60 protein-coding genes and 1 pseudogene (1 of these 61 only partly in view) are annotated in these 55639 nt (G+C 56.5%); 33 read left to right on the plus strand and 28 right to left on the minus strand.

Going from position 1 to position 55639, the window contains the following annotated elements; translation table 11 throughout:
- The coding region (locus FHC51_RS14525; RefSeq protein ID WP_000641146.1) for an IS1 family transposase at nt 1–99 on the plus strand (99 nt) is incomplete at its 5' end.
- 10 nt (nt 100–109) lie between these two features.
- Here FHC51_RS14525 and FHC51_RS14530 read toward each other — a convergent pair.
- Together FHC51_RS14530 and FHC51_RS14535 are read right to left on the minus strand one after the other, a co-directional pair.
- On the minus strand, nt 110–313 hold the full coding sequence (locus FHC51_RS14530; RefSeq protein ID WP_220435862.1) for a hypothetical protein: 204 nt from the start codon (nt 311–313) through the stop codon (nt 110–112).
- 656 nt (nt 314–969) lie between these two features.
- A complete protein-coding gene (locus FHC51_RS14535) occupies nt 970–1311 on the minus strand; it encodes a hypothetical protein (protein ID WP_255584868.1) in 342 nt (113 codons plus the stop codon).
- A 148-nt stretch (nt 1312–1459) separates the two neighbouring features.
- Between FHC51_RS14535 and FHC51_RS14540 the strand changes: the two are divergent.
- Nucleotides 1460–1630 (plus strand): annotated as a pseudogene (locus tag FHC51_RS14540) (NADP-dependent isocitrate dehydrogenase); the annotation flags it as partial.
- A 98-nt stretch (nt 1631–1728) separates the two neighbouring features.
- Here the strand turns inward: FHC51_RS14540 and FHC51_RS14545 are convergent.
- Complete coding sequence (locus tag FHC51_RS14545; RefSeq protein WP_220435864.1) at nt 1729–2580, minus strand: nitroreductase family protein; 852 nt, start codon at nt 2578–2580, stop codon at nt 1729–1731.
- Nucleotides 2581–2709: 129 nt separating this feature from the next.
- On the opposite strand from FHC51_RS14545, the gene FHC51_RS14550 reads away from it, so the two are divergent.
- Together FHC51_RS14550 and FHC51_RS14555 are read left to right on the plus strand one after the other, a co-directional pair.
- On the plus strand, nt 2710–3612 hold the full coding sequence (locus tag FHC51_RS14550; protein WP_220435865.1) for a LysR family transcriptional regulator: 903 nt from the start codon (nt 2710–2712) through the stop codon (nt 3610–3612).
- Nucleotides 3613–3710: 98 nt separating this feature from the next.
- Complete coding sequence (locus tag FHC51_RS14555; RefSeq protein ID WP_255585054.1) at nt 3711–3911, plus strand: hypothetical protein; 201 nt, start codon at nt 3711–3713, stop codon at nt 3909–3911.
- 35 nt (nt 3912–3946) lie between these two features.
- Here the strand turns inward: FHC51_RS14555 and yncL are convergent, their stop codons facing one another.
- On the minus strand, nt 3947–4039 hold the full coding sequence (gene yncL, locus FHC51_RS23265; protein WP_071886459.1) for a stress response membrane protein YncL: 93 nt from the start codon (nt 4037–4039) through the stop codon (nt 3947–3949).
- Nucleotides 4040–4401: 362 nt separating this feature from the next.
- Here yncL and FHC51_RS14565 point away from each other — a divergent pair, with 362 nt between their 5' ends.
- Nucleotides 4402–4650 carry a GlsB/YeaQ/YmgE family stress response membrane protein gene (locus FHC51_RS14565; protein WP_032617669.1) on the plus strand — a complete coding sequence of 83 codons (249 nt, stop codon included), beginning with the start codon at nt 4402–4404 and terminating at the stop codon, nt 4648–4650.
- 51 nt (nt 4651–4701) lie between these two features.
- Here the strand turns inward: FHC51_RS14565 and yoaJ are convergent, their stop codons facing one another.
- Genes yoaJ through FHC51_RS14580 form a run of 3 tightly spaced genes read right to left on the minus strand, consistent with a single transcriptional unit; the run spans nt 4702 to nt 5948 of the window.
- Nucleotides 4702–4776 (minus strand): protein YoaJ, encoded by a 75-nt coding sequence (gene yoaJ / locus FHC51_RS23270; protein ID WP_073885218.1) that lies wholly within the window; start codon nt 4774–4776, stop codon nt 4702–4704.
- Nucleotides 4777–4875, minus strand: coding sequence for a YoaK family small membrane protein (locus tag FHC51_RS14575; RefSeq protein WP_103179242.1), 99 nt, complete (start codon nt 4873–4875; stop codon nt 4777–4779).
- Between the two features lie 44 nt (nt 4876–4919).
- The gene (locus FHC51_RS14580; RefSeq protein WP_220435866.1) at nt 4920–5948 is read right to left on the minus strand and encodes a sensor domain-containing diguanylate cyclase; all 1029 of its coding nucleotides are present in this window, start codon (nt 5946–5948) and stop codon (nt 4920–4922) included.
- Between the two features lie 349 nt (nt 5949–6297).
- Here FHC51_RS14580 and FHC51_RS14585 point away from each other — a divergent pair, with 349 nt between their 5' ends.
- Nucleotides 6298–6603, plus strand: a complete 306-nt coding sequence (locus tag FHC51_RS14585; protein ID WP_103179244.1) for a hypothetical protein — start codon at nt 6298–6300, stop codon at nt 6601–6603.
- Nucleotide 6604: 1 nt separating this feature from the next.
- Here FHC51_RS14585 and FHC51_RS14590 read toward each other — a convergent pair whose 3' ends face one another.
- The gene (locus FHC51_RS14590) at nt 6605–6949 is read right to left on the minus strand and encodes a DUF488 domain-containing protein (protein ID WP_220435867.1); all 345 of its coding nucleotides are present in this window, start codon (nt 6947–6949) and stop codon (nt 6605–6607) included.
- A 173-nt stretch (nt 6950–7122) separates the two neighbouring features.
- On the opposite strand from FHC51_RS14590, the gene FHC51_RS14595 reads away from it, so the two are divergent.
- A complete protein-coding gene (locus FHC51_RS14595) occupies nt 7123–7833 on the plus strand; it encodes a CTP synthase (protein ID WP_103823804.1) in 711 nt (236 codons plus the stop codon).
- A gap of 10 nt (nt 7834–7843) precedes the next feature.
- Here FHC51_RS14595 and FHC51_RS14600 read toward each other — a convergent pair whose 3' ends face one another.
- Entirely contained in the window at nt 7844–9031 is a 1188-nt protein-coding gene (locus FHC51_RS14600) for a CynX/NimT family MFS transporter (protein WP_220435868.1), read from the minus strand.
- A gap of 96 nt (nt 9032–9127) precedes the next feature.
- Here FHC51_RS14600 and FHC51_RS14605 point away from each other — a divergent pair, with 96 nt between their 5' ends.
- The gene (locus FHC51_RS14605) at nt 9128–9919 is read left to right on the plus strand and encodes a helix-turn-helix transcriptional regulator (protein ID WP_103179248.1); all 792 of its coding nucleotides are present in this window, start codon (nt 9128–9130) and stop codon (nt 9917–9919) included.
- On the opposite strand, the gene FHC51_RS14610 is transcribed toward FHC51_RS14605, so the two are convergent.
- Complete coding sequence (locus FHC51_RS14610) at nt 9903–10349, minus strand: DUF441 domain-containing protein (RefSeq protein ID WP_103179249.1); 447 nt, start codon at nt 10347–10349, stop codon at nt 9903–9905. The genes FHC51_RS14605 and FHC51_RS14610 overlap by 17 nt on opposite strands.
- A gap of 395 nt (nt 10350–10744) precedes the next feature.
- Here FHC51_RS14610 and FHC51_RS14615 point away from each other — a divergent pair, with 395 nt between their 5' ends.
- Nucleotides 10745–12784, plus strand: coding sequence for a TonB-dependent copper receptor (locus tag FHC51_RS14615; RefSeq protein ID WP_220435869.1), 2040 nt, complete (start codon nt 10745–10747; stop codon nt 12782–12784).
- 44 nt (nt 12785–12828) lie between these two features.
- Here FHC51_RS14615 and FHC51_RS14620 read toward each other — a convergent pair whose 3' ends face one another.
- Complete coding sequence (locus tag FHC51_RS14620) at nt 12829–14112, minus strand: YeaH/YhbH family protein (protein WP_103823926.1); 1284 nt, start codon at nt 14110–14112, stop codon at nt 12829–12831.
- A gap of 126 nt (nt 14113–14238) precedes the next feature.
- Nucleotides 14239–16173 (minus strand): protein kinase YeaG, encoded by a 1935-nt coding sequence (gene yeaG, locus FHC51_RS14625; RefSeq protein ID WP_103179251.1) that lies wholly within the window; start codon nt 16171–16173, stop codon nt 14239–14241.
- A 434-nt stretch (nt 16174–16607) separates the two neighbouring features.
- Between yeaG and FHC51_RS14630 the strand changes: the two genes are divergently transcribed.
- Together FHC51_RS14630 and FHC51_RS14635 are read left to right on the plus strand one after the other, a co-directional pair.
- Complete coding sequence (locus FHC51_RS14630) at nt 16608–17354, plus strand: MipA/OmpV family protein (protein ID WP_220435870.1); 747 nt, start codon at nt 16608–16610, stop codon at nt 17352–17354.
- 90 nt (nt 17355–17444) lie between these two features.
- The gene (locus FHC51_RS14635; protein WP_220435871.1) at nt 17445–18299 is read left to right on the plus strand and encodes an aldo/keto reductase; all 855 of its coding nucleotides are present in this window, start codon (nt 17445–17447) and stop codon (nt 18297–18299) included.
- Between the two features lie 46 nt (nt 18300–18345).
- Here FHC51_RS14635 and FHC51_RS14640 read toward each other — a convergent pair whose 3' ends face one another.
- Nucleotides 18346–19230, minus strand: a complete 885-nt coding sequence (locus FHC51_RS14640; RefSeq protein WP_220435872.1) for a D-hexose-6-phosphate mutarotase — start codon at nt 19228–19230, stop codon at nt 18346–18348.
- A gap of 74 nt (nt 19231–19304) precedes the next feature.
- A complete protein-coding gene (gene gapA, locus FHC51_RS14645) occupies nt 19305–20300 on the minus strand; it encodes a glyceraldehyde-3-phosphate dehydrogenase (RefSeq protein WP_061495017.1) in 996 nt (331 codons plus the stop codon).
- A gap of 341 nt (nt 20301–20641) precedes the next feature.
- On the opposite strand from gapA, the gene msrB reads away from it, so the two are divergent.
- Together msrB and FHC51_RS14655 are read left to right on the plus strand one after the other, a co-directional pair.
- The gene (gene msrB, locus FHC51_RS14650; RefSeq protein WP_103179256.1) at nt 20642–21055 is read left to right on the plus strand and encodes a peptide-methionine (R)-S-oxide reductase MsrB; all 414 of its coding nucleotides are present in this window, start codon (nt 20642–20644) and stop codon (nt 21053–21055) included.
- A gap of 42 nt (nt 21056–21097) precedes the next feature.
- Nucleotides 21098–21376 carry a YeaC family protein gene (locus tag FHC51_RS14655; RefSeq protein WP_103179257.1) on the plus strand — a complete coding sequence of 93 codons (279 nt, stop codon included), beginning with the start codon at nt 21098–21100 and terminating at the stop codon, nt 21374–21376.
- A gap of 47 nt (nt 21377–21423) precedes the next feature.
- On the opposite strand, the gene FHC51_RS14660 is transcribed toward FHC51_RS14655, so the two are convergent.
- The 4 genes from FHC51_RS14660 to sppA all read right to left on the minus strand — a co-directional run bounded on the left by FHC51_RS14660 (nt 21424) and on the right by sppA (nt 26574).
- The gene (locus FHC51_RS14660; protein WP_156238455.1) at nt 21424–22680 is read right to left on the minus strand and encodes a glycoside hydrolase family 18 protein; all 1257 of its coding nucleotides are present in this window, start codon (nt 22678–22680) and stop codon (nt 21424–21426) included.
- A 310-nt stretch (nt 22681–22990) separates the two neighbouring features.
- The gene (gene pncA, locus FHC51_RS14665) at nt 22991–23632 is read right to left on the minus strand and encodes a bifunctional nicotinamidase/pyrazinamidase (RefSeq protein WP_220435873.1); all 642 of its coding nucleotides are present in this window, start codon (nt 23630–23632) and stop codon (nt 22991–22993) included.
- A 9-nt stretch (nt 23633–23641) separates the two neighbouring features.
- Nucleotides 23642–24658, minus strand: coding sequence for an asparaginase (ansA, locus tag FHC51_RS14670; protein ID WP_103179260.1), 1017 nt, complete (start codon nt 24656–24658; stop codon nt 23642–23644).
- A gap of 59 nt (nt 24659–24717) precedes the next feature.
- Nucleotides 24718–26574, minus strand: a complete 1857-nt coding sequence (sppA, locus tag FHC51_RS14675; protein WP_156238458.1) for a signal peptide peptidase SppA — start codon at nt 26572–26574, stop codon at nt 24718–24720.
- A gap of 166 nt (nt 26575–26740) precedes the next feature.
- On the opposite strand from sppA, the gene FHC51_RS14680 reads away from it, so the two are divergent.
- The 3 genes from FHC51_RS14680 to FHC51_RS14690 all read left to right on the plus strand — a co-directional run bounded on the left by FHC51_RS14680 (nt 26741) and on the right by FHC51_RS14690 (nt 30361).
- The gene (locus FHC51_RS14680; RefSeq protein WP_220435874.1) at nt 26741–27292 is read left to right on the plus strand and encodes an NAD(P)H nitroreductase; all 552 of its coding nucleotides are present in this window, start codon (nt 26741–26743) and stop codon (nt 27290–27292) included.
- A 116-nt stretch (nt 27293–27408) separates the two neighbouring features.
- Nucleotides 27409–28452 carry a selenide, water dikinase SelD gene (gene selD, locus FHC51_RS14685; RefSeq protein WP_220435875.1) on the plus strand — a complete coding sequence of 348 codons (1044 nt, stop codon included), beginning with the start codon at nt 27409–27411 and terminating at the stop codon, nt 28450–28452.
- Between the two features lie 4 nt (nt 28453–28456).
- On the plus strand, nt 28457–30361 hold the full coding sequence (locus tag FHC51_RS14690) for a DNA topoisomerase III (protein WP_220435876.1): 1905 nt from the start codon (nt 28457–28459) through the stop codon (nt 30359–30361).
- Nucleotides 30362–30462: 101 nt separating this feature from the next.
- On the opposite strand, the gene gdhA is transcribed toward FHC51_RS14690, so the two are convergent.
- Entirely contained in the window at nt 30463–31806 is a 1344-nt protein-coding gene (gene gdhA, locus FHC51_RS14695; protein ID WP_114387332.1) for an NADP-specific glutamate dehydrogenase, read from the minus strand.
- A gap of 238 nt (nt 31807–32044) precedes the next feature.
- Between gdhA and FHC51_RS14700 the strand changes: the two genes are divergently transcribed.
- Nucleotides 32045–32320 carry a YnjH family protein gene (locus tag FHC51_RS14700; protein ID WP_220435877.1) on the plus strand — a complete coding sequence of 92 codons (276 nt, stop codon included), beginning with the start codon at nt 32045–32047 and terminating at the stop codon, nt 32318–32320.
- Here the strand turns inward: FHC51_RS14700 and FHC51_RS14705 are convergent.
- Nucleotides 32271–32696, minus strand: coding sequence for a pyrimidine (deoxy)nucleoside triphosphate diphosphatase (locus FHC51_RS14705; protein ID WP_220435878.1), 426 nt, complete (start codon nt 32694–32696; stop codon nt 32271–32273). The two genes, FHC51_RS14700 and FHC51_RS14705, sit on opposite strands and share 50 nt — an antisense overlap.
- Nucleotides 32697–32834: 138 nt before the next feature.
- Here FHC51_RS14705 and FHC51_RS14710 point away from each other — a divergent pair, with 138 nt between their 5' ends.
- Both FHC51_RS14710 and FHC51_RS14715 read left to right on the plus strand, forming a co-directional pair.
- Nucleotides 32835–33335 carry a carboxymuconolactone decarboxylase family protein gene (locus tag FHC51_RS14710; RefSeq protein ID WP_220436699.1) on the plus strand — a complete coding sequence of 167 codons (501 nt, stop codon included), beginning with the start codon at nt 32835–32837 and terminating at the stop codon, nt 33333–33335.
- Nucleotides 33328–33960, plus strand: a complete 633-nt coding sequence (locus tag FHC51_RS14715; RefSeq protein WP_220435879.1) for a CDP-alcohol phosphatidyltransferase family protein — start codon at nt 33328–33330, stop codon at nt 33958–33960. The genes FHC51_RS14710 and FHC51_RS14715 overlap by 8 nt, the downstream gene beginning before the upstream one ends.
- On the opposite strand, the gene FHC51_RS14720 is transcribed toward FHC51_RS14715, so the two are convergent.
- From FHC51_RS14720 to xthA, 6 genes are all read right to left on the minus strand, one after another.
- A complete protein-coding gene (locus tag FHC51_RS14720) occupies nt 33952–35259 on the minus strand; it encodes a sulfurtransferase (protein ID WP_220435880.1) in 1308 nt (435 codons plus the stop codon). The genes FHC51_RS14715 and FHC51_RS14720 overlap by 9 nt on opposite strands.
- 87 nt (nt 35260–35346) lie before the next feature.
- Nucleotides 35347–35979: an ATP-binding cassette domain-containing protein gene (locus FHC51_RS14725; protein WP_220435881.1), complete on the minus strand. Its 633-nt coding sequence runs from the start codon at nt 35977–35979 to the stop codon at nt 35347–35349.
- A complete protein-coding gene (locus FHC51_RS14730) occupies nt 35979–37511 on the minus strand; it encodes a thiamine ABC transporter permease (RefSeq protein ID WP_220435882.1) in 1533 nt (510 codons plus the stop codon). Before FHC51_RS14730 ends, FHC51_RS14725 begins: the two co-directional genes overlap by 1 nt.
- The gene (locus FHC51_RS14735; RefSeq protein ID WP_375373823.1) at nt 37484–38647 is read right to left on the minus strand and encodes an ABC transporter substrate-binding protein; all 1164 of its coding nucleotides are present in this window, start codon (nt 38645–38647) and stop codon (nt 37484–37486) included. Before FHC51_RS14735 ends, FHC51_RS14730 begins: the two co-directional genes overlap by 28 nt.
- 21 nt (nt 38648–38668) lie before the next feature.
- On the minus strand, nt 38669–39355 hold the full coding sequence (locus FHC51_RS14740; protein WP_220435884.1) for a TVP38/TMEM64 family protein: 687 nt from the start codon (nt 39353–39355) through the stop codon (nt 38669–38671).
- Complete coding sequence (gene xthA, locus FHC51_RS14745; protein WP_220435885.1) at nt 39356–40165, minus strand: exodeoxyribonuclease III; 810 nt, start codon at nt 40163–40165, stop codon at nt 39356–39358. It lies immediately after the preceding gene.
- Nucleotides 40166–40609: 444 nt separating this feature from the next.
- Here xthA and FHC51_RS14750 point away from each other — a divergent pair, with 444 nt between their 5' ends.
- The 7 genes from FHC51_RS14750 to ves all read left to right on the plus strand — a co-directional run bounded on the left by FHC51_RS14750 (nt 40610) and on the right by ves (nt 48314).
- Nucleotides 40610–41830, plus strand: a complete 1221-nt coding sequence (locus tag FHC51_RS14750; protein ID WP_220435886.1) for an aspartate aminotransferase family protein — start codon at nt 40610–40612, stop codon at nt 41828–41830.
- On the plus strand, nt 41827–42861 hold the full coding sequence (gene astA / locus FHC51_RS14755; RefSeq protein WP_220435887.1) for an arginine N-succinyltransferase: 1035 nt from the start codon (nt 41827–41829) through the stop codon (nt 42859–42861). Before FHC51_RS14750 ends, astA begins: the two co-directional genes overlap by 4 nt.
- Nucleotides 42858–44345 carry a succinylglutamate-semialdehyde dehydrogenase gene (gene astD / locus FHC51_RS14760; protein ID WP_220435888.1) on the plus strand — a complete coding sequence of 496 codons (1488 nt, stop codon included), beginning with the start codon at nt 42858–42860 and terminating at the stop codon, nt 44343–44345. The genes astA and astD overlap by 4 nt, the downstream gene beginning before the upstream one ends.
- Complete coding sequence (gene astB / locus FHC51_RS14765; protein WP_220435889.1) at nt 44332–45657, plus strand: N-succinylarginine dihydrolase; 1326 nt, start codon at nt 44332–44334, stop codon at nt 45655–45657. Before astD ends, astB begins: the two co-directional genes overlap by 14 nt.
- A gap of 10 nt (nt 45658–45667) precedes the next feature.
- Nucleotides 45668–46633, plus strand: a complete 966-nt coding sequence (astE, locus tag FHC51_RS14770; protein WP_220435890.1) for a succinylglutamate desuccinylase — start codon at nt 45668–45670, stop codon at nt 46631–46633.
- A 338-nt stretch (nt 46634–46971) separates the two neighbouring features.
- Entirely contained in the window at nt 46972–47406 is a 435-nt protein-coding gene (spy, locus tag FHC51_RS14775; protein ID WP_220435891.1) for an ATP-independent periplasmic protein-refolding chaperone Spy, read from the plus strand.
- Between the two features lie 350 nt (nt 47407–47756).
- Nucleotides 47757–48314 carry an environmental stress-induced protein Ves gene (gene ves, locus FHC51_RS14780; RefSeq protein ID WP_220435892.1) on the plus strand — a complete coding sequence of 186 codons (558 nt, stop codon included), beginning with the start codon at nt 47757–47759 and terminating at the stop codon, nt 48312–48314.
- Here the strand turns inward: ves and cho are convergent.
- Both cho and nadE read right to left on the minus strand, forming a co-directional pair.
- Nucleotides 48283–49170, minus strand: coding sequence for an excinuclease Cho (cho, locus tag FHC51_RS14785; RefSeq protein WP_220435893.1), 888 nt, complete (start codon nt 49168–49170; stop codon nt 48283–48285). The genes ves and cho overlap by 32 nt on opposite strands.
- 85 nt (nt 49171–49255) lie before the next feature.
- The gene (nadE, locus tag FHC51_RS14790) at nt 49256–50083 is read right to left on the minus strand and encodes an ammonia-dependent NAD(+) synthetase (RefSeq protein ID WP_103823835.1); all 828 of its coding nucleotides are present in this window, start codon (nt 50081–50083) and stop codon (nt 49256–49258) included.
- Between the two features lie 231 nt (nt 50084–50314).
- On the opposite strand from nadE, the gene osmE reads away from it, so the two are divergent.
- The 7 genes from osmE to chbG all read left to right on the plus strand — a co-directional run.
- Nucleotides 50315–50656 carry an osmotically-inducible lipoprotein OsmE gene (osmE, locus tag FHC51_RS14795; RefSeq protein ID WP_220435894.1) on the plus strand — a complete coding sequence of 114 codons (342 nt, stop codon included), beginning with the start codon at nt 50315–50317 and terminating at the stop codon, nt 50654–50656.
- A gap of 273 nt (nt 50657–50929) precedes the next feature.
- The gene (gene chbB, locus FHC51_RS14800) at nt 50930–51247 is read left to right on the plus strand and encodes a PTS N,N'-diacetylchitobiose transporter subunit IIB (RefSeq protein ID WP_220435895.1); all 318 of its coding nucleotides are present in this window, start codon (nt 50930–50932) and stop codon (nt 51245–51247) included.
- Nucleotides 51248–51330: 83 nt separating this feature from the next.
- A complete protein-coding gene (chbC, locus tag FHC51_RS14805; RefSeq protein WP_103823837.1) occupies nt 51331–52689 on the plus strand; it encodes a PTS N,N'-diacetylchitobiose transporter subunit IIC in 1359 nt (452 codons plus the stop codon).
- Nucleotides 52690–52734: 45 nt separating this feature from the next.
- Nucleotides 52735–53088, plus strand: a complete 354-nt coding sequence (gene chbA, locus FHC51_RS14810) for a PTS N,N'-diacetylchitobiose transporter subunit IIA (protein ID WP_103823838.1) — start codon at nt 52735–52737, stop codon at nt 53086–53088.
- Nucleotides 53089–53116: 28 nt separating this feature from the next.
- Nucleotides 53117–53935 (plus strand): transcriptional regulator ChbR, encoded by an 819-nt coding sequence (gene chbR, locus FHC51_RS14815; RefSeq protein ID WP_220435896.1) that lies wholly within the window; start codon nt 53117–53119, stop codon nt 53933–53935.
- A gap of 102 nt (nt 53936–54037) precedes the next feature.
- Entirely contained in the window at nt 54038–55393 is a 1356-nt protein-coding gene (locus FHC51_RS14820) for a 6-phospho-beta-glucosidase (RefSeq protein ID WP_103823840.1), read from the plus strand.
- 11 nt (nt 55394–55404) lie between these two features.
- A protein-coding gene (gene chbG / locus FHC51_RS14825) for a chitin disaccharide deacetylase (RefSeq protein WP_220435897.1) crosses the window boundary here: on the plus strand, nt 55405–55639 show its 5' end (the start). The gene runs 524 nt beyond the window's last position; the window shows 235 of its 759 coding nt (coding positions 1–235); the start codon lies at nt 55405–55407; its stop codon lies beyond the right edge, outside the window.

Below are 55639 nucleotides of genomic sequence, written 5' to 3' on the forward strand. Positions count from 1 at the left end.
CTGGCAAGGCTGGGACGGAAGTCACTGTCGTTCTCAAAATCGGTGGAGCTGCATGACAAGGTCATCGGGCATTATCTGAACATAAAACACTATCAGTAAGTTGGAGTCATTACCTCTTTTCCTGGCGAAGTTCTTTTATCCATGGAGCGTGTGATATATCACATCCAACTTGAGTTGTATTGGGAATTATGATGTTATCCCAATATAAAACAGCCTTTATGATAGCATCATGGTTTACTGATGCTTGAATAATAGCATCTCCGGTATCAACATCAAAAAAGCTATCTGTGTAAATTGTTATCATATTTTTCACTAGAATTATCCTCTAGATGATTGTGTGAAATGTTATTAATTTCTTAATGAAAGAACGTTGGTATGGGTATTTTTACTGCACAATAAAAATTAACACATTTGATGCATTGGCAAACTTATAAAAATCCCTTACTTAAGGTATCTTTAGCATTATTGTGATTCATATTTCAACTCCACTAGCTAGACCATGTGATCATCAGCACAAGTATAATTAACCAATGATTATAATGAAAATTCTCAATGCGCCATGATTGGTATACGTATCCAGTATGCAAAATTTTAAGGGAAACGTTAATAACGGGTGACGGCGAGGTGATCGAGGGGGGCCGCGGCGGAAGAAGTCGAGGTGATGGGAAGGGTGACGTTCTTCATCAACAGCACGGACGCAGATAACCTTCCTGTGTAAAAAGTGCCGCGCAGCAGCTGCATAAACGAGAAAAGTCAGCCAATAAAAAAGCCCGCATCAGCGGGCTTTTTATCACTCGGGAGCCGCGGCTCCTTTGCGTATCCTTTTTTGTCCCCTCACCGTCTGGTCGGTGTCCTGCTGAGACTGCTAACTTCCTGTTATTGCTAGTGATGTCCTATCACTGTCCAATCATGATTGGTGGAGCTGGCGGGAGTTGAACCTTCCGCCACGCGGCAAGGATATAGTGCTAATTATTGCTTCAAAATTGTCTCAGCCATTGCCCTCAAGCGCTCAATTTGAAGGTTTAACTCCGAGATAATTTCTTCAGGTTGCAGTCCCTTATTGGATTGCACGAAATCTCTGATTTGCATCATTTGGTCTGCGCGGATTTCCAATTCACTGTAAACGCTCAGCTCATCAGGGACGTCCTGGGATTGTTCGTCCGTTTCAAATTCGACAAAAGTGTGTGGAGGATTGTGATAGACACGAGAAATCGGGGTTGGACACCAATCTTCACCGGTTACTACATCCGCATCGAATGGCACAGTTTTATCAATGTCCATCAGTTTCTGAATGAGAACAGAAGTTTTCAAACTTACCTCCATTTAGCCCTAAAGTGGTTATCAAAACTCGAAGCCATTTTCGTAAAAACAAGGGGTTACAAAGCAGGGCAAATTAGTCCTAGGAACTGATTTTAATTTATCATTCGATTATAAAGCAATGGCTTACACTGATTGCGTGGAGGTACTGCTGCGTCATATGGAGTGGTTCGAAGCCGCAGACCTGATCGTTAAAGGTATGGAAGGCGCGATCAACGCCAAAACCGTAACCTACGATTTCGAACGTCTGATGGAAGGCGCTAAACTGCTGAAATGTTCAGAGTTTGGTGACGCGATCATCGAAAACATGTAATCCGGTTTCCGGGTTGTATGTAAACGGGAGCCTGATGGCTCCCGTTTTTTATGGGCGTTTGATGAGCGGATCTGAAGAGACCCCAGGCTAAATCCCGGTTATGTTAATTTGAAACCGCGCTGCATGACCGTTTCGCGTAAATTGATTCGCCCGCCGAGATAATCCATGCTGGTCGCGGAATCAACGACGGAGCCGGCCCAGGTTTTGTCGCGCATATTCTGGCGACGACGAAATGCCTGATATGCATTTTCATAGCCTTCAAGGTACGAGCGATAGCAATCCTGTTGGTAGTGATTGTAATGGAGCACCATTGGCTGAGCCGGTCGCGGGCAAATACTGCTGGTTCTGGCTCTGTCGGGCCACCCGGTTGCCATGCCAAACGTGACAAAGCTGTACTCAGGCAGGTTGATGATTTCCGCCACCTCTTTGGCAATATTACGCATCACCCCGAGATAGACTATTCCTAAGCCAATGGATTCTGCTGCAACGGCAGCGTTCTGGGCGGCAAGCGCAGCATCAATCGATGCCATCAGGAAAGAGTCAAGATAGTCGAGCACAACAGGCTCTTTACCGGCATCTTTTGTTATTCCTGCACCTCGCGACAGATCTGCTACCCAGAGGAGCAGCGCGGGTGCTTCCTCAATCCACGAGATACGGTCCACGGGCACTGAACGTGCTACGGTATCTGAAATACGCTGTTTAAGCGCCGGGTCCGTAACGGCTACCAGGCTCCACTGATTCAGGGCAGAGGAGTTTGAGGCTGATTGCGCCGCAGCGACCATGGTCTCAATTGCCCCATCCGGGAGAGGTTCAGGCAAAAATGTCCTGACAGATTTATGGCCCAGCAGGGCTTCAACCAGCGGCGTCCAGATAATGTTGTCTGGTTTGGGTTGCTCAACACCGTATCGGGCTTCCAGCAACGCCTGTTGTTTTGCAGTAACGTCAGTCATGGTTTTACTCTCCTTCGACAAATTTCATGACCGCAGGATAGCTGGAGTTGCCACACGGATAAGCCCCCCATTTACGACTTCAGTTTCCATGTGTGTGCACAATCAGTTGGCATACTTTAAAATAGAGGCATGGATCATCTGTTAGCTATACGCATATTCCAGCGCATCGTAGAGACGCGCTCTTTCACAAAGGCCGCAGCACACCTGGATTTGCCGCGCTCCACTGTCAGTAAGAATCTTAAATCATTAGAGGAACATATAGGCACTAAGCTGATACAGCGCACGACACGTACTGTCACCTTAACGACTGAGGGTGCCGAGTATTACAGAAGGATCAGTAAGCTCGTCACTAAACTTGATGAAACCGAAGGTGCCATTCGGGATATGGGCGCCGCCGCGAAAGGAAGGCTGCGCATTGATCTTCACTCCTCGCTGGCGAATTTTGTCCTGATGCCGGTACTCGAAGAGTTTCGTGAACGCTATCCCCATATACAGCTGGCGCTTGGGGGGGGCGATCGCCCGGTTAATCTCATAGAGGAAGGTGTAGACTGCGCCATTCGCGCAGGTGAGCTGACGGATTCTTCTCTGATTGCGCGAACGCTGTATAAAGATCGCTTAATTACCTGTGCAAGCCCCGGCTACCTGAAACAGTATGGCGTGCCCAAAAAACTGACGGACCTTGAAAATGGACATAAAATCGTCGGCTATTTCAGTGCTGCAACCGGTGAGGCCTGGCCTCTGCGTTTCATGAACAGGGGAGGCGAAAAACAGTTGGCAGCATTTGATATCGCCGCGAATGACAGTGCCGCGCTGATAAGTATGCTTATTCACGGTATGGGCATCGGGCAAACACATGCTTCCGTAAGCCGTCGCTTTATAGCATCGGGTGAACTTGTTCCTGTTCTTGAAGACGTTACGCACAGACAATTTCCTGTCTCAATTATTTACCCGCCAACAAAGCCGTTAAATGGCCGATTGAGAATATTCATCGACTGGATGATTGAGAGATTTTCTGGAAATAGTGCCTGGTAGGAAGCCGATGGGTGCCCGTTTTTTATGGTTACGCAGGAGGAATAATGCTTGATGAGACAGCGCTTCGTCGCATTGCCGCAGGTGAACTCTCCGCAATTATGCCAGCAGAGCTTGCCGCCGAACTTCTGACCCTCCGCCAGGAGAACGCCCGCCTGAAGCAGCTTCTCGCAACCGAAGTGAAGCTCCCCTACGTCAGCGCCAGCCCGGTGTGCGATATCGAGGCAGGGTACGCCGCAGGCGTCACCGACAGCAAGGAGGCGATACGTCGGGCAGGGTTTTTAATCGAAGGGGATGATTAAAAATGAAACCCGGCGGGATGCCGGGTCTGCTCACGTTAAAACCAGTTAAATTTGTCCGAAAGTATAAGCAACAAGGAACTGGCACAAACAAGGTTAATACAAATCACGAATCTGCTGGAAACATTCATGTTATCAATACCATTATGGCTGTACTGGGATTGTGCTAATAAGCGTAATCGCAAATTCCAGAACGTCAAATCGCAGGATAACAGGCAAAAAAAAGCCCACGAAACGTGGGCAAGTAATACTGGAAGCAATGTGAGCAATGTCGTACTGAATACCTGAGTGATTTGCTCAACTATTCAGTGTTGAGAAAGATAATGTTTCTCATTAACGATTGCAACCCCATCTTTTGTGTGGGACGCCCTTTGTGGACTTAATCTTAAAATCTTCACGTGATGGCTATCACAAACTTGCATTTCTGAATCCTGTGCTAAGCTTTCTGTGTACTTGATTTGACGACAAAAACCATACAGAGAGGAAAGCAGTTATGGGAATCATATCCTGGATTATCTTTGGGCTTATTGCAGGTATTCTGGCGAAGTGGATCATGCCGGGCAAAGATGGCGGTGGGTTCATCGTTACGGTCATTCTGGGCATCATCGGTGCCGTAGTGGGTGGCTGGATCAGTACCCTGTTCGGATTCGGCAGAGTCGATGGCTTTAACTTCGGCAGCTTTATGGTTGCAGTAATTGGTGCGCTGGTGGTGCTGTTTATTTACCGTAAGGTAAGAAGCTAACCCGACACACTTCAGAAAAAAGACCGCCAATGGGCGGTCTTTTTTCGCGATTTACCACCAGCCTAACTGGCTTCCGGCAACGGCCACAATGGCGACAATCAGCATGATAATCGTCGTTTTTCTCATTTATCCCCCAGGCGCAGCGTAGCCGCCGATAAAAAACCACGTTAAAAACACCACCGCCGTGATAAAAATCACGATCGGGAACAGAATACCAAGCCGCATGCTATCACCTGTCCTGAAATACAAAACCCGTCGAGTGTACGGGGTTAATCGATATTGAGAAAGGGCGTTTTCCGTTTCCCTTTTTTATCGCTGTACATGGCGGCGTCGGCTGTCCGCAGCGCGCTATCGGCATCCAGTCTGGCAGGATCGACCTCAATCACCCCCAGGCTGGCACCCGGGTAGACCAGATGCACATCCCCCAGCCAGTACTCCCCGGCGATCTGCGCGCTTAGTTGTCTCTTCAGCACCGTCAGCGACGTCTGCTCACCGCTTTCGCTATCATTACTCAGGCAGGCCACCAGGAACTCGTCGCCACCCAGCCTGCCGACGATATCATCCTCGTCACGTCCTTCATTCAACCGTTTACCTACTTCCACCAGGAACCGATCGCCCGCCTCATGACCAAAGCGATCGTTAATGAGCTTAAAATTATCCAGGTCGATGTAGGCGATAATGGCGTTGCGGTTCAGATGGCGCGCGAGCGAGAAGAGGGTTGTGAGGTTCTCGAAGATGGCGCGGCGGTTCGGCAGGCCAGTAAGGGCATCGGTATAGGAGTAAGCAATCAGAGCGGCGTTGGCTTCGCGTAACTGCCGGAGCAGCGACTCTTTCTCAATGTACTGGGCGATAAGCCCGGCGAAGAGCTGTAAAACCTGCTCGCCGCGTTCGCTCAGCGGCTGTTTAAGGGTGCTGGTGGCGCACAGCGTGCCGTAGAGCGAACCATCCGTCAGATGGACCGGGATACTCACGTAAGTGGTGATACCCAGCGCTTTTGCCGCGTCGCAGTCCGCAAAGCGTTCAGGTACGTTATCGCTATAGAAACAGTCGGAGTCGATCGCCCGTTTACACAGCGTATCCCCCCAGGGAACGCTGAGCCCTTCCGGGATTTGCATCTGTTTGCTGTTTCTGGCGTAGAGAATATGCTGCAGCCGGGCGTTGATATCAATTTTGGTAAGATAGGTGGACTCCATGCCAGTCACTATCTCAAGCATTTCGAGCAGCTGACGCACCAGGCCCTCAAGTGATTGCTCAGTGCTGAGCGTTTCTGAAACACGGGCAAGAATAATATCCGACATGACGCTGCTCAACTCCCCTTACAGATGATCTCTGTACCTGTCTGATTTGCTCAAAGATTGACGGCGGATAGTAAAACATGAATTAACAACATTTCATATATTCAGGCGAGGAACGGCAAAATCTGGCAGGAAAAAGCCCCGGCGCAGGGCCGGGGAAAATAACAGCTTGATTACGGAATGATGTTCTCTGGTCTTTGCGAGAACGACATCACTATAGCGAGGAAAGATGTCGCCAGAATGAAGAAATCATGGAGAAAGATTAACCGCTCCCCCTGGTGACAGGGCAGACCGGCTGAGATAAACTTTGCTAAGATAATTCTTAAACTCTCAGTATCCAGCACGAGGAAGTATGTTCCAGTTAAATCCGGGCAGCCTGGCGATGGTTATCGGCGCCCGCACGCCAGCAGGTCGTCGCAATATTGGTAAATCTGTGGAGCTGTTTAGCCTCTGTCAGCCGGGGCAGCGTTTTTTAAACCCGGTTAACGGCGTGGTGACCGAGCTGCCGCGAGGGGCAGAACGTCCCCTGTGGCTAGTGACCGGTGATGTCTGGTCGGTGGATAACCAGCACGGCTTTGCGTTTGTTCGCCCGGAACACCTGATGCCGCTCACCCCTGAAGAGGCGCCTGAAACTCTCGACGCGCTGATGCTGGACTGAATTACAGCTCACGCAGCCAGTCGGCTAACACCAGCGCGTGATTTTGCTCCCGGTCTTTCGCGCCGTAGAGCAGCGTCACGGTCTGGTTGTCTGCCAGACGGGCAATGCGCCGCCCCTCATCCTCCTGCAACGCCAGCTCCTGACGATAAACTTTGCTGAAGCTGGCGAAATCGATCGCCTCACTGTGAAAGTCCTTGCGCAGTGCATTGGAAGGCGCCAGCGTTTTACACCACTCATCGCACGCTAACGCCTCCTTTTTCATGCCCCGCGGCCAGAGCCGATCCACCAGGATACGGTAGCCATCTTTCTGGTTTGCTTCGTCATACAGTCGTTTGCACTGAATCATTCTCTTGCTCCTTAATCCGGGTGATGCGGTGCTGGTGGTCACGATCGTAACGCTATCACAGGTTGGCTTTCCGCTTTCGCCCACTTATTTTAAGGTGTTGTGATATCAACGAAAGATCGGTAGTCTGACGCGCCTTATGTTATCTGATATTTATCTGGCATAAGGATCACTCTATGGAACTCTCTGCCCAAAAAGATACCCTCCGAATTGCGCTGGTCGGCGACTACAATCATGACGTGCCGGCTCACCAGGCGATCCCTCTCGCCATTGATGATGCCGCCGCGGTGCTGGACATTACCGCCGACTACGACTGGCTGGCCACCACCGAATTAAGCAGCCCGGAAGACCTGGTCGGCTACGACGCGATCTGGCTGGTTCCTGCGAGTCCTTATAAAAATGCTGACGCTGCGTTCATTGCGGCGCGGTATGCCCGTGAGAACAGCGTGCCGTTTCTTGGCACCTGCGGCGGATTCCAGCATGCGCTCATTGAATATGCGCGTAACGTTCTGGGCTGGCAGGATGCCGCCCACGCAGAAACCGATACCGTAGGGCGAATGGTCATTGCCCCACTGACCTGCTCGCTGGTGGAGGTCGCCGATACCATTGAACTACGCGCCAACACCCTGATTGCTAAAGCCTATGGTCAGGAGGAGATCGAGGAAGAATATCGCTGCAATTATGGCGTTTCGCCTGAATTTGCGCAGGAGCTGGAGAAGGGCGATATGCGCGTCACCGGCTGGGACGCGCAGGGGGAGATCCGCGCCATTGAACTGGTCACCCATCCATTCTTCGTGGCGACGCTGTTCCAGCACGAGCGCGCAGCCCTTGCAGGGCGCCCTGCGCCGCTGGTGCAGGCGCTGCTTCGCGCGGCACAGAGTTACTGAATAAAAGGGCTTAGCCGGCTGTGATCTCCCGGTCACGCCCGGCAAGGATCCCGCACACGGCCATGATGACTGACACCAGCGCACAGGCCAGCAGCGGGATCCGCCAGTCGCCGTTGGCATCATGGATTTTACCCATCAGCGGCGGGCCACAGGCGGCAAGCAGATAGCCGACCGATTGCGCCATCCCGGAAAGGGCTGCCGCCTGATGGGCCGAACTGGCGCGCAGGCCAATGAACGTCAGGCCGAGGATCATCGTGGCACCGGAGCCAAAGCCAAAAATCAGCGTCCACATCACCGCCATCGTCGGCATAAACCACAGCCCGGCAGCACTTATCGCACACATCATCGCCGCCAGTCCGGCGATACCGCGCTGATCTTTCAGGCGAAGCAGGATCAGCGGCACGACAATTCCCGGTGCCGCGGTCGCCAGCTGTAACAGCCCGTGCAGGGAACCCGCCTCGGTTTCGCTGTATCCGTGACTCTGTAGGATCGCCGGAAGCCAGCCAATAATTACATAGTAAATCAGCGAGTTAATCCCCAGAAACAGCGTCACTTGCCAGGCCAGTGCGGAACGCCAGATGCCCCGGCTGTGCAGGGCGCGGGCGCCGCTCAGGGAACCGGCAGGGCGCTGACGCCATTGCGGGAGCCACAGCAGCAGGGCCAGCAGAGGAAATGCCATCAGCATTAACAGCGCGCCGTGCCACCCCGCGCCGCTCAGGGCAACCGGCACCACCAGCGCCGAGCCCAGCGCGGCGGCAGCTCCCATGGTCAGGGAGTACGCCCCGGTAAGTTTCGCCACCTGGCCGGGGAAATCGCGTTTGATCAGCCCCGGCAGCAGGACGTTGCCCAGCGCAATACCGCAGCCAATGATGGCGGTGCCGCCAAACAGCAATGCTGAAGTGGGAAGCGAACGCAGGGCAATCCCGGCGATGATCAGCAGCAGGGCGATAAAGAGGCTGCGCTCCATTCCGATGCGCCGGGCGAGGCCAGCCGCCAGCGGCGAAATCAGCGCAAAGGCCAGCAGGGGAAGGGTGGTAAGCAGCCCGGTCTGGGCGGTGGTCAGGGCATAATCTGTACGAATAGCATCCAGCAGCGGCGCTGCACCGGTAAAGGTCACCCGCAGTGAGGTGGCAATCATCAGGATCCCGGCAATCAACAGCGCGCGCTGTTTGCCGGTAGCAGAAAGGGCAAGGGTCATGGGAATCTCTTACGTCGAAATGAGGCTACAGGATACGCATTTTCATCGTGGTTGAAATCAAGCTAAAATGACAGATTATCGCTAATATCGGACAAAATGATGCCTGGACTCGGCCTTGCGGGATACGATCCCGACAGCCAGCACGATCCTGCGGTGGCGTTTCATGTGCGCGTGGTGGAAGACGAGCAGCGCATCCCGTTCCACCAGCACCGCAAAGGTCAGCTGATCCTCGCCCTGCACGGGGCCATTACCTGCGAGGTGGAAAATGCCATGTGGATGGTGCCCCCGCAGTTCGCCGTCTGGATCCCCGGCCTGCTGCCGCACAGCAATAAGGCCACGCCCAGCGCCCGCCTCTGCTTTTTGTTTATTGAACCCGGCGCGGTATCGATGCCGGACCGCTGCTGCACCCTGAAAATTTCACCTCTGGTGCGGGAGTTGATCCTGACCCTGGCGGAGCGCAGCCCCGCTGAGCAGGAGCCTGCCACCCGGCGGCTGGTGCAGGTGTTGTTTGATGAGCTGCCCCGACAGCCGCAGGAGCAGTTGCAGCTCCCGGTATCCACGCACCCCAAAATCCGCCTGATGAGTGACACCATGGCCGAATCGCCTGCCGCCTGGCAGACGCTGCACCAGTGGGCGCGCCATTTTGCGATGAGTGAGCGCAATCTCGCCCGGCTGGTGGTCAGCGAAACCGGGCTCAGCTTTCGCCGCTGGCGGCATCAGCTCCAGCTGATTGTCGCCCTGCAAGGGCTCATTAGCGGGCAGTCGGTGCAGCAGGTGGCGCAAAACCTGGGTTATGACTCCACCACGGCGTTTATCACGATGTTCAAAAAGGGGCTGGGCCAGACCCCGGCCCGGTATGTCGCCAGCCTCGCTACGACTTCCCGATAAACAACGACACCAGCCCGGCGGCGATCAGCGGGCCGACCGGGACGCCGCGGAAGAGCGCCACGCCCAGCACCGTACCCACCAGCAGGCCGGCGACCAGCGTGGGCTGGGAGCTCATCAGCGTAACGCCGCGACCGCCAAGCCAGGAGACAAATACCCCCACGGCAATAGCGATCAACGATTTCCAGTTCATAAAAGCATGGATAAGCGTTGAGGCCGGTAAAGTGCCGCTGGCAATAGGGGCCATCACCCCGATGGTCAGGATGATGATCCCCACGGTTAGTCCTTGTTTTTCAATCCACGGGAAAAAACCGCTAAGCGGCGTCACGCGGACGATGATCAGCACCAGAATTGATATTGCGACCGTGGTGTTATGGCTGATAAAGCCCAGCGCGGCCAGGCCCAGAAGAATGAGCAGGGTAGGGTCAAACATGTGGTATTCCTTGCCAAAATAGAAAAGTAAGCCTGCTTACTTTACGTGCTCGCGCGCCGGTAAAAAGGGTTTTGTGCAAAAAAGAGTGTGATTTGGGCGATTGCCTGAAGTAGAGATGCGGGGCGGACTAACGCCAATGAACAGGCGTGTCAGAGGCGAGAAAATGGCGTACTTTTCGAACAATCACCGCTGACGTTAAGTATCAGCAAAACCAACAACATGACAATTTTCAACTTTTTTCTACAGCTCTTATTCTCTTCAAGCAGCGTTGTTCCGGTGTACACACTTCTGCAAAATTTACGTCAGTTTATGTGCCTGCTCGTTAAGCACTTTCGTTAACGAAAGGATTCGGTTTGGCAGCGGTACACCACGCCACTCTTCGCTCAGGCACAGCAATGAAAAAATTAACGTTTAACCCCCATCCCCTGGCTCTGGCGCTGATGACCCTCTTTTCCGGCACAGCGCTTGCCACGGACACTATCAGCACAGCGCCGGTGAACGATCAGGATGTGATCACCGTGACGGCCCCGGTCCTTTCTCCGCTTGAAGTGGTCACGTCGCCTAAAACTCCGCGCCAGCCGGTGCCAGCCAGTGACGGCTCGGATTACCTTAAAACCATCCCCGGCTTTAGCCAGATCCGTAACGGCGGCAGCAATGGCGATCCGGTATTTCGCGGCATGTTTGGCTCGCGTCTGCGCCTGCTGACCAACGATAGCGAAATGCTGGGCGCCTGTCCGGCGCGAATGGATGCGCCAAGCTCGTACATCTCGCCGGAAAGCTACGATCTGCTGACGGTCACCAAAGGGCCGGAAACCGTGCTCTGGGGGCCGGGAAACTCCGCCGGAACGGTGCGCTTCGAACGTGAACCGCCCCGTTTTGACAGCGCCGGCATCAAGGGCGACGCTAGCTTCCTCGCCGCTTCGAATGACCGCTTTGATGAAAATGCCGATGTCAGCTTTGGTAACGACACGGGCTATGTACGTCTCAACGGCAATAAATCGAAATCGGGCGACTACAAAGACGGTAACGGCGACCGCGTGGCCTCGAAATGGGACAAGTGGAACACCGATCTGGCCATCGGTTGGACCCCGGATGCGGATACGTTACTGGAACTCACCGCCGGCCAGGGGGATGGCGACGCAAGCTATGCCGGGCGCGGCATGGACGGATCCCAGTTCAAGCGCGAAAGCCTGGGCATGCGCTTTAAGAAAGAGAATATCGGCGACGTTTTCGATTCCCTGGAGATGAGCGCCTATTACAACTACGCCAACCACATCATGGACAACTACTCCATGCGCTCCCCCGGCACCCCGGATTCCAGCTCCATGAACGGCATGCCGATGGGATCGATGGATATGTCGATGCCGATGGAAAAACAGGTCGATCGTCGCACCGTCGGCGGCAGGATGTTGGGAACCTGGCTATGGTCAGATTTCCAGCTGCAAAGCGGGCTGGATATGCAGACCAACACCCATCGCAGCAATGAAGATGATGAGGACAAAGGCTGGCAGGAGGATGCACGTTTTCACGATTATGGCGCGTTCGGCGAGCTGACGTGGAATGCGACCGATCTGAGTAAAGTGATTGGCGGCGCGCGTCTGGATAAGGTCGAAGTGGATAACTATACCGGCATCGGCAGCGACAGCCGCGAGGGTACCCTTCCGGCGGGCTTCCTGCGCGTAGAGCATAATCTGGGCACGGCACCGGCAATGGTCTACGCCGGGCTCGGTTATACCGAACGTTTCCCCGATTACTGGGAGCTGTTTTCGCCTACCTATGGCCCGGACGGCACCTCAGATGTTTTTGATAATCTCAAACCAGAGCAAACCACCCAGCTTGACCTCGGCGCCCAGTACAAAGGCGAACGTACCACCGGGTGGATCTCCGCCTACGTCGGGCGCATCAACGACTTTATCCTGTTTAGCTACGATCCAAACGATTCCCACGTCAGCCAGGCCGACAACGTGGATGCCACTATTATGGGCGGGGAGCTGGGCGCCTCGTATCAGCTGAGCGATCAGTGGAAAACCGATGCCACCCTTAACTACGCCTGGGGGGAGAACACGGACGATCACCAGCCGCTGCCGCAAATGCCGCCGCTGGAGGCACGTCTTGGCCTCACGTGGGAGCAGGGCGACTGGAGTTCAACCGGCCTGCTGCGCATGGTGAGCCCGCAGCATCGGGTGGCGATGAACGAAGGTAACGTGGTCGGGAAAGATTTCGATCAGAGCGCTGGCTTTGCCATTCTCTCCGCCAACGCAGCATGGAAGGTGAATAACTACCTGAAGCTGAGCAGCGGCGTCGATAACCTGCTGGACAAGAACTACAGCGAACACCTGAACCTGGCGGGGAACAGCAGCTTTGGCTACTCCTCCGACACGCCGGTAAACGAACCGGGTCGAACCGTGTGGGCAAAAATGAACGTTACGTTCTGACAGAGAGCTAACGTAAAACCGCCGGTCGATGACCGGCGGTGGCGTTAACTGTTGCTGGTGGCAGATTGCTTATGGAAAAGCTCTCTGAATACCGGATAGATATCGTCCTGGTCGCGAATGTGCTGCATCGCGAAGTTATCAAACGTGCTTTGCAGATGTTCATACTCACGCCAAAGCGTCTGGTGGGCGCGGCGGGTGATCTCGATATAGCTGTAGTAACGCACCACAGGCAGCAGTTTTTTCGCCAGAATTTCATGGCACAGCGGCGAATCGTCTGCCCAGTTATCACCGTCCGACGCCTGAGCAGCATAGATGTTCCACTGCGCCGGGTCGTAACGCTCTTTCACCACTTCATCCATCAGCTTCAGGGCACTGGAAACGATAGTACCGCCCGTCTCCTGTGAGTAGAAGAACTCATGCTCATCCACCTCCTTGGCCTGGGTGTGATGGCGAATATAGACCACTTCCACGTTCTTATAGGTTCGGCTCAGGAAGAGATAGAGCAGAATATAAAAGCGCTTGGCCATATCTTTGGTAGCCTGATCCATCGAGCCGGAAACGTCCATCAGGCAGAACATCACCGCCTGGCTTGAAGGTTCGGGACGCTTTTCATAGTTCTTGTAACGCAGGTCAAAGGTGTCGATAAACGGCACGCGCTCGATTTTGGCGCGCAGTTCAGCGATCTCTTTGCGTAAACGCTCCTCTTCCAGCAGCTGCGCTGGCTCGCTTTTTGCCACGATATCCAGGCTTGCTTCCAGCTCGCGCAGTTCACGCCGTTTGCCCGCGGTCATGGCGGTACGGCGCGCCAGTGAGTTCTGCAGCGAACGCACCACGCTGATATTTGCCGGCACGCCGTTGGCGGTAAAACCGGCCCGGTGGGTTTTGTATTCGTTTAACTGACGATGCTGGTTCTTCTTCAGATTCGGCAGGGCCAAATCTTCAAACAGCAGATCCAGATACTCATCCTTGGAGATCTGAAACACAAACTCGTCCTGACCTTCACCATCCTGGCTGGCCTGCCCCTGACCACTGCCGCCACCGCCGCCGCCCCCTTGTGGACGTTCAATACGGTCATTCTGGACAAAATGGTCATTACCGGGATGAACGCGATGGCGCAAACCACCGCGTCCCTGATGGAACATCGGTTCGCTAATATCATCCGTCGGGATAGAGACGGACTCCCCGCTGTCTACGTCGGTCACCGAACGCTTGTTAATGGCCTCGGAGATCGACTGTTTGATTTGCGCTTTATAACGACGCAAGAAGCGCTGGCGATTCACCGTGCTCTTGTTTTTGCCGTTAAGACGCCGGTCAATAAACCAGGTCATATGCCCCCCGTACTGCATTTGCCAACTTTCAGTGCCCGTAAGTGCCGGCCAGCGCTGACGCTTATCCGGCCTACGGAACATTGTTGTAGGCCCGGCAAGCTACATGCCGCCGGGCTTTTTGGGCTGTTAAGACGACTTACGCACGCGCAGGTACCATTCGCAGAGCAGGCGAACCTGTTTGCGGGTGTAACCTTTCTCCATCATGCGGTCGACAAAATCGTCGTGCTTTTTCTGCTCGTCAGTTGAGGTTTTGGCATTGAACGAAATGACCGGCAACAGCTCTTCGGTATTGGAGAACATTTTCTTCTCAATAACGGTGCGCAGTTTTTCGTAGCTGGTCCAGTTTGGATTCCGTCCGCTGAAGTTCGCTCTGGCGCGCAGCACGAAGTTGACGATCTCATTACGGAAGTCTTTCGGGTTACTGATCCCGGCAGGCTTCTCGATTTTTTCCAGTTCCGCATTCAGTGACTCGCGGTCAAACAGCTGGCCGGTATCCGGGTCGCGGTACTCCTGATCCTGGATCCAGAAATCGGCATAGGTGACATAGCGGTCAAAAATGTTCTGCCCGTATTCGGAGTAAGATTCCAGATAGGCGGTCTGGATCTCTTTGCCAATAAACTCGGCGTATTTCGGAATCAGATAGCCTTTCAGGAACTCCAGATAACGTTCAGCCTGCTCCTGTGGGAACTGTTCACGTTCAATCTGCTGCTCCAGTACGTAGAAGAGGTGTACCGGGTTAGCGGCCACTTCGGTGTGGTCAAAGTTGAACACACGGGAGAGGATTTTGAACGCGAAACGCGTGGAGAGACCGTTCATCCCTTCATCGACACCGGCGTAGTCACGATACTCCTGATAGGATTTCGCTTTCGGGTCGGTATCTTTCAGGCTTTCACCGTCGTAAACACGCATTTTCGAGTAGATGCTGGAGTTTTCTGGCTCTTTCAGGCGCGACAGGATTGAGAAGCGCGACAGCGTCTCCAGGGTTCCCGGGGCGCAAGGGGCATGAACCAGCTCACTGTGGTTAAGCAGTTTTTCGTAAATCTTGATCTCTTCGGAGATACGCAGGCAGTAAGGCACTTTGACGATGTAAACACGGTCAAGGAACGCCTCGTTGTTTTTATTGTTTCTGAACTGAACCCATTCAGATTCGTTGGAGTGCGCCAGGATAATGCCGTTAAACGGCAGGGCGGAAATACCTTCCGTCCCGTTGTAGTTACCTTCCTGGGTTGCCGTCAACAGCGGATGCAGCACCTTAATCGGCGCTTTAAACATCTCGACGAACTCCATAATCCCTTGGTTGGCGCGGCACAGCGCACCGGAATAGCCGTATGCGTCAGGATCGTTTTGCGCGTGGTTTTCCAGTTTACGGATATCCACTTTACCCACCAGCGCAGAGATATCCTGGTTGTTCTCATCACCCGGTTCAGTTTTGGCAATCGCAATCTGCTCCAGAATGGATGGCCATACTTTCACCACGCGGAATTTGGTGATATCACCGCCAAATTCGTGCAGACGTTTCGCTGCCCACGGCGACATGATCGTCCCGAGATAGCGGCGAGGAATACCATACTCTTTATCCAGTATCTGCGCATCTTCCTGCGGGTTAAACAGGCACAGCGGATGGTCGTTAACCGGGCTGCGTTCACCGTTGGCGCTCAGCACGTAAATCGGCACACGCTGCATCAACGATTTCAGCCGTTCGGCCAGCGAGGATTTACCGCCGCCAACGGGACCCAACAGATACAAAATCTGTTTCTTCTCTTCCAGACCCTGAGCAGCATGTTTCAGATAAGAGACAATCTGCTCGATGGCATCTTCCATGCCGTAAAATTCTTCAAACGCAGGATATCGGGCGACGACCCGATTCGAAAACAGACGGGAAAGCCGTGGCTCCTGGGCGGTATCAACCATATTTGGCTCACCGATAGCCATCAATAGTCGTTCCGCCGCATTGGCATAAGCACTGCGATCTTGCCGGCAGATGGTAAGAAACTCCTGCAGTGTGAACTCTTCGTCCTTGGCAGCTTCATAACGCTGGCGATAGTGATCGAATATATTCATGGCATGCCGTCCTTTCGTTTTTTAGCACAGGAAAAGAGCCGTTCATATGAATAGTAGAGGCTCCCGGAAGCGGGATCCGTTGCACCTCACTGCCAGAGCAGCAACCCGTGTGCCAGGTCGGGCGGCTGAAACTGCGGGGTGATCAGGTATTCAGCTTCTTAAAATTAAGCGTAGATGGCATTTGCAAAACTTGCATGTATGCAAAAACTAATTTCAATGACATATCAATAACTCATCCAAAAAAATAGCCAAATCTTAAACGTCAAACACACTTCTTTCACTGAACGGTAATGCGCGTGACAGCGTTTCGTCATCTGCCGCAAACAAAATAGTCGGTTAATCAAAATGATTAGGAGACAAAAAATTTTGAGCAATGGGGGGGATGACGGTTACACTTCACACGCTGATTATTTGACTACAGGAAAGAATGGATTGTGACCAAACTCAAACTTCTGGCACTGGGGATTATCGTTGCCACCTCAGTGAGTACAGCATACGCGGAGAATCAGTGGTCAGTTGGTGCTGGTGTCGGCGTAATCAATAGCCCTTATAAACAGTACGATCGTGATTTCTACCCGGTTCCGGTTATCACCTATGAAGGCGATAACTTCTGGTTCCGTGGGCTGGGCGGTGGCTACTATCTGTGGAACGACCAGACCGACAAACTCTCCATCATGGCTTATTACGACCCGACGCACTTCAAGCCAGGCGACAGCGATAACTATCGGCTTCGCCAGCTCGACAAACGTAAGAGCACCATGATGGCGGGCGTTTCCTGGGTCCATAACACCGAATATGGTTTCCTGCGTACCGCCCTGGCTGGCGACACGCTCGACAACAGCAACGGTTATATCTGGGATCTGGCGTGGTTGTACCGTTACACCAACGGCGGGCTGACGCTCACCCCGGGCATCGGTCTGGAGTACAGCAGCGACAACTACAACGACTACTATTATGGCGTGTCCCATAAAGAATCACGCCGCAGCGGCCTGCACAGCTATGACGCAGACGATGGCTGGAGCCCGTACCTGGAGCTGACCGCCAGCTATAAATTTGCCTCTGACTGGAACGTCTACGCTACGGGCCGTTATAACCGCCTGAGTGACGAGGTGAAGGATAGCCCGATGGTCGATAAGTCCTGGACCGGTCTGATGTCGATGGGTGTGACTTACAGTTTCTGATTGTGCATTTGTACTGCGCAATTTGTGCATCATAACGGGGCCCTTGGGCCCCGTTTGTTTTAGGGTGGTGCAGACAAACAGGAGCGTATTATGAGCGAAAAAACCGTCAACTTTGGCGACAACAGGGTGCTTCCGGCCATTGGTCAGGGCACCTGGTATATGGGTGAAAAGGCGAGTCAACGCCGCCAGGAAGTGAATGCCCTGCGGGCAGGCATTGACCGCGGGCTGACCTTAATTGATACCGCCGAGATGTATGCCGAGGGCGGGGCGGAAGAGGTGGTTGGCGAGGCGATTAAAGGCCAGCGCGATAAGGTCTTTCTGGTCTCCAAAGTCTACCCGTGGAATGCCGGTGGCAAAAAAGGGATTGCCGCCTGCGAAGCCAGCCTGCGCCGTCTGGGTACCGATCATATTGACCTCTATCTGCTGCACTGGCGGGGAAATTACGCTCTGGCAGAGACTGTTGAACTGATGGAGACGCTGCAACAGCAGGGCAAAATTGGCCGCTGGGGCGTCTCGAACCTTGATTATGCGGATATGCAGGAGCTGGGACAGGTGCCGGGCGGGCAGGCCTGTGCCACTAATCAGGTACTCTACCATCTGGCCTCGCGCGGTATCGAATATGATCTGTTGCCCTGGTGCCAGCAGCAGTCAATGCCGGTGATGGCCTATTGCCCGCTGGCGCAGGCCGGGCGACTGCGCGCCGGGCTGATAAATCACCCGGTGGTCAATGCGATTGCCAAAGAGTACAACGCCACGGCGGCCCAGGTGCTGCTGGCGTGGGTGATCAGTCACCCTGGGGTGATGGCGATCCCGAAGGCGTCATCAATCATGCATGTGGAAGAGAACGCGGGCGCGCTGGGTATTACCCTCTCAGCAGAGGCGTTACAGAAGCTGGATGCCGCCTTCCCGGCGCCGAAAAACAAAACGGCATTAGACGTGGTGTGAAGTGGACGTCATGCCCTCTCAGCATGGAGAGGGCAAGGGCAGGGCATTAACGCTTCACAATGTGAATGGTCTGTCCCAGACGGGTCGGTTTCTCTTCCGTCGCTTTTTGCGGTTCGCTAACGCAGGCGGTCTCTACGCAAACAAAGGTTTTATAACCGTCATCCGGCATATCACCCATGCTGACTGACAGCGCCGGGCCAGGGTTCCAGCCAACCACGTTACTGTGGTGGTGATGAATAACTTCGATGGCGCGGTTCAGGGAGGTATCTTCGATAACGCTGCACGCTTCCGGGTTCAGATAGACGCGGTCGGTGCGATCGGGGAAGGTTTGCGCGCCGTCGGTCAGTCGGCCTTCTTTCGCATTATCCACTTTGTCGATAAAGGTATCGCCAAGACCATTCACCGTGACGGCAGCGATATCGCCGACGTTGAAATAGGTGTGCAGGGCGGAAGTGGTTTCAAATTCACCGTGCGCTTCCAGTTCGATCTCGCAGGTTTTACCCAGCTTAAAGCGGGCGTAGAGAGTGAAGTCGTGCGGCCAGAGTTTGCGCGTTTCGTCATCGCTTTGCAGTTCAAAGGTTAACACCACGCCGGACTCATCTTCGTTGTGGGCTTTCAGCGTCCACGGCAGGTTGCGGGCAAAACCGTGCGACGGCAGACCCTCCTGCGCCGCCGGGCCAAACCACGGCCAGCAGATTGGTACGCCGCCGCGAATAGCGGCCCCTTTTTTAAAGGAAGTGATATCGCTTAGCCACAGCGCTTCCATTTCACCTTCCGGCTGCCAGGAGAGCAGGTGCGCGCCGTGCAGGGCAACAGAAGCCTGAACCTGCGGATGGTCAACTACGATCACTTCAACATCGTCAATCTGACGGCGGGAAAGCACAGGGGTAAGCTGTTCGACTACCGGAAGTGCAAAAATTGTTTTAATCATTACGCAATCCTCTGTCTTTAAAGCAAAAAAAAGGCGACCAGGGGTCGCCTTTTTGGATCAATTTCTCATCTCACTTATTTGGAGATGTGAGCGATCAGGTCCAGAACTTTGTTAGAGTAGCCGGTTTCGTTGTCGTACCAGGAAACCAGTTTCACGAAGTTGTCGTTCAGTGCGATACCTGCTTTAGCATCGAACACGGAAGTGCACACTTCGCCGTTGAAATCGGTAGAAACAACGTCGTCTTCGGTGTAACCCAGAACGCCTTTCATTGGGCCTTCAGAAGCCGCTTTGATTGCTTTCTTGATTTCTTCGTAGCTTGCTGCTTTTTCCAGACGAACGGTCAGGTCAACAACAGATACGTTTGGAGTTGGAACGCGGAACGCCATACCAGTCAGTTTGCCGTTCAGTTCTGGCAGAACTTTACCTACAGCTTTAGCTGCGCCGGTAGAAGATGGGATGATGTTCTGAGCTGCGCCGCGGCCGCCGCGCCAGTCTTTGTGAGACGGGCCGTCAACGGTTTTCTGAGTCGCGGTGGTTGCGTGAACAGTAGTCATCAGACCTTCGATGATGCCGAAGTTGTCGTTGATAACTTTTGCCAGCGGTGCCAGGCAGTTGGTGGTGCAGGATGCGTTAGAAACGATGTCCTGGCCAGCGTAAGTTTCGAAGTTAGCACCACGAACGAACATTGGGGTGTTGTCTTTGGAAGGACCGGTCAGAACAACTTTTTTCGCGCCAGCGGTGATGTGCTTACGCGCAGTTTCGTCGGTCAGGAAGATACCGGTTGCTTCAGCAACAACGTCAACACCGATTTCGTTCCATTTCAGGTTAGCTGGGTCTTTTTCAGCAGTAACACGGATGGTTTTGCCATTAACAACCAGGTGGCCGTCTTTCACTTCAACGGTGCCGTTGAAACGACCGTGAGTTGAGTCGTACTTCAGCATGTATGCCATGTACTCAGCGTCTAACAGATCGTTGATGCCAACGATTTCGATGTCAGAACGTTCCTGCGCAGCACGGAAAACAATACGGCCGATACGGCCAAAACCGTTGATACCTACTTTGATAGTCATATATTCCACCAGCTATTTGTTAGTGAATAAAAGGTTGCGTGTAAAATTACAAAAACCTTACGCAGCGTCAAGCGGAATCGTGTCAATCATTGCGACAAATCAATCCTTAGCATTAGCTTTGCTCGATTGACCTACCTCACATTCCCTTGGAGCTTGCACCCATATAGGGCCTGCGCACGGAATTTTAAAGGGCTGCCCACATAAAAACGTGGAGTAGATCACATTTGTCTGACCGCCTCTGCGCAACGAGTAAGTTTAGATCAAAAGTTCATACTTCAGTGTTAATGTTTTGTTAGAATCGACAGTAAAAGTTGTCTGTTTCAACTGCGAGATGTAAGCCTATGTCGAATCAACATAACTCCGATGAACTGAAAAAAAACCTCACCGAAATGCAGTTCTACGTGACGCAAAATCACGGGACGGAACCGCCATTCACCGGGCGTCTGCTGCATAACAAAAGGGACGGTGTTTATCACTGCCTGGTCTGTGACGCTGCGCTGTTTAACTCCCAGAGTAAATACGATTCTGGCTGTGGCTGGCCAAGCTTCTATGAACCGGTCAGTGAAGAGGCTATTCACTATCTGAAGGACCTCAGCCACGGTATGGAGCGCATCGAGATCCGCTGCGGAAACTGTGACGCCCATCTCGGTCACGTCTTCCCGGATGGCCCACAGCCAACAGGCGAGCGTTTTTGCGTCAATTCCGCCTCCTTAAGCTTCACCGACGACGAGAATGGCGACCAGACGAAAGGCTGAAAAATCGATTCAGCAAATTATTCCTTCGGAGCCCGATTTAACATGAATATTGAAGAGATGATCAACGGCATGACGCCGGAAGTGTATCAGCGTCTGGTCACGGCGGTGGAGCTTGGCAAATGGGCCGATGGCGTGGCCCTGACCCCGGAGCAGAAAGAGAATTGCCTGCAACTGGTGATGCTCTGGCAGGCGCGCAATAACACCGAAGCGCAGCATATGACCATCGACACCCAGGGCCAGATGGTGATGAAAAGCAAACAGCAGCTGAAGGAAGATTTTGGTATTGCACCGAAGCCGATTGCGACGCTGAAGGTCCAGTAATCAGAACCATTGCAGCCCGGTGAATGGCTCACCGGGCCTGTTTAACGTTACGGGTGTTTTATCCCCAGCGACTCGGCCAGCTGCTTCGCCAGCTGGTTATTGTCATCCGCCCCGTACTCCCAGAACATCGCTCCGGCCAGACCTTTCTCTTTGATATACTCGGCTTTGATCGCCACCGAGCGCGGATTTTCATACGACAGGGCAAACAGCGGATTGCCATTATCGGACTTCACCGACAGCCACGGCACTTTCGCCTCATCGTCCCACTGCTCGGTAAACCGTTTCTGCGGATCGTTTAAAAACGTCTTCACAATGTCGTTGTATTTCACGTAGGTATCTTTGGTCAGATCGTAGCCCAGTGATTTGAACAGGGCGATCTGCTGTGCGCTGAAGTAGGGCTGGGTCGCGGGATTTTTCTGCGCGTCCGGTTTGCTCCAGTCGATACCCGGCTCGACGGCGCGTTTCGGCACGCGACCATAGAAGCCGATACCCAGGTTCATCTGTTGCGGCTTCAGCCCGGCGGCCAGATAGTTGTTCACTACAAAGTCGACGCTATATTTATCCGCGGCGGCAACGGTCGGCCAGGCGCTGGAGTCATACAGGTTGGCGTTAAAATACTGGGTGCCATACGCCATGTCGTAGGTCATCAGGTTGATGTAATCGAGCAGGGGCGCCACTGCCTTCACGTCTACCCAGCTTTTTGGGCTCTCGGCGTTGGCGCCCACCGCGATGGTCACCAGTTTTTTATGTCCGAACGCGGCACGCAGTTCTTTCAGCAGGGCGGTAAAGTTAGCCCGGTCTTCTGGCTTGCTGGCGACCAATCCCCATGCGCCGTTAACCGGAAATTCCCAATCGAGATCGATCCCGTCGAGGCCATATTTCTCTACGATCGCCTGGGCGGAGCGGATAAACACTGCGCGGGTCTCTGGGGTGGATGCCGCGCCCGAGAAGCCACGGGCCCCCCAGCCGCCGACAGAGAGCAGAACCTTGAGAGCGGGGTTCTGTTTACGCAGGACAGGGAGCAAAGCCAGATCGGCTTCAACCTTAGGTGATAACCAGATTTGATGCAGTTTAGCGGGGTCTTTTAATGCCGGATTGGTTTCGTCTTTCTCGTCGTTATAGATCAGGCCAAAGGAGTAGTTCAGATGGGTGATCTGGCGCACGTCCAGTTTATTGATATCCCCGCCCGGCCCGGCGGTGACGTCGCCGCCGCCGTTAAAATAGCCGACGGACATCAGCGAACTGGCGGAAGCAATGGATGCGCAAAGCAGGGGTAAAGCTGCCAGCAAGGGCAAACGTTTCATAGCAATTCCTCTTCAATTTTGACGATAAAAAAAGCACGCCACGTAAGGGCGTGGCGAAAAAAATGCCAAAAAAGAATAACATTGCCGTCTCGCTGAGAGTGCGAGGCAGTTCACTTTATGAGACTTAATGAGAATTGTGCCCGGCGGCGCTGCGCTTGCACGGGCCTACGGGTGACGGGGTTTTGCCCGGCGGCGCTGCGCTTGCACGGGCCTACAGGTGACGGGGTTTTGCCCGGCGGCGCTGGCGCTTGCACGGGCCTACGGTTTATGTAGGCCGGGTAAGGCGTAGCCGCCACCCGGCACAAGGCTATCAGGCCTGCGTCTCCTGCCAGTCCGCCAGCGTATACAGCGTCGCACCTTCGGCCGCCATATCCATAAACGCCTGGGCGCTGTCCTGGCGCTGAATATTCACCCCGCGACAACCGTCGGTAATGACGTTCACCCGGTAACCCAGCTGCAACGCATCCAGCACGGTAAATTTCACGCAGTAGTCCGTCGCCAGCCCCATCACAATCAGCTCCACGATTTCGTGATGGCGCAGCCACTGATCCAGCCCCGTTTTTTGTCGGTGCCCATTGTCGAAAAAGGCGCTGTAGCTGTCGATGGCAGGGTTTTCACCCTTCTGGAACACCGCGTCAATGGCTTTGCTGTTAAGCAGGGGATGCAGTTCGGCGCCTTCGGTATGCTGCACGCAGTGCTCGGGCCAGAAGGTTTGCGGCAGGCCGTCCAGTTCGCCCTCGGTGAAGGGCTCAACATCATGCTGGCTGGCAAAACTGCCGTGATCCGCCGGGTGCCAGTCCTGGCTGGCAACCACCGCTTCACCGCGCGCCTTACACCATGCAATCAGTTCGTTGGCGATGTCGACCGTGCTGTCGCCCTCGGCCACCGCCAGCGCGCCGCCTGCACAAAAATCATTCTGTAAATCGACCAGTAACAGGGCTCGTTGCTTCATAGGAACTCCTTATTCGTCTGGCGTCAGTTCGCCACGCAGGTTTTGCATCATCGCGGTGCGGATCGCCTGCACATCCAGATCCTGACTGAGTAAGTAGTGAAGTTTAGTCAGCGTGGCCTCGACCGTCATATCGAATCCGCTCACTACCCCCGCTTGCGCCAGGGCGTTACCGGTGGCATAGCCGCCCATATTTACCTTACCGGACATACACTGGGTCAGGTTCACCACCACGATCCCGCGGCTGCTCGCCTCCTGAAGCTCTTTCAGGAACTCGCCGTTCTGCGGGGCGTTACCCACGCCGTAGGAGCGCAGGATCAGCGCTTTCACCGGCTGACGCAGGAAGTTGCGTACCACCTCGGCGGAGATACCCGGGTAGATCGTCACCACGCCAATTGGCTGCGGGGTGATCGGATGGACCACCAGCTCGCCGGAGGTGTGCGGCGCCGGAGGCGTACCGAGGCGGCGAATATGAATACCCGCTTCCAGCAGTGGCGTGAGGTTGGGTGAGGCAAAGGCGTCAAAGCCGTCCGCGTGGGCCTTGGTGGTACGGTTGCCGCGGTAGAGCCGGTTATTGAAGAACAGGCTCACTTCGTTAATCGGGAAATTGGCCGCCACATACAGCGAGTTAAGCAGGTTGATCTGCCCGTCGGAGCGCAGCTCCGCCAGTGGGATCTGCGAGCCGGTGACGATCACCGGCTTGCTGAGGTTTTCCAGCATAAAAGAGAGCGCCGAGGCGGTAAATGCCATGGTGTCGGTGCCGTGCAGGATCACAAAGCCGTCGTAGTCGTCGTAATGCGCTTTAATGTCGTCGGCGATGTGCTGCCAGTCTTCCGGGGTCATGTCGGAAGAGTCCATCAGCGGATCATATTCGTGAATGGTGAAGTCCGGCATCTCCGGGCGGTGGAATTCAGGCATTAATGCCAGCTGGCGCTGCAGATGGCCAGATACCGGGATGTAGCCATTTTCTGAACGCTGCATACCGATGGTACCGCCGGTATAGGCCACATAAATTGATTTCTTTTGCATGATGTAATGTTCTTGGGCTTCAAAGAAAAATCCCCTCTTTGCGGAAGAGGGGATGAGATTTAACGTACGTTAGCGCAGGTAAGGCAGAACGCGTAGCGGTTTTGCGGATCGTTAAAGGCGGCCAGCTTGTCGCCCTCGGCTTTGACCGCTTTCGCCGCCGTGGCGACCGGAGCGGGCAGGTAAGCCTGCAGCGCGTCTGGCAGCATGGCTTTTACCGAGCCGGAGACGCTGTCCATCACGAGATCCATGAAGGTTGGCTCATCCTGATAGAAATCGACGTGCCACTGCTTCAGCTTCGCCAGTTCAGCAGCTTTGGCGACGGCATCATCGAAGTCGCCCAGGTTATCCACCAGACCGTTGCTCTTCGCATCCTGACCCGTCCAGACATGACCCTGAGCAATCTGGTCGATCTGTTCCGGGGTTCGCTTACGGGAGTCGGCCACCAGGGTGATAAAGCGCTTATAGCCATTCTCAATGCTGAGCTGCATCATCTGCGACACTTCCGGCGGTAACGCTTTGGTCACGGCGATGTCGGCCAGCGGCGACGTGGCGACGCCATCGGTATGCACCCCCAGATAGTCGAGGCTGTTTTCAACGGTGTTAATCACCCCGAAGATGCCGATGGAGCCGGTAAGGGTGCTCGGGTTCGCCACGATGTAGTTCGCCGGGGTGGAGATCCAGTAGCCACCGGATGCTGCCATACCGCCCATGGAGACCACTACCGGTTTCCCAGCGGCGCGCGCGGCTGCCAGCTCAGCGCGGATCACTTCCGATGCGCTGACGCTGCCGCCCGGGCTGTTAACCCGCAGCACAATCGCTTTCACTTTCGGGTCGAGACGCGCGTCGCGGATCTGCGCGGCAGTGGTATCGCCCCCAACGTTGCCCGGCGTCTCTTCGCCATCCATGATCGCGCCATTCGCAAAGACCACAGCGATGCTGTCTCCGGTATCGGCACGTTTTTTCGCCTGATAATCATAGAAGCTGATGGCGCTGTAGTTCTTCTCCTCTTTGCTCCAGCCGAACTGTTTGGTCAGGGACTTTTCAATTTCGGCGCTTGAGCCCAGGGCATCCACCAGCTTGTTATCCAGCGCATATTTCGCGGTATCGCCATCAACCTTACGTAGCCCATCCAGCACGCCCTGGGCGCCCGGGAATACTTGCTCGGTGGTGATCTGGCGGTTAGCGGCCACGGTGCTGAGGTAGTTCTGCCACAGTTCGCCAATCCAGCGGCTGTCCGCTTCACGGGCGGCAGGGGACATATCGTCGCGGATAAATGGCTCAACGGCAGATTTATAGGTCCCGACGCGGAAGACGTGGGTGGTGACCTTCAGCTTATCGAGCAGCGACTTGTAATAGAGGCCGTTGGTGGCAAAACCGTGCAGATCGACGGCGCCCTGCGGCGAGAGCCACACTTTATTGGCAAAGCTCGCCAGATAGTACTGCCCCTGGCTGTAGTTATCGCCCACCGCAATCACCGGTTTGCCGCTGTCGCGGAATTCCCGCAGCGCTTTACCGATATACTGCATCGAAGGCTGATCCGCCCCGGCAAAATTCTTCAGATCCAGCACAATGCCGGTAATGTTGCGATCGTCCTTCGCCTGACGAATGGCGTCGACGATATCGAACAGGGAGTTTTCCTGCAGACGGTCGCCGCTGGCGCCAAACAGCTGGCGGCCCAGCACGCCAAGGCGATTGCTGGTGGACGGTTTATCCACCACCACGCCGGCGATATCCAGCAGCAGCGCGCCACGCCCGGCGCTCTGACTCTGGCTGGAGGCGCTGAGGTGCATCCAGACACCGACGCAAACTATCACAAACAGGATGAAAAAGAGGTTCATCACCAGGTTGCGGACGAAATTCAGCAGTCGCCACGTCCATTTAAAAAAGCCGGCAAACAGTCGCCAGAGGGTTCGCATGTATTCTCCCTGTCCAGATAATTACCTATTCCGTCGCTACTGGACGGCGTTGTCGGGCTATCGTAATGACCCGACCGTCACTTGTCAGCAGGAATCGCCTGCTACGCTGTAACAAAATCTGCCGTCGTGTTAATTTTGAGTAAATTTCAAGACAGGAGTTAACCCAATGGATGCACTCGAACTGCTTGTTAACCGTCGTAGCGCAGCGCGTCTGGCGGAGCCCGCGCCAGCAGGCGAACAGCTGGAGAATATTCTTCGCGCCGGAATGCGCGCCCCGGATCACGGTACCTTGCAGCCGTGGCACTTCTTTATCATCGAAGGGGAAGGGCGCGAGCGCTTCAGCACCCTGCTGGAGAAGGGCGCTGTTGCCGCCGGGCAGGATGAAAAAGCGATTGAGAAAGCCCGTAACGCACCGTTCCGCGCCCCGATGATTATCGCCGTGGTCGCGAAATGCCAGCCGCAGCACAAGGTGCCGGTGTGGGAGCAGGAGATGTCCGCGGGCTGCGCGGTCATGGCGATGCAGATGGCGGCGGTCGCCCAGGGCTATAACGGTATCTGGCGCAGCGGCGCACTGACCGACAGCCCGGTGGTCCGCGAAGGCCTCGACTGTGGCGCAGACGATAAAATCGTCGGTTTCCTCTATCTGGGCACCCCGCAGCTTAAAGCCTCTACCACCGTTTCCGTGCCCGACACCACGCCTTTTGTCACCCGTTTCTGATTAATGGCATAAAACTGTCTGGATCCTGAGCAAGTGCAGCAGAATTCAGACAGTCATACTTATCACGTAATGGAATGAGCGCTAACATAGTGCAATTGTAATGAAAGGAGATTGTCATGAGCGAGCAAGCCATTCGTTTAACGCAATACAGCCATGGAGCCGGTTGCGGTTGTAAAATTTCCCCTAAAGTGCTGGAAACCATTCTGCACAGCGAGCAGGCGAAGTTTATCGACCCGAACCTGCTTGTTGGCAATGAAACCCGTGATGATGCTGCCGTCTACGATCTGGGTAACGGCACCAGCATTATCAGCACCACCGATTTCTTTATGCCAATCGTCGACAATCCCTACGATTTCGGGCGCATTGCGGCCACGAACGCCATCAGCGACATTTTTGCGATGGGCGGTAAGCCGATCATGGCGATTGCGATCCTTGGCTGGCCGATTAACACCCTGGCCCCGGAGATCGCCCGCGACGTGATCGAGGGCGGGCGTTTCGCCTGCCAGCAGGCGGGGATCGCCCTGGCGGGTGGCCACTCCATTGACGCCCCGGAGCCGATTTTTGGCCTGGCGGTGACCGGCGTGGTGCCCACGGAGCGCGTCAAGCGTAACAGCACCGCGGAAGCGGGCTGCAAGTTGTTCCTCACCAAGCCGCTGGGCATTGGCGTGCTCACCACCGCCGAGAAAAAATCGCTGCTGTTGCCTGAGCACAAAGGGCTGGCGACCGAGGTGATGTGCCAGATGAACCTTGCCGGTGCTGCCTTTGCCAACATCGAGGGGGTGAAGGCGATGACCGACGTCACCGGTTTTGGGCTGTTGGGCCACCTGAGCGAAGTGTGCCAGGGCGCAGGCGTTCAGGCGCAGGTCTGGTATCAGGACGTGCCGAAGCTGCCAGGCGTGGAAGCCTACATTGCCCAGGGCGCCGTCCCGGGTGGTACACAGCGTAACTTTGCCAGCTACGGCCATCTGATGGGCGAGATGCCTGCAGAATGGCGCGATCTGCTGTGCGATCCGCAGACTTCCGGCGGCCTGTTACTGGCCGTGACGCCAGACAGCGAAGAGGCTGTGCGCGCGACCGCCGCCGAGTACGGTATCACCCTGACCGCCATTGGCGAGCTGGTGACCGCCCGCGGTGGCCGTCCGATGATTGAGATCCGTTAATTCAATGCGGTTATTTATTGCCGAAAAACCCAGCCTCGCCCGGGCGATTGCGGACGTATTACCCAAACCGCATCGCAAGGGGGACGGCTACATTGAGTGCGGGAACGGGCAGGTGGTCACCTGGTGTATCGGCCACCTGCTGGAGCAGGCCCAGCCGGACGCCTACGACAGCCGCTATGCGCGCTGGAATCTTAACGATCTGCCCATCGTGCCGGAGAAGTGGCAGCTTCAGCCGCGCCCGTCGGTCACCAAACAGCTCAACGTCATTAAGCGGTTGCTGAACGAGGCATCCGAGGTGATCCACGCCGGTGACCCGGACAGGGAAGGGCAGCTGCTGGTGGACGAGGTGCTGGATTACCTGAACCTCGCGCCGGAAAAACGCCAGCAGGTGCAGCGCTGTCTGATTAACGACCTTAACCCGCAGGCGGTAGAGCGGGCCATCACCCGTCTGCGCGCCAACAGCGAGTTTGTCCCGCTGTGCGTGTCGGCGTTGGCCCGCGCCCGCGCTGACTGGCTCTACGGCATCAACATGACCCGGGCCTATACCATTCTCGGGCGCAACGCGGGTTATCAGGGGGTGCTCTCCGTTGGCCGGGTGCAGACGCCGGTGCTGGGGCTGGTGGTGCGTCGCGACGAAGAGATCGAGAACTTTATCGCCAAAGACTTCTTCGAAGTAAAAGCCCATATTGTCACCCCGAAGGACGAACGCTTTACCGCAGTCTGGCAGCCGAGCGAGGCCTGCGAACCCTATCAGGATGAAGAGGGACGCCTGCTGCATCGTCCGCTGGCCGATCATGTGGTGACCCGCATCCAGGGTCAGCCCGCCGTCGTCACCAGCTATAACGATAAACGGGAATCAGAACCCGCGCCGCTGCCGTTCTCCCTTTCTGCTTTGCAGATTGAGGCGGCAAAACGCTACGGCCTGAGCGCGCAAAACGTGCTCGATATCTGCCAGAAGCTGTATGAAACGCACAAACTCATTACCTACCCGCGTTCCGACAGCCGCTACCTGCCGGAAGAGCATTTCGCCGGGCGCCACGCGGTGCTGAACGCCATTGCCGTACACGCTCCCGATCTCGTGCCACAGCCGGCGGTCAACCCGGATACCCGCAACCGCTGCTGGGACGATAAAAAGGTGGATGCCCACCACGCCATTATCCCGACGGCCCGCAGTAGCAATGTCAGTCTCACGGATAACGAATCGAAGGTGTATAACCTCGTGGCCCGTCAGTATCTGATGCAGTTCTGCCCGGATGCGCTGTTCCGCAAGTGCGTCATTGAGCTGGAGATCGCCAAAGGCAAGTTTATTGCCAAGGCGCGTTTCCTCGCCGAAGCGGGCTGGCGCGCGCTGCTGGGCAATAAAGAGCGGGACGAGGAGAACGACGGTACGCCGTTGCCGGTGGTGAAAAAAGAGGATGAATTGCTGTGCGAGAAGGGCGAAGTGGTGGAGCGACAGACCCAGCCGCCGCGGCACTTTACCGACGCCACGCTGCTCTCCGCGATGACCGGTATCGCCCGCTTTGTGCAGGATAAAGATCTGAAGAAGATCCTCCGCGCCACTGACGGGCTGGGAACCGAAGCGACCCGCGCCGGGATCATTGAGCTGCTGTTCAAACGTGGTTTTCTGCATAAGAAAGGACGTTATATCCACTCAACGGATGCCGGAAGGGCGCTGATCCACTCTCTGCCGGAGATGGCCGCCAGGCCGGATATGACCGCGCACTGGGAGTCGGTGCTGACCCAGATTAGCGAAAAGCAGTGTCGCTATCAGGACTTTATGCAGCCGCTGGTGGGCACGCTGTTCGATCTGATCAATCAGGCGCGAAACACGTCAGTGAGGGATTTTCGCGGTATGGTGGCGCCGGGCGGCGATAAGAAGAAAAAGTTTAAGAAGAAGAGTGCGGCGTAAAGCATTGCCGGGTGGCGGCTACGCCTTACCCGGCCTACAAAGCACGAACCGTAGGCCGGGCAAGCGCCAGCGCCGCCCGGCGTAGCATCCGCAGTGAAGGCTTAGATCACACCCTGACCCATCATCGCATCCGCGACTTTCACAAACCCGGCGATGTTCGCGCCGCGCACGTAGTTGGTCTGCTTCTCTTCCCCGCCGTACTCGACGCAGGCGTGGTGAATATCCAGCATGATGTGATGCAGACGCGCATCCACTTTCTCCGCCTTCCAGCCCATGCGAGCGGCGTTTTGCGCCATCTCGAGGCCAGAGGTCGCCACGCCGCCCGCGTTAGCCGCTTTACCCGGGGCGAACAGTACGCCCGCTTCCAGGAACAGGTCGGTCGCTTCAATGGTGGTGGGCATGTTGGCCCCTTCAGCCACCGCTTTCACGCCGTTGGCGATAAGCTGGCGCGCGGCATCAACATCCAGTTCGTTCTGGGTGGCGCAAGGCAGGGCGATATCCACCGGCACTGACCACGGCTGTTTGCCTTCAAGGTAGGTCAGACCGAATTCACGGGCATAGTCGGCCACGCGACCGTCGCGGCTGGCTTTGATTTCGCACAGGCGCGCCAGTTTTTCGGTTGTGAAGCCCGCCTCATCCACCACGGTGCCGCTGGAGTCGGAGGCGGTGATGACGCGTGCGCCGAACTGCATCGCTTTTTCGATAGCGTACTGAGCCACGTTGCCAGAGCCGGATACGGCGACACGCATGCCCTCAAAGCTCATCCCATGACGCTTCAGCATCGCTTCAGTGAAATAGACCAGACCGTAACCGGTGGCTTCCGGGCGGATCAGGCTGCCGCCGAAGGAGAGGCCTTTCCCGGTAAAGACGCAGGCGCTGTTGTTGGAGAGTTTTTTCATCATCCCGGCCATAAAGCCCACTTCGCGTCCGCCAACCCCGATATCGCCAGCCGGGACGTCGGTGTCGGCGCCCAGGTGACGATAGAGCTCCGTCATCAGCGCCTGGCAGAAACGCATCACTTCGCCTTCGCTTTTGCCTTTTGGATCAAAATCGCTACCGCCTTTGCCGCCGCCCATCGGCAGGGTGGTGAGGGCATTTTTAAAGGTCTGTTCAAAGCCGAGGAACTTCAGAATCGACAGGTTTACCGACGGATGGAAACGCATGCCCCCCTTGAATGGGCCGATCGCCGAGTTGAACTGTACGCGCCAGGCACGGTTGACCTGCACCTGGTTACGGTCGTCAACCCAGACCACACGGAACTGAATCACGCGCTCGGGTTCCACCAGGCGCTCAAGCAGGGACATCTGACGGTAGCGGGGATTTTGTTCCAGAAATGGCCAGAGAGTGGTCATCACTTCGCGGACTGCCTGAGCAAATTCGCTCTGATGCGGGTCACGCTGCTGAACACGATTCAGAAAGGAGTCAAGGGAGCAAGCCTGGTCCATAACTATAAGTTCCTCTAATATATTGGGATTATTTAATTTGTAACAAATATCTTCGTGATGTTGTGTTTTTCGACTATACCACCCGACAGGCTTTGTGACGCAAGCTAAATTTCGTCCTCAAGTTAAATTCATTAAACGCGCCGGGTCATAATAAAAAACGATGACCGAGGGGGGATTAAAGCTCCGCGCTGTTTTTACCGTTATAGTGAATATCAGAACATAACAGGAAGAAGCGTCGATGAAGCGTATTGTGATGGCTGTTTTGCTTGGAGTTTTCGCGGCTGGCAGTCAGGCCGACCAGCGGTTTGGAACCGGGGTGGATGTGAATATCCCGCCGGAGATCTTCAGCTCCAGCGGTCAGCGTCCACCGCCGTGTAACCAGTTCTGCATCTATCAGGATCAGAACTATTCAGAAGGGGCGGTGGTAAAAGCCGAGGGGGTCTTGTTGCAGTGCCAGCGCGATCCTAACGCTTTGAGTACGAATCCGCTGGTGTGGCGTCGCGTAAGAGAATAAACGACTGTAACAAAGGGATATCCGCCGGGGCGAGGTCGTAATCCAGCGCCTCGTGTGGTGAACACCATACCAGCTGGCTGTGATAGCGCGTTTCGGGCGTGCCGGTAAACGCCGGGACGTGCCAGGCGTGTAGGTTAATCAGCCGCTGGGACACTTCCCGTTGATGGCTGGCGATATACTTTGCGGGGCAGGCCTCAATGCCCAACTCCTCGCGCAGTTCACGCACTAATGCCGCGGGCTGGGTTTCCCCCGCCTCCACTTTTCCTCCGGCAAATTCCCACAGACCGGGCTGATCCGCATGCAGCGGGCGCTGCGCCAGTAAAATTTTGCCATCCTGTTCGAGAATAGCGCAGACAACATCGAGTGTTTTTAGCATGGTCGTCAATAATGAATAAAAGAAAAAGAGTTAGGATCTGCGCACTTAACACGCCAGGAGCATCCTGTGAACGAGAGACCACCCGTCTGGGTTAAACCCATCGAATCTATTCCCACCATTCTAACGCCTGTCGCGGCAATGCAGAAAAAACATTATGGCGCAGTGCTTAATCCGCTGCGCTGGTGGGGAAGAATGCCCCGGCTGTTCTGGCTGGTGGCGCTGTTTGTAGGCTTTCTGGAACGCAAAAAATCGCCCCTTGAGCCGGTGCTGCGTTCGCTGCTGATGACCCGCGTCTCGCAGATCTGCCACTGCGCCTTTTGCATCGATGCCAACGCGCTGCGCCTGGCGGAACGCAGCGGCGGGCTGGATAAGGTGCAGGCCGTGGCGACATGGCGCGACAGCAGTCTGTTCAGCGATAAGGAGCGCGCCGCGCTGGCCTATGCGGAAGCCGTTACCGCCACGCCGCCGGTGGTGGATGAGGCCACCAAAGCGGCGCTGCGCCAGTACTTCAATGACGAGGCGATTACCGAGATGACGGCGCTGATTGGTTTTCAGAATTTATCCGCCCGCTTTAACGCGGCGCTGGATATCCCCTCCCAGGGGTTATGCGCGATGAGAGGAGAAAAATCCGATGCTTGACCGTCACCTTCATCCGCGCATCAAGCCGCTACTTAACCGGCTGGTCGCAACCCTGGATAAACCGGGCATCACCCCGGATGGTATTACGCTGATCGGCTTTGCCATCGGGGTACTGGCGCTGCCGTTTCTGGCGCTGGGCTGGTACCTGGCGGCGCTGGTGGCCATTGCGCTGAACCGCTTGCTCGATGGGCTGGACGGCGCGCTGGCCCGGCGGCGCGGGCTGAGCGATGCCGGAGGCTTTCTCGATATCTCCCTCGACTTCCTCTTCTATGCCCTGGTGCCCTTTGGCTTTGCCCTGGCGGATCCGGTTAACAATGCGTTGCCAGCCGCCTGGCTGCTTTTTGCCTTTATCGGCACCGGGAGCAGCTTTCTGGCGTTTGCCGCCCTGGCCGCGAAGCATGAGATAGACAATCCAGGCTATGCCCACAAGTCGTTTTACTATCTGGGTGGCCTGACGGAGGGGACGGAAACGCTGCTGCTGTTCGTGCTCTTTTGCCTGTTCCCGGCGCATTTCGGGTGGCTGGCGTGGGTGTTTGGCGCGTTGTGCTGGCTTACCACCGCAACGCGCATCTGGAGCGGGTATCTGACGCTGAAGGAGGTTCAGCGCCAGCCGGGATCAGAGTGAACTGTCTGGCCCGCGTTCACCGCTCACCACCGGGTTCTGCGGGTTGCTGCTCCACTCATACCAGCCGCCATCATAGACGCCGACATGTTTCCAGCCCATCGCCCGGGCATACATAAAGGTTTCTGATGCCCGCCAGCCGGTGCCGCAGTAAAAGGCCACCTGCTGATCCGGCAGAATGTTCCACTGCTTCCACATCCTGGCGATATCATCCGCGCTGCGCATGGTGCCGTCCGGGTTATGGAAATCCTCCATATGGGTCGAGTCGCTTCCGGCGTGGCCCCAGCGGGCGCCCTGGATTTCACCTTTGGGTTTGATGTAGCTGTAGCCGCTGGTGACACCGGTGAACTCCGGCCACGAGCGAACGCTCACCAGCGAAGCGTCCTGACGATGCAGCAGGCCGCGGGCCTGTTCGGTGCTCAGCATCAGCTGCGGCTGACCGGGGATCGGTGCGCCAAAATCGGCGGCGGGTTCGACATTGTCGGGCGTTCCGCGCTCGACCGGCAGCTTCGCGTCATCCCACGCTTTCCAGCCGCCGTCCAGCAGGCGTACATCTTTCACGCCGGCATACAGCATGATCTGCGCCACGCGCGCGGCGGCGTAGACATCGCGTCCGTAGAGGATCACGGTGGTGTCATGGCGGATGCCGTGTTTCGCCAGCATCGCCTTCAGATCGGCATCAGAGACCTTGTTCCACAGCGGCTCGCTTTCCACTTCGTTGGTGTCGATATAGTCCGCGCCGGGAATGTGGCTCAGCAGATAAAGTTTCGGCGCACCCCAGGCGGCCTCAATCACTTTCCACTCGCCAGCAGGGGCGGCAGGGACCGGTTTTCCCTGCTGGAGCTGATGCAGCCACTGGGGATAGACCAGCTGTTCGAAATGGGCGAGACGCTGCAGGCGAGACGGGGTTTGCAGGGCATCACCGAGCAGGGTGATGTTGCTGAAGCCCGCTTCAGTCAGCCGCGCCTTCACGGCCTGGTTATCGCTGTCGCTGCCATATAACGCGATGGGGGTGGCCAGCGTCAGTTGATGCCGCATGGCCCAGGCTTTCAGCTGCGCCTCGGTCATGGCACCCAGCCAGTTGGCAGAGAGGTTAAGGGCCGAAGGTTCATGTCCGGATGGGCCGTTCAGCGTCTGGGGCCAGCCGTTGTAAAAGGCGCTAATGCGGGTATCGATCACCGCGCCTTTCTGCTGCTGAAGCTCTGAAAGTGTGAGGGAGGGCGCCATATCAGCGGCAAAAGAAAAGAAAGAGGCGAGACCTAACGCGGCGGTCAGCGCGGTCAGTTGAGAAACACGTTTCATCGAAATGCCCGTCGTAAGAAAAAAGAGCGGTGATTGTGGCAATCCTCCCGACAAAAAACGTTGCGTTTGCGCAGGTTGCCATGGGATTCATCGCCAGTTTTCCATCGCCAGCACCCGACCCTCTGCGGGAATATCCTCTTCATCGTGGGTCACCTGAACGACGGGAATTCGCCGGGCGCGCACTTCGGCAAAGACCCAGCGGCGAAACTGGTCGCGCAGCGTTTTATCCAGTCGGCTAAAGGGTTCATCAAGCAGCAGCGCCTGGGGCCGGGCCAGCAGCGCACGCAGCAGGCTGACCCGGGCACGCTGCCCGCCGGACAGCGTGGCGGGATCGCGCTGAAAGAAACCGGGCAAATCGGCGGCATCCAGCGCCGCGATTACCTGCTGTTTACGCTGCTCCCCTTTGATGGACGCCGGAAGCGCCAGCAGCAAATTCTGCCCGACGCTGAAATGATCAAAAAGCAGTGCATCCTGAAACAGCAGACCCAGCCCGCGCTGTTCGGTGGGCAGCGTGTCGCAGCGCCGGGCGTTGATCCACAGCTCCCCTTCGGCGCGAAAATCTGCGGGCAGGGCGCCCACCATCCAGGCAAACAGCGACGATTTGCCGCTGCCGGAAGGGCCCATCAGGGTGAGAATTTCGCCGGGCACCACCGAAAAACTGACGTTGTGCAGCAGCGCCGTCTGGCGCAGAGAGAGCGAAACATCCTTGACCACAAGCATTAACGTAACCCTTGTCGAAAACGGCCAACCAGCCGGGAAAGCAAAATGCAGGCGGCGAAAACCAGCATCGGCAGCAGCAGTTGCCAGAGCGCCTGGGCTGCCAACACCGCGCTACTGCCGCCGCTGCTGAGCGCTACCGCGTCGGTGGTGAGGGTGGCAAACCGTCCGCTCCCCAGCCACAGGGTGGGCAGATACTGCGCCACGCTGACGGAAAAGCCGACGGCAAACGCCGTCAGTGCCGGGCGGATCATCTGCGGGCATTTGATCAGCCAGAAAATTTTAAGCGATCCCCAGCCGAGGGTGCGGGCTGTCAGGATCATACGCGGATCGAGCCTGCGCCAGGCCGGTTGCATCACCAGCAGCATCCACGGCAGCACCCACAACAAATGTCCCCACAGCACGGCGACAAACTGCCCGTCCAGCTGCAACAGCAGCGCCAGCCGGTACTGCCCGGCCACCAGCGGCAGGGCGGGAAGGGCCAGCGGCAGCCAGACCCAGAAGCCTCCGCGCTGTGGTCCCCATTCGAGCCAGAGCAGGATCATCCCCAGCGCTATCCCCGCTGAGAGCAGCCCCAGCGTCAGGCTCATCCCGGCCGTCTCCCGCGAAACGCTGGCATTGCCCGCGACCAGAACCAGCACCACGATGCTGGCGATCCCGGCCAGGGGGAGCAGCAGGCCGCAGGCTCGCCCCAGAAGCAGCGGACGCGGCATCGGGCGCTCCCCGGAGATGGCCGGAATAGTGCGGCGCCAGCGCAGCCAGCTGATAAATATCGCGATGGCAATCAGCTCCAGCAGCAGAAGCAGGATCACGCATACCAGCATCCCCTTCGCCTGCTGGATGCTGTCCCCCTGCGTCAGCCACTGCCACGCCAGCACTGCCAGCGTGGGAGGATTACCCGGCCCGAGGATCAGGGCCACATCCACCACCGACAGCGACCAGGCGATCACCGCCAGCATCACCGCCCCCAGCGCAGGCGCAATGGCGGGCAAGATCAGCCAGCGCAGCGCCTGCCAGCGTCCGTAACCCAGCGATCGCAGGATCGTCACCTTTTGCGCCAGCTCTTTTTCCGGCAGCGAGGCATAAATCGCCCAGACCACAAAGGCGCTCTCCTTGACGGCGAGGGTCAGCCCCAGCCCGATCCCGTAGCGATCCACTATCGGTGAACAGAGAGAACAGAGGCGGTAGAGTTCTCCCCCTTCGGCAAATATCAGCAGCACGCTGACGGCAAACGCCACGTGCGGGATCGCCAGCAGCCACGGCAGGTGGTTGCACAGGCGTCGCCAGCTGCCGGGCCACAGCGCGGCCACCACCGCCAGGGCCAGCATCAGCGCCCCGGCGGCGGCAATCAGGGTGGAAACCAGAGTGGCGGTCAACGCCTGCGGGATCTGCGGATCGGCGGCCAGCGCCCGCCAGTTCTCAAGGGAGAAGATCGGGGGCAGCAGCAGGCCGAAGGCGGGCAGTAACGGCAGGTACACCGCCGCCATCAGCAGCCAGGCAAGCCCGCTTAGTGGGTGCCGTAACGACGCAGCCATTCCTGCTCCAGCGCATTCACCCAGGCGGCATGTGGTTCAGCGAGCGTTGGCGGAAGCTCAGCCGGCATAAACTGGCGCAATTTATCCGCCTCTGCCACCGGGAGTTTTTGTGGATCCAGCACAGTGGGATCGCCCCAGTTAGCCGGGTCCGCCTTGCGGATCTGTGCCTGCGGCGAGAGCAGGAAATTCGCGACAACCTTCGCCCCCGCGCTGGCGGAGGCGTTGGCCGGGATCGCCACAAAATGTACGTTGCCGATCATCCCCTGCTGAAAACCAAAGCTGTAGCTGTCTGCGGGCAGCGCTTTGCTGGCCACTTTCTGCCGGGCGTGGGCCGGGTTAAAGGTGATCGACAGGTTTAAATTGCCGCTGGCCAGCAGGGCATCCATCCGCGCCGGTGAAGGCGGGAAGTCTTTGCCCTCGCGCCACAGATAAGGATGGAGCTTATCCAGCCAGGCCCACAGCGGCGCGGTTACGCGGGCAAAGGTGGCGCTGTCCGGCGGCTGTTTCAGCGCCTCCGGCTGGGTGGTTTGCGTCAGCAGCAGCTGTTCCAGAAACGCGGTGCCGGTAAAGTCGGGCGGCCGTGGGTAGGTGACGGTGCCGGGATGTTGCGTGGCGTATGTCAGCAGCGCCTGCGGGTCGGCCAGCGGTTGCGGCAGGCTCTTGCGGCTGGCGATAAAGGTCAGCTGCGCGCTGCCCCACGGAGACTCGGCTCCCTCGGTCGGGATGGCAAAATCTTCGGTGACCGGTTTCGCGGTATCCACATAGCGCCAGTTAGGAAGCATTTGCGCCCAACCGGTCTGCAACAGCCCGGCGGTTTTGAGGGTGCGGAAGTTCTCACCATTGACCCACAGCAGATCCACCGAACCGTTGGTTTTACGCCCGGCGCTGGCCTCGGTCTGGATGCGCTTCACCGCGTCGGCGGCATCCGCCAGACGGACAATCTTCAGGTTTATGGCGTAGTGGCTTTTCATCTCCCCGCTCACCCAGTCCAGGTAGCGGTTCACCGCCTCATCGCCGCCCCAGGCGTTAATCCAGACGGTCTGGCCGCGGGCATCCTCTTTGATTTTTTGCCAGCCGTCATCGGCCAGCGCGTGTCCTGCCATCAGCAGGCCCGTTAATAACATGCAAAAACGCACACGGCGCATAGTGCCTCTCTGTTATGAAGAAGTGCGGGAAAAGCGGGCGAACAGCCAGCGGGTGATAAGCGGCAGCAGCCCCAGTAGCGTAAAGGCAATGACCACGCCGGGGGAAAGGATATCACGCAGCGCGGCGATCTGCCCCAGCTGGTGTCCGGCGTTAAGATAGACGATCGCCCCTGGCAGCATGCCGAGCTGACTGACCCACCAGTAGCGCCACAATCCGATCGGGGCGATCCCGGCCAGCAGGTTGACCACAAAGAACGGGAACAGCGGCATCAGGCGCAGGGCAAAGAGGTAGAACGCCCCGTCCCGCGAGACACCTTCGTTAACCGTACCCATTGGCCCGGCAAAACGGCGCTGCACCCAGTCCCGCAGCAGGTAGCGGCTGCTCAGCATCGCCAGCGTGGCACCAAGCGTGGCGGCGAACGACACCAGCACAATCCCCGGCCACAGGCCAAACAGCGCCCCGCCGAGCAGGGTCAACACCGCGGCACCCGGCAGCGACAGGGTAGTGACCAGCACATAGAGAAGGAAAAAGAGTATGGCGCTTTGCAGCGGGGCCTGCTGGCAGTATAGCTGCAGGGCCTGATGCTGCGCCTGAAGGTTTTCCAGCGTCAGCGTGCCGGGCGGCAGTAGCTTAAAGAGAAGGGTAAAAGCGCCCAGAAGGGCGCAAATAAGCAGGACTTTATCGCGACGTACAGCCATTTACTTCACGTCGAAGGTCGCCCAGACCGGGGCATGGTCGGACGGTTTTTCCATGCTGCGGATCTCATAGTCGATCCCGGTTTCGATGCAGCGCTCCGCCAGCGGGCTGCTTGCCAGCAGCAGGTCAATGCGCAGGCCGCGGTTATCATCAAAACCTTTAGAGCGGTAGTCAAACCACGAGAAGCGATCGTGGGTTTCCGGGTTAGCGTTGCGGAAGGTATCCACCAGACCCCAGCCCAGCAGACGCCCCATCCACTCGCGCTCTTCCGGCAGGAAGGAGCACTTCCCGCCGCGCAGCCAGCGCTTGCGGCTCTCTTCCCCGATGCCGATGTCCAGATCGGTCGGGCTGATGTTCATATCGCCCATGATCAGCACCGGATGATCTTTTTGCAGCTCCGTCTCCAGCAATGACTGCAGATCCCGGTAGAACTTCTCTTTGGCCGGGAATTTCAGCGGATGGTCGCGGCTCTCGCCCTGGGGGAAGTAACCGTTGATCATGGTGACATTACCCAGTGGGGAGGGCACTTCCGCCATGATGATGCGGCGCTGGGACTCTTCGTTATCTCCCGGGAAACCGCGACGTACCGAGACAGGCGCCGCTTTGGTCAGGAGGGCCACGCCGTAGTGACCTTTCTGGCCGTGATAAAAGACGTTGTAACCCAGTTTTGCCACCTCTTCGAGGGGGAACATATCGTCGTGAACTTTTGTCTCCTGCAGGCCAATGACGTCAGGCTGATGTTTTTCGACGATGGCCTGCAGTTGATGAGGACGGGCGCGCAGGCCGTTGATATTAAAAGAGACAAATTTCATAGTCGCTGCCAGTGCAAGGTGAATAGTGCAAGGATGGTAGCAGAATTTCATCCCGCTGACTGCCGCCGCTGCGTATGTTCCACCCATTACTGCAACAGATCCTGCCGATAGTGCAATTTCTGCACCGTTCTGGCGCGTTACGCCCTCCGATGGCGCGTAAAAGGTATACAAATTTCGCGAGCGATCACAATTCCAGAATTATATTTGGCCTATGCATAATATTTCTGTTTTTCCTTCGGTAAAGCTGCGCTTGTTGTAAAAATATTCACTTTTTATGCAATAACAGTGAATAACTCCATGTTGTAACCTGTTGATATTTCGTTACCCCCTCCCGTTTATGCATTTTTATCGCTGGCTGGCACGAACGCTGCAATCTACATTCACAGGGCAAACACATAAATATTTAACATTTTATCAACCTTTTATTTACCGGATGAGGTCGCTATGTCTCTGTCAATTACGCGTGAAAACTTTGATGAATGGATGATGCCGGTTTACGCCCCGGCGGCTTTTATTCCGGTACGGGGAGAGGGCTCGCGCCTGTGGGATCAGCAGGGCAAAGAGTATATCGACTTTGCTGGGGGCATTGCGGTTAACGCCCTGGGACATGCTCATCCGGCGCTGCGTCAGGCGCTGAACGACCAGGCGGCGAAGTTCTGGCACACCGGGAATGGCTACACCAACGAGCCCGCGCTGCGCCTGGCGAAAAAACTGATCGACGCCACCTTCGCGGAAAAAGTGTTCTTCTGTAACTCAGGCGCTGAGGCTAACGAAGCCGCGCTGAAGCTGGCGCGTAAATATGCCCACGACAATTTTGGCAGCCACAAAAGCGGCATCGTCGCCTTCAAAAATGCCTTCCACGGTCGCACGCTGTTTACCGTCAGCGCGGGCGGTCAGCCTTCCTATTCGCAGGATTTTGCGCCGCTGCCGCCGGATATCCGCCACGCGGTCTATAACGATCTGCAGTCCGCCAGCGAGCTGATTGATGAGTCCACCTGCGCGGTGATCGTTGAGCCGATGCAGGGCGAAGGCGGCGTTGTGCCTGCCGATAAAGCGTTCCTGCAGGGGCTACGCGAGCTGTGCGATCGCCACAACGCGGTGCTGATTTTCGATGAAGTCCAGACCGGCGTCGGCCGCACCGGTGAGCTTTATGCCTATATGCACTACGGCGTGACGCCGGATGTGCTCTCCACCGCCAAAGCGCTGGGCGGCGGCTTCCCTGTCGGGGCAATACTTACCACCGATAAATTTGCCCGGGTGATGACCGTCGGCACCCACGGCACCACCTACGGCGGCAACCCGCTGGCATCGGCAGTAGCCGGTCAGGTGCTGGATATCATCAACACGCCGGAAGTGCTGAACGGCGTGAAGCAGCGTCACGACTGGTTTGTTGAGCGTCTTCAGGCCATCAACAGCAAAACCGGCCTGTTTAAAGAGATTCGCGGCCTGGGGCTGCTGATTGGCTGCGTGCTCACGGATGAATTCGCCGGAAAAGCTAAACTCATTTCACAGGAAGCGGCAAAAGCGGGCGTGATGGTCTTGATCGCCGGGGCTAACGTGGTGCGCTTCGCGCCTGCGCTGGTTGTCAGCGAAGAAGAGGTGCGGACCGGGTTAGATCGCTTTGCGCTGGCCTGCGAACAGGTGAAGTCCGGGGTGTCATCATGATGGTCATCCGTCCCATTGAGCGCGGGGATTTATCCGCCCTCATGCAGCTTGCCGGTAAGACGGGAGGCGGGCTGACCTCGCTTCCCGTTGATGAAAACACGCTCTCGGCGCGCATTGAGCGCTCCATCGAGACCTGGCAAGGGACGCTGCCGAAAGGCGAACAGGGCTACGTGTTTGTGCTGGAAGATACTGTTACTGGCACCGTGGCGGGGATCTGCGCCATTGAGGTGGCGGTGGGCCTGAACGATCCCTGGTATAACTACCGTGTGGGCACCCTGGTGCATGCCTCGAAAGAGCTGAACGTCTACAACGCGCTGCCCACGCTGTTTCTCAGTAACGATCACACCGGCAGCAGCGAGCTCTGCTCGCTGTTTCTCGACCCGGAGTGGCGCAAAGAGGGCAACGGCTATCTGCTCTCCAAATCGCGCTTTCTGTTTATGGCCGCCTTCCGCGATCGCTTTAACGAAAAAGTGGTTGCCGAGATGCGCGGCGTCATCGACGAAACAGGCTTCTCGCCGTTCTGGAAAAGCCTGGGCGAGCGCTTCTTCTCCATGGAGTTCAGCAAGGCGGACTACCTGTGCGGCACCGGGCAGAAAGCTTTTATCGCCGAGTTGATGCCAAAACATCCCATCTACACCCATTTCCTCAGCCCCGAGGCGCAGGCGGTAATTGGCGAGGTCCATCCGCATACCGCGCCGGCCCGCGCGGTGCTGGAAAAAGAGGGCTTCCGCTACCGTAACTATGTCGACATCTTCGACGGCGGCCCGACGCTGGAGTGTGATATCGACCGGGTGCGGGCGATCCGCAAAAGCCGTCTGGTGGAGGTGGCCGAGGGGCAGCCCGCGCCGGGTGAGTTTCCGGCTTGCCTGGTGGCGAACGAACAATATGACAGCTATCGCGCCACGCTGATCCGCGTGGACCCCGAATGTGAACGTCTGGTGCTGACCGCAGCGCAACTGGATGCCCTGAAATGTTGCGCTGGCGATCGTATTCGCATGGTGCGCCTGTGCCCCGAGGAGAAAACAGCATGAATTTATGGATTAACGGTGACTGGGTAACCGGCGAAGGTGAACTTCGCAGCAAACACAACCCGGTGGGGCAGGAGAGATTATGGCAGGGAGCGGATGCCAGTCCCGGGCAGGTTGAGCAGGCGTGCCGCGCCGCGCGCGCCGCGTTCCCCGGCTGGGCGAAGCTGCCGTTCAGCGCTCGCCAGGCCATCGTGGAGAAATTTGCCACCCTGCTGGAGACGAATAAGCAGGAGCTGACCAGCATTATTGCCCGCGAAACCGGCAAACCGCGCTGGGAGGCGGCGACCGAAATTACCGCCATGATCAACAAGGTCGCCATTTCAATCAAGGCGTACCACACCCGCACCGGCGAACAGCGTACCGAGATGGCGGACGGGGCCGCCACGCTGCGCCACCGTCCGCACGGCGTGCTGGCGGTGTTCGGCCCCTATAACTTCCCCGGTCACCTGCCGAACGGCCACATCGTGCCCGCCCTGCTGGCGGGTAACACGGTGATCTTCAAGCCGAGCGAGCTGACGCCCTGGAGCGGCGAGGCGGTGGTCAAACTGTGGGAGCAGGCCGGGCTGCCGCCGGGGGTGCTCAACCTGGTGCAGGGCGGGCGCGAAACCGGTCAGGCGCTGAGTGCGTTGAGCGACATTGACGGGCTGCTCTTTACCGGCAGCGCTGGCACCGGCTATCAGCTCCACCGCCAGCTGGCCGGGCAGCCGGAGAAAATTCTGGCCCTCGAGATGGGCGGCAACAATGCACTGATCGTTGACGATCCGGCAGATATCGATGCCGCGGTCCACCTGACCATCCAGTCGGCCTTTATTACCGCCGGGCAGCGCTGCACCTGCGCCCGTCGGCTGCTGGTCAAACGGGGCGCTGAAGGGGATGCTTTCCTGGCCCGTCTGGTTGAGGTGAGTGGGCGGCTGCTGCCGGGCGAGTGGGATGCCAGCGAGCAGCCGTTCATCGGCGGGCTGATTTCCGAACAGGCGGCAAAAAATGTCTATCACGCCTGGCGGGAACATGTCGCCCGCGGCGGCCAGTCGCTGCTCGAGCCGCGGCTGGTGAAGGCGGGAACCTCTTTATTAACCCCGGCAATCGTCGAGATGACCGGCGTAAGCGGAGTGCCGGACGAAGAGGTCTTTGGCCCGCTGCTCTGCGTCTGGCGCTATGACGACTTTGACCAGGCCATTGCGATGGCGAACGCCACGCGCTACGGCCTGTCGTGCGGGCTGATCTCCCCGGAACGCGAAAAATTTGACCAGCTGCTGCTGGAGGCGCGCGCCGGGATCGTCAACTGGAACAAACCCCTCACCGGCGCGGCCAGCACCGCCCCGTTTGGCGGCGTGGGGGCTTCCGGTAACCATCGCGCCAGCGCCTGGTATGCGGCGGATTACTGCGCCTGGCCGATGGCGAGCCTGGAAACGCCGGCTATTGTCCTGCCGGAGCAGCTGAGTCCGGGCCTCGATTTTACACGGGAGAAGCGTCATGAAAGCGCGTGAAGTTAACTTCGACGGGCTGGTGGGGTTAACCCACCACTACGCCGGGCTGTCGTTCGGCAATGAGGCCTCCACAAAACACCGCTTTCAGATCTCCAACCCGCGGCTGGCGGCAAAGCAGGGGCTGTTAAAAATGAAGGCGCTGGCGGATGCGGGTTTTCCTCAGGCGGTGATCCCGCCGCAGGAGCGGCCTAATGTCGCCGTCCTGCGCCAGCTCGGGTTTACCGGCAGCGACGAGCAGGTAGTGGAGAAAGCGGGCACTCAGATGCCGCAGCTGCTCTCTGCCGCCAGTTCAGCCTCCTCCATGTGGGTTGCCAACGCCGCGACGGTGGCCCCCTCCGCAGATACCCTCGATGGAAAAGTGCATCTGACGGTGGCGAACCTGAACAATAAGTTCCACCGCGCCAGTGAAGCTGGCACCACGGAACAGGTGCTGCGGGCTATTTTCCGCGATGAGTCCCGGTTCAGTGTCCATACAGCGCTGCCGCAGGTGGCGATGTTCGGCGACGAAGGGGCGGCTAACCATAACCGTCTTGGCGGCGATTATGGCGAGCCGGGTCTGCAACTTTTTGTCTATGGTCGTGATGAGGGAATAGGTCCCGCGCCTGCCCGTTACCCGGCCCGTCAGACCCTGGCCGCAAGCCAGGCCGTTGCCCGCCTGAATCAGGTCAATCCGGGCCAGCTGATGTTTGTCCAGCAAAACCCGCTGGTGATCGACCAGGGGGTGTTCCATAACGACGTGATTGCGGTCTCGAATCGCCAGGTGTTGTTCTGCCACGAGCAGGCGTTTGTTCAGCAGTCAGCGCTGCTGCACGCCCTTGGCGATCGCGTGCCCGGATTTATGCCGATTGAGGTGCCAACGGAAGCCGTTTCGGTGCAGGATGCGGTGGCAACCTATCTCTTTAACAGCCAGCTGCTGAGCCGTGACGACGGCAGCATGATGCTGGTGCTACCCCAGGAGTCGCAGAACCATCCTGGCGTCTGGCGCTATCTGAATCAGCTGGTGGCAGAGGATAATCCTATCAGCGAGCTGCGGGTGTTCGATCTGCGCGAAAGCATGGCCAACGGCGGCGGTCCAGCCTGTCTTCGCCTGCGCGTGGTGCTCACTCCTGAGGAGCAGCGGGCGGTGAATCCAGCGGTAATGATGAACGAGACCCTGTTCAACACGCTTAATGACTGGGTGGATCGCTACTATCGCGATCGGTTGACCCAGGCCGACCTGATTGATCCGCAGCTTTTACGAGAAGGACGCGAGGCGCTGGATGCCCTGACCCGCATTTTGCAACTGGGCTCCGTCTATCCGTTCCAGCAATAAAGGAGGCGTTATGGAAAACTTTCTGGCGCTAACCATGGCCAATGAAACGCCCGCCCGACGGGAGGGCAAAGGGGCTTCGTTTCACTGGCGCTGGCTGGTACGCGGCGTGCTGGAGCTGACTCCGGAGGTGGCGAGCACCCGCTCGCTGGTGCTCTCGGCTGGCATCCACGGCAATGAAACGGCGCCGGTGGAAATTGTCGACCTGCTGGTCAGGGCGCTGTTTCGCGGCGAACTGACGCTGCGCTGCCGCCTGCTTGTCATTTATGGCAATCCGCCTGCGCTGAGGGCGGGCAAGCGCTACCTGACCTGCGATATCAATCGCCTGTTCAGCGGGCGCGGGGCGCAGTTTCCGGCCTGCGAGGAGACTGAACGGGCGGCGATGCTGGAGGATCTGTTAGCGGCCTTTTACCAGCAGGCCGGGCCCGATCGCTGGCATCTGGATCTGCATACCGCCATCCGCGCCTCGTATCATGAGCGCTTTGGCGTGCTGCCCCAGCGCAATCAGCCCTGGGATGAGGGCTTTATTCAGTGGCTCGGCGATGCCGGGCTGGAAGCGCTGGTCTTTCATCAGGCCCCGGGGGGCACCTTCACCCACTTCAGCTGTGAACGCTTTGGCGCCCTGGCCTGTACGCTGGAACTGGGCAAAGCGCTACCGTTCGGCCATAACGATCTGACCCGCTTCGCCACGACTCATCGGGCGCTGTATGCCCTGCTGAGCGGTGAGGCACCCGGGCAGCATGTTGCTCCTGTCGAGCAGTACCGGGTGGTGCAGCAGATCACCCGCCACAGCGAGGCCTTTGTGCTGCACATGGCGAGTCATACCCTGAACTTTACGCCGTTCCGCCAGGGGGTATTGCTGGCAGAGGATGGCGAAGAACGCTATGAAGTACAAAAACCAACTGAGTATGTTCTTTTCCCGAACCCCGCCGTGGCCTTTGGGTTGCGCGCCGGGCTGATGCTGGAAAAAGTCACCTAAAAATTACCTGACCCCATCTGCGTAACGCGGTGGGGTTGTTTATTTTCTCAGCCATTTCACTCGCTTGTCGTTTTATTACGGATTATTCCTGGCTGTTTGCTTTATTATTAATCTCTTCGCCGGTATACTCCTCCATAATCTCTTTAAAATCATCCAGATGAATATTTTTGTTTCATCTCTCCACGCTTTATCCTTATTTCCTCCATATTTGACGATAATTTGTTTTTTACACTTTCACTGTTTTACCGTTGCTCTGACTAATTGACGATAAACCCCGTAAAGTTAATCTCGTCAACACGGCATAGCGCCGAAGAATAACTGAAAGGAAGGACAAAATTATGCGTAAATTAACTGCACTGTTTGTTGCCTCTACCCTGGCTCTGGGCGCTACCAGCGCGGCGTTCGCCGCTGATACCGCCACCACCACCACGGCTGCACCGACCGAAGGCAAAATGATGCATCACAAAGGTAAGCCGGGCATGCATCACGACATGATGTTTAAAGACCTGAACCTGACGGATGCACAGAAAGAGCAGATCCGCGACATCATGAAAAGCCAGCGTGACCAGATGAAGCGTCCGCCGGTAGAAGAGCGCCGCGCAATGCATGACATCATCGCCAGCGACTCCTTCGATAAAGCGAAGGCCGAAGCGCAGGTTGATAAGATGGCCGAGCAGCATAAAGCCCGCATGCTGGCGCACATGGAAACCCAGAACAAGATTTACAACATCCTTACCCCGGAACAGAAAAAGCAGTTTAATGCCAATTTTTAGAAGCGTCTGACAGAACGTTCCGCGGCGAAAGGTAAAATGACCACCTCAGCCGAATAATCGGTTCAGCTATTCAAGACCGCCGGAGTCTTGTCCACTCAAGCAGATTTGCTGTGGGCAGGTCCGGCGGTTTTTTCTTTTCCAGCCTCTTGCCAGCCGCCGCCATCCCGGTATTCTCCTGTTATCGATTTGCAGAATGTGTTTGAAATTTCTGACGTTACTTTTTTCATCGTCAGACTAAGGCCCACCCGCACATCTGCCGATACTGTTCTGCAGCGACCTAACGATAACAAACAATAAGCGACCGCCCTGGGCGGGGCGCTCTGGCGCGTATTGCGCCATTTGGAGTGGTGATGGAATTCTTCGATATCCGCAAAATGCCGATCAACCTCTGGCGCAACGGCGCGGGAGAGACGCGCGAAATATGTTGTTTCCCTCCTGCAACCCGGGACTTTAACTGGCGCGCCAGTATTGCCTCCCTTGCCAGCAACGGGGATTTTTCTGTTTCCCCCGGTGTTGATCGGGTGATCACCCTGCTGGAAGGGGGAGAAGTGCATCTGGATGGTGGAAGTGCGTTTACTCACACGCTGCGACGTCATCAACCCTTCAGCTTTGCCGGAGAACTGCCGGTCAAGGCGCAGCTGCTGGAAGGGCAGATGTCGATGGACTTTAACATCATGACCCGCCGGGATTGCTGCCGGGCTAAGGTGCGGGTGGCGGATCGCACCTTCACGACATTCGCCTCACGCGGCGGCGTGGTGTTTGTGCTGAGCGGCGCCTGGCAGCTCGGCGAAAAGCTGCTGACCGCCGATCAGGGCGCGTACTGGCATGAGGGCGACCATACCCTGCGATTGCTTAAGGACGAGGGCACCCTGCTGTTCAGCGAGATCTTCTGGCTTCCAGGCCACTGAGCGGAATGATCTCATACTTGCCCGCCAGCAGCGGCTTGCAGAGGATTTTATACCCATCCTGATCAAAACCGGCGGGCGTACGCAGCAGTTCAGCCGCCTCGTCCAGGCTTTCCACCGCGCCCAGCCAGAGCCAGTTATGGATAATGTGGTAGTGGGTCATCTCCGGGCGCGACTCTTTCAGCGCCACGGCGCAGTCCCACGGCCAGCAGGTGACGCCTATCGCCTGCAACCCCTCAACCAGCCGCTGCTGATGCTCTTCCACGCTCTCTTTCCCGCAGCAGGCCCCTGCACAGCGCTTCAGGGCGGAGCGGAAACAGGCCCGCCCACGGCTTAACGACTCCAGCCCGAGTAGGCCGTAACAGAGCTGTCGCTCGTCGGCCAACGTCTGTAAGGTTTGCAGCGCCGCCCGGCGGTTGGCGAACAGGCCATACAGGTTCGGGGTATGGGAGAAATCGACTTCGCGGGCATACACAATCTGCGGTTTGCCCTCAGCGATCTGCAGCGAGCAGAGCTGGCGATTGCGGCGTAATCGTTTATTGAACAGCGGCTGCTGCTCCTTGATTAAACGCGCTTCGAGCAGCAGGGCGCCCAGCTCGCCCGCGGTTTGTGTCCAGGTGATACGCCGGGACTGGCGCAGCATAGCGGCCTCGTCCGGCGTGCGCAGATGCGATAGCACCCGGCTGCGGATATTAACGCTCTTGCCGATATAAAGCGGCATGGCATCGCTTTCGCCATGAAAGAAGTAGACGCCTGGCTGCTTGGGGAGTGCCTCAAGCCACGGGCGCAGATGTTCGGGATATTCATAGATTGCTGCCGCTTCGAATTCAAGCCGCGGTGCCGATTGACGCCTGCTCACAACATACTCCTGATACTGTTCAGGCATACAGTGTAGCAGCAGTGGTGTGGTTAAAAAAGAGGCGGCATAACCCGCCTCGTCAGAATTACGCTTTCCAGAAGTCGTCGAACACCGTGATCGGCGGGCGACGTTTGTGCTCGGTCTTCAGATACCAGCCTTCGATAATGCGAGCGGTGCCTTCGTCCAGCGTCTTGCCTTCCAGATAATCATCAATATTTTCATAGGTCACGCCCAGCGCGGCTTCATCCGGCAGGGAAGGGCGATCGTCTTCCAGATCTGCGGTAGGGGCTTTTTTATACAGATGCTCCGGACAGCCCAGCGCGGCCAGCAGCTGTTTGCCCTGGCGCTTGTTGAGACGGAACAGCGGATTAATGTCGGTACCGCCATCGCCATATTTGGTGAAGAAGCCGGTCAGGGCTTCTGCTGCATGGTCAGTGCCAACAACCACGCCGCTGGTCATCCCGGCGATGCTGTACTGGGCTTTCATCCGCTCGCGAGCCTTTTCGTTGCCGCGCACGAAGTCGCTCAGCTCAATGCCCGCATCGCGCAGCGCTTTTTCGCTGGCTAACACCGCTTCTTTAATGTTTACCGTCAGCACGCGATCCGGCTGAATAAAGGCGATGGCATCCTGGCAATCCTGCTCGTCGAACTGCACGCCGTAAGGGAGGCGCACCGCGATAAACTGCAGGTCGTTATTGCCCGTTTCGGCGCGCAGTTCACTGATGGCCATTTGGGCGAGCTTCCCGGCGAGGGTGGAGTCCTGACCGCCGCTGATGCCCAGCACCAGCGTCTTCAGAAACGGGAAGCGGGTTAAATAGGATTTCAAAAAATCGACGCTACGGCGGATCTCTTCTTCCGCATTGATGGTGGGTTTAGCACCCAGCGCCTGGATAATTTCTTGTTGCAGAGCCATTTAGCCCCTCCGTTACACAAATTTGCCTGATGAATGTTCTGTTAAAGCTAACTCGTCATGCGGAAAACGACAAGGATCACACATTTGAAATGGGCGAACCAGGGCGATTTAGTCGCTTATGCTTGTATTACAGGAATTTTCCGAAAAAACTTTGCCGTCACGCTTAAGGTTGAAAAATGTGATTTTCTATTCCAGGCTTACATAACACGCTGATAAACAAGAGGACGGAATATGAACAAGAAATTAGCAGGAATGTTAGGCGCAGCGGGTGTAATGACTTTGCTGGCGGGCTGTACCGCTTATGACCGCACCACCGATCAATTTAAAGAGCCTGTGGTCAAAGATGTTAAAAAAGGGATGAGCCGCGCTCAGGTAGAGCAGCTGGCCGGTAAGCCGTCATCTGAAGTGACTATGATCCACGCTCGTGGTACCTGCCAGACTTACATCCTGGGTCAACGTGATGGTAAAACTGAAACCTACTTTGTGGCTCTCGACGATACTGGCCACGTAATGAACTCCGGCTACCAGACCTGTGCGGAATACGATACTGACCCGCAGGCGCCTAAGGCCTGATAACTCCTTTTCCTGAGCAAAGAGACAAACCGGCCACCTGGCCGGTTTTTTTACGTCGCCGTTCACCTTAATTCTCAACGCGAATTATTTGCCTAAAATGTGAAGGGAGTCATAACGACAGGTCAAGGAGAGACAATTGTGGTCTCTATCGGATTATCCCCAGGAAATCAGTTGCCGTATACTCCACTCATCAGATACGCCAGCGAGGGGTTCCGGTCGGTCAAGGCGAGGAGATCGCGGCGAAAGCGGTGAGCACATAAGAGGGAAATTGCTATGGAAAAGAAACATATCTATCTGTTTTGCTCAGCGGGCATGTCAACGTCACTGCTGGTGTCAAAGATGCGCGCGCAGGCAGAAAAGTACGAAGTACCGGTAATTATTGAAGCTTTCCCGGAAACGCTGGCAGGCGAAAAAGGGGCCAATGCGGATGTCGTGCTGTTAGGGCCGCAAATTGCCTATATGTTGCCGGAGATCCAACGTCTGTTACCAAATAAACCGGTTGAAGTGATCGACTCTGCGCTGTACGGCAAAGTGGATGGTTTGGGTGTTCTTAAAGCTGCTGTAGCAGCGATTAAAAAAGCTGCTAATTAATTTTCTTTTTATTTTTCCCGTCAAAGAGCAATTTCACACACAATTACGCCGCAATATTATTGCGGCATTTAAGGGCATTTTCTATGAGTAGATTTATTGCTGCGCTTGAAAAGGTACTCCTTCCTTTTGCAGTTAAAATAGGAAAGCAACCGCATGTCAACGCCATTAAAAACGGCTTTATTAAATTAATGCCGCTAACCCTGGCTGGGGCCATGTTCGTTTTAATTAACAACGTTTTTCTTAGCTTCGGTGATGGTTCATTTTTCTATTCATTAGGCGTTCGTTTAGATCCCTCAACTATTGAAACGTTAAATGGTTTCAAGGCCATCGGCGGCAATGTGTACAACGGTACGCTGGGTATTATGTCGCTGATGGCACCTTTCTTTATTGGGATGGCGCTGGCAGAAGAACGTAAAGTCGACTCGCTGGCCGCCGGTTTGTTATCTGTCGCGGCCTTTATGACCGTTACCCCTTATAGCGTCGGTGAAGCCTATGCAGTAGGCGCTAACTGGCTGGGCGGGGCGAACATTATTTCCGGTATTGTGATCGGTCTGGTCGTGGCGGAAATGTTTACCTTTATTATTCGTCGCAACTGGGTGATCCGCTTACCGGACAGCGTTCCGGCATCGGTATCGCGCTCCTTCTCGGCGCTGATCCCGGGCTTCATTATTCTCTCCATCATGGGGACCATCGCCTGGGCGCTCTCTCACTGGGGCACTAACTTCCACCAGATTATCATGGACACCATCTCTACCCCGCTGGCATCCATGGGTGGCGTGGTAGGCTGGGCTTACGTAATTTTCACCTCCCTGCTGTGGTTCTTCGGTGTTCACGGGTCTCTGGCGCTGGCTGCGCTGGACAGCGGCATCATGACCCCATGGGCGCTGGAAAACGTGGCGCTCTACCAGCAGTACGGCTCCGTTGACGCGGCGCTGGCGGCCGGTAAGACCTTCCACGTGTGGGCGAAACCGATGCTCGACTCCTACATCTTCCTGGGCGGTACCGGGGCGACACTGGGTCTGATTATCGCGGTCTTTATCACCTCCCGCCGTGCGGATTACCGTCAGGTGGCGAAGCTGGCCCTGCCATCAGGCATCTTCCAGATTAACGAGCCCATCCTGTTCGGTCTGCCAATTATCATGAACCCGGTGATGTTCATTCCGTTCATCCTGGTGCAGCCGCTGCTGGCCGCCATTACCCTGACGGCTTACTACATGGGCATTATCCCGCCGGTTACGAACATTGCACCCTGGACAATGCCAGCCGGTCTGGGCGCCTTCTTCAACACCAACGGCAGCGTAGCGGCCTTCCTGCTGGCGATATTTAACCTGGGCGTGGCAACCCTTCTCTATATGCCGTTTGTCGCCATCGCTAACAAGGCCCAGACCACCATTGATGAAGAAGAGAGCGAAGAGGATATCGCCCTCGCCCTGAAATTCTGATGTCGTATGACGCGGGGCGACCCGCGTCAGTACAGGAGAGAAAACATGTTTGATTTAGATAATGTGGTAGCAGAAGCGGAAGAGGTCGTAGAGAACGATCTTGAAGAAGTAGTGATGGGACTTATCATCAACTCCGGTCAGGCCCGCAGCCTGGCGTACGCGGCGCTGAAAAAAGCCAAGCAGGGCGATTTCGACACCGCGAAAGAGATGATGGCCCAGTCGCGCACCGCGCTCAATGAAGCGCACCTGGTGCAAACAAAACTGATCGAAAGCGATCAGGGTGAAGGTAAAATGAAGGTCAGCCTGGTGCTGGTACACGCCCAGGACCATCTGATGACCTCCATGCTGGCGCGTGAGCTGGTGGCGGAACTCATCGAACTTCACGAGAAAATGCAGTAAGTCAGACTGATAGCAGGAGGTCAGCGCCATGGAAATCACTACCGCCCGGGAACAACAGCTGTTTAATGGTAAAAATTTTCATGTGTTTATCTACAACAAGGTGGAGAGCATCAGCGGTCTGCATCAGCATGACTACTATGAGTTCACCATTGTGCTGACCGGCCGCTATTTCCAGGAGATCAACGGCAAGCGGGTTCTGCTGGAGCGTGGGGATTTTGTTTTTATCCCGATGGGTTCTCACCATCAGAGCTTTTACGATTTTGGCGCCACGCGCATTCTCAACGTCGGCATCAGTAAACGCTTCTTCGAAACCCACTACTCGCCGCTGCTGCCATTCTGCTTTGTTGCATCGCAGGTTTATCACGTTAAAAGTGAATTCCTGAACTGGATCGACACCGTTATTGCCTCGCTCAACTTCCGCGATAATGAATTCGATGAATTTATTGAAGCGGTGACCTTTTACGTCGTCAATCGCCTGCGCCATTATCGCGAAGATCAGCAGGCGACCGACGATATTCCGCAATGGCTGCGCACGACCGTTGAAATGATGCATGACAAGCTGCGTTTTGGGGAAAACGCGCTGGAGAATATGGTGGCGCTGTCGGGTAAATCCCAGGAATACCTGACCCGTGCCACCCAGCGTTATTATCAGAAAACGCCGATGCAGATTATTAATGAAATACGGATCAATTTCGCCAGAAAACAGCTGGAAATCACCAATTATTCGGTGACGGATATTGCTTACGAATCCGGTTATAGCAGTCCGAGTCTGTTTATTAAAACCTTTAAGAAATTGACCTCATTTACACCTAACAGCTACCGGAAAAACCTCACAGTTATTAATTAACGTCCGGCGGTATTACCGCCGGGAATATCGATTAACAGACTTGCCCAATATAAGTGGGACGGGATCGCTATACTTAAAAAGCGGATCTCCAGGGAGAATATTATGCAAAAGAAACTTAAAGTCGTAACCATTGGCGGCGGAAGCAGCTACACCCCGGAATTACTGGAAGGCTTCCTTAAGCGTTATCATGAACTGCCGGTCAGCGAATTGTGGCTGGTTGACGTGGCCGAAGGCCAGGAGAAGCTCGATATTATTTTCGACCTGTGCCAGCGCATGGTGAAAAAAGCGGGCGTGCCGATGACCGTGCATAAAACCCTCGACCGCCGTCAGGCGCTGAAAGATGCTGATTTCGTGACGACGCAGCTGCGTGTCGGCCAGCTGAAAGCGCGCGAGCTGGATGAGCGTATCCCACTGAGCTACGGCTATCTGGGGCAGGAGACCAACGGTGCAGGCGGCCTGTTCAAAGGGCTGCGCACCATTCCGGTGGTATTCGACATCATTAAAGATGTACAGGAGATCTGTCCTCAGGCGTGGGTCATTAACTTCACCAACCCGGCCGGAATGGTCACCGAAGCGGTTTATCGCCATACCGGGTTCAAACGCTTCATTGGGGTCTGCAATATCCCTATCGGCATGAAGATGTTTATTCGCGACGTGCTGGCGCTGACCGACAACGACGACCTCTCTATCGACCTGTTTGGCCTGAACCACATGGTCTTTATCAAGGATGTCCTGGTCAACGGCAAATCACGCTTCCCGGAGCTGCTGGATGGCGTTGCCAGCGGCACCCTGAAAGCAAGTTCAGTGAAGAACATCTTTGACCTGCCGTTTAGCGAAGGGCTGATCCGCTCCCTGAATCTGCTGCCGTGCTCCTATCTGCTCTATTACTTCAAGCTGAAAGAGATGCTGGCGATCGAGATGGGCGAATACTACAAAGGCGGCGCCCGCGCGCAGGTGGTGCAGAAGGTGGAAAAACAGCTGTTCGAGCTCTATAAGAACCCGGATCTGAACGTGAAGCCGAAAGAGCTGGAGCAGCGCGGCGGGGCCTACTACTCCGATGCAGCCTGCGAAGTGATCAACGCCATCTACAACGACAAGCAGGCGGAACACTATGTCAACGTGCCGCACCACGGTCACATTGATAACATCCCGGCTGACTGGGCGGTGGAGATGACCTGCATCCTGGGCCGCGACGGGGCGAAGCCGCATCCGCGTCTGACCCATTTCGATGACAAAGTGATGGGGCTTATCCACACCATCAAAGGCTTTGAAGTGGCGGCAAGCCAGGCGGCGATCAGCGGCGAGCTGAACGACGTGCTGCTGGCGCTGAACCTGAGCCCGCTGGTGCACTCCGATCGCGATGCCGAGAAGCTGGCGCGGGATCTGATTCTGGCCCATGAAAAATGGCTGCCGAATTTCGCCGCCACTATCGATAAACTGAAAAGCGAGCAGCACTAAGAGGGATCGCTATGGAATATCTGCTGATCGTCAATGCCGATGATTTTGGCCTCTCAAAAGGGCAGAACTACGGCATCGTGGAAGCCTGTCGGCACGGCGTGGTGACCTCTACCACCGCCATGGTCAACGGCGAAGCCATTGAGCACGCCGCGGCGCTCAGCCGGGATCTGCCCGATCTGGGCGTGGGTATGCACTTTGTTCTGACCCTTGGTATGCCGCTGACCGCCATGCCAGGGCTGACCCGGG

The sequence above is a fragment of the Leclercia sp. EC_58 genome, from assembly GCF_019584355.1.
GTDB lineage: Bacteria > Pseudomonadota > Gammaproteobacteria > Enterobacterales > Enterobacteriaceae > Enterobacter.

Bases quoted from the DNA above. Each gene is read 5' to 3' on its own strand.
- yncL (WP_071886459.1), bottom strand. From the start codon at position 4,039: ATGAATGTTTCCAGCAGATTCGTGATTTGTATTAACCTTGTTTGTGCC.
- ves (WP_220435892.1), top strand. From the start codon at position 47,757: ATGGAATTCTTCGATATCCGCAAAATGCCGATCAACCTCTGGCGCAAC.
- chbR (WP_220435896.1), top strand. From the start codon at position 53,117: ATGGAAATCACTACCGCCCGGGAACAACAGCTGTTTAATGGTAAAAAT.
- astA (WP_220435887.1), top strand. From the start codon at position 41,827: ATGATGGTCATCCGTCCCATTGAGCGCGGGGATTTATCCGCCCTCATG.
- FHC51_RS14730 (WP_220435882.1), bottom strand. From the start codon at position 37,511: ATGGCTGCGTCGTTACGGCACCCACTAAGCGGGCTTGCCTGGCTGCTG.
- spy (WP_220435891.1), top strand. From the start codon at position 46,972: ATGCGTAAATTAACTGCACTGTTTGTTGCCTCTACCCTGGCTCTGGGC.
- FHC51_RS14620 (WP_103823926.1), bottom strand. From the start codon at position 14,112: ATGACCTGGTTTATTGACCGGCGTCTTAACGGCAAAAACAAGAGCACG.
- FHC51_RS14725 (WP_220435881.1), bottom strand. From the start codon at position 35,979: ATGCTTGTGGTCAAGGATGTTTCGCTCTCTCTGCGCCAGACGGCGCTG.
- chbB (WP_220435895.1), top strand. From the start codon at position 50,930: ATGGAAAAGAAACATATCTATCTGTTTTGCTCAGCGGGCATGTCAACG.
- FHC51_RS14595 (WP_103823804.1), top strand. From the start codon at position 7,123: ATGGAACTCTCTGCCCAAAAAGATACCCTCCGAATTGCGCTGGTCGGC.
- FHC51_RS14740 (WP_220435884.1), bottom strand. From the start codon at position 39,355: ATGGCTGTACGTCGCGATAAAGTCCTGCTTATTTGCGCCCTTCTGGGC.
- FHC51_RS14820 (WP_103823840.1), top strand. From the start codon at position 54,038: ATGCAAAAGAAACTTAAAGTCGTAACCATTGGCGGCGGAAGCAGCTAC.
- FHC51_RS14550 (WP_220435865.1), top strand. From the start codon at position 2,710: ATGGATCATCTGTTAGCTATACGCATATTCCAGCGCATCGTAGAGACG.
- FHC51_RS14715 (WP_220435879.1), top strand. From the start codon at position 33,328: ATGCTTGACCGTCACCTTCATCCGCGCATCAAGCCGCTACTTAACCGG.
- FHC51_RS14750 (WP_220435886.1), top strand. From the start codon at position 40,610: ATGTCTCTGTCAATTACGCGTGAAAACTTTGATGAATGGATGATGCCG.
- FHC51_RS14605 (WP_103179248.1), top strand. From the start codon at position 9,128: ATGATGCCTGGACTCGGCCTTGCGGGATACGATCCCGACAGCCAGCAC.
- gdhA (WP_114387332.1), bottom strand. From the start codon at position 31,806: ATGGACCAGGCTTGCTCCCTTGACTCCTTTCTGAATCGTGTTCAGCAG.
- FHC51_RS14720 (WP_220435880.1), bottom strand. From the start codon at position 35,259: ATGAAACGTGTTTCTCAACTGACCGCGCTGACCGCCGCGTTAGGTCTC.
- FHC51_RS14590 (WP_220435867.1), bottom strand. From the start codon at position 6,949: ATGATTCAGTGCAAACGACTGTATGACGAAGCAAACCAGAAAGATGGC.
- pncA (WP_220435873.1), bottom strand. From the start codon at position 23,632: ATGAAGCAACGAGCCCTGTTACTGGTCGATTTACAGAATGATTTTTGT.
- FHC51_RS14635 (WP_220435871.1), top strand. From the start codon at position 17,445: ATGAGCGAAAAAACCGTCAACTTTGGCGACAACAGGGTGCTTCCGGCC.
- astD (WP_220435888.1), top strand. From the start codon at position 42,858: ATGAATTTATGGATTAACGGTGACTGGGTAACCGGCGAAGGTGAACTT.
- selD (WP_220435875.1), top strand. From the start codon at position 27,409: ATGAGCGAGCAAGCCATTCGTTTAACGCAATACAGCCATGGAGCCGGT.
- chbA (WP_103823838.1), top strand. From the start codon at position 52,735: ATGTTTGATTTAGATAATGTGGTAGCAGAAGCGGAAGAGGTCGTAGAG.
- FHC51_RS14575 (WP_103179242.1), bottom strand. From the start codon at position 4,875: ATGCGGCTTGGTATTCTGTTCCCGATCGTGATTTTTATCACGGCGGTG.
- FHC51_RS14705 (WP_220435878.1), bottom strand. From the start codon at position 32,696: ATGCTAAAAACACTCGATGTTGTCTGCGCTATTCTCGAACAGGATGGC.
- FHC51_RS14545 (WP_220435864.1), bottom strand. From the start codon at position 2,580: ATGACTGACGTTACTGCAAAACAACAGGCGTTGCTGGAAGCCCGATAC.
- FHC51_RS14610 (WP_103179249.1), bottom strand. From the start codon at position 10,349: ATGTTTGACCCTACCCTGCTCATTCTTCTGGGCCTGGCCGCGCTGGGC.
- FHC51_RS14680 (WP_220435874.1), top strand. From the start codon at position 26,741: ATGGATGCACTCGAACTGCTTGTTAACCGTCGTAGCGCAGCGCGTCTG.
- xthA (WP_220435885.1), bottom strand. From the start codon at position 40,165: ATGAAATTTGTCTCTTTTAATATCAACGGCCTGCGCGCCCGTCCTCAT.
- FHC51_RS14615 (WP_220435869.1), top strand. From the start codon at position 10,745: ATGAAAAAATTAACGTTTAACCCCCATCCCCTGGCTCTGGCGCTGATG.
- FHC51_RS14600 (WP_220435868.1), bottom strand. From the start codon at position 9,031: ATGACCCTTGCCCTTTCTGCTACCGGCAAACAGCGCGCGCTGTTGATT.
- FHC51_RS14700 (WP_220435877.1), top strand. From the start codon at position 32,045: ATGAAGCGTATTGTGATGGCTGTTTTGCTTGGAGTTTTCGCGGCTGGC.
- FHC51_RS14710 (WP_220436699.1), top strand. From the start codon at position 32,835: ATGCAGAAAAAACATTATGGCGCAGTGCTTAATCCGCTGCGCTGGTGG.
- FHC51_RS14555 (WP_255585054.1), top strand. From the start codon at position 3,711: ATGCCAGCAGAGCTTGCCGCCGAACTTCTGACCCTCCGCCAGGAGAAC.
- FHC51_RS14690 (WP_220435876.1), top strand. From the start codon at position 28,457: ATGCGGTTATTTATTGCCGAAAAACCCAGCCTCGCCCGGGCGATTGCG.
- astE (WP_220435890.1), top strand. From the start codon at position 45,668: ATGGAAAACTTTCTGGCGCTAACCATGGCCAATGAAACGCCCGCCCGA.
- nadE (WP_103823835.1), bottom strand. From the start codon at position 50,083: ATGGCTCTGCAACAAGAAATTATCCAGGCGCTGGGTGCTAAACCCACC.
- FHC51_RS14585 (WP_103179244.1), top strand. From the start codon at position 6,298: ATGTTCCAGTTAAATCCGGGCAGCCTGGCGATGGTTATCGGCGCCCGC.
- ansA (WP_103179260.1), bottom strand. From the start codon at position 24,658: ATGCAAAAGAAATCAATTTATGTGGCCTATACCGGCGGTACCATCGGT.
- yeaG (WP_103179251.1), bottom strand. From the start codon at position 16,173: ATGAATATATTCGATCACTATCGCCAGCGTTATGAAGCTGCCAAGGAC.
- sppA (WP_156238458.1), bottom strand. From the start codon at position 26,574: ATGCGAACCCTCTGGCGACTGTTTGCCGGCTTTTTTAAATGGACGTGG.
- gapA (WP_061495017.1), bottom strand. From the start codon at position 20,300: ATGACTATCAAAGTAGGTATCAACGGTTTTGGCCGTATCGGCCGTATT.
- chbC (WP_103823837.1), top strand. From the start codon at position 51,331: ATGAGTAGATTTATTGCTGCGCTTGAAAAGGTACTCCTTCCTTTTGCA.
- FHC51_RS14640 (WP_220435872.1), bottom strand. From the start codon at position 19,230: ATGATTAAAACAATTTTTGCACTTCCGGTAGTCGAACAGCTTACCCCT.
- FHC51_RS14655 (WP_103179257.1), top strand. From the start codon at position 21,098: ATGAATATTGAAGAGATGATCAACGGCATGACGCCGGAAGTGTATCAG.
- osmE (WP_220435894.1), top strand. From the start codon at position 50,315: ATGAACAAGAAATTAGCAGGAATGTTAGGCGCAGCGGGTGTAATGACT.
- FHC51_RS14565 (WP_032617669.1), top strand. From the start codon at position 4,402: ATGGGAATCATATCCTGGATTATCTTTGGGCTTATTGCAGGTATTCTG.
- FHC51_RS14580 (WP_220435866.1), bottom strand. From the start codon at position 5,948: ATGTCGGATATTATTCTTGCCCGTGTTTCAGAAACGCTCAGCACTGAG.
- FHC51_RS14660 (WP_156238455.1), bottom strand. From the start codon at position 22,680: ATGAAACGTTTGCCCTTGCTGGCAGCTTTACCCCTGCTTTGCGCATCC.
- astB (WP_220435889.1), top strand. From the start codon at position 44,332: ATGAAAGCGCGTGAAGTTAACTTCGACGGGCTGGTGGGGTTAACCCAC.
- msrB (WP_103179256.1), top strand. From the start codon at position 20,642: ATGTCGAATCAACATAACTCCGATGAACTGAAAAAAAACCTCACCGAA.